This window comes from Methylocystis sp. L43 (assembly GCF_015709525.1).
Lineage (GTDB): Bacteria > Pseudomonadota > Alphaproteobacteria > Rhizobiales > Beijerinckiaceae > Methylocystis.
The window spans coordinates 56,454-110,260 of record NZ_JADNRA010000021.1 but is presented as its reverse complement, the minus strand read 5'-3'; the positions used below and the strand labels follow the sequence as shown (position 1 = coordinate 110,260).

The 53,807-nt window shown below is 60.5% G+C and carries 48 protein-coding genes and 10 pseudogenes (1 of these 58 only partly in view); 24 read left to right on the top strand and 34 right to left on the bottom strand.

The features are described from left to right. On the bottom strand, positions 1-466 hold a 466-nt coding region (locus IYX23_RS05200; RefSeq protein WP_196398827.1), incomplete at its 3' end, for a winged helix-turn-helix domain-containing protein. A 61-nt stretch (positions 467-527) separates the two neighbouring features. Here IYX23_RS05200 and IYX23_RS20455 point away from each other — a divergent pair. Together IYX23_RS20455 and IYX23_RS05195 are read left to right on the top strand one after the other, a co-directional pair. Continuing rightward, the gene (locus IYX23_RS20455; protein WP_275548831.1) at positions 528-662 is read left to right on the top strand and encodes a hypothetical protein; all 135 of its coding nucleotides are present in this window, start codon (positions 528-530) and stop codon (positions 660-662) included. Positions 663-878: 216 nt separating this feature from the next. Beyond that, positions 879-1,646: pseudogene (locus IYX23_RS05195) on the top strand (IS110 family transposase); the annotation flags it as partial. Here the strand turns inward: IYX23_RS05195 and IYX23_RS05190 are convergent. Beyond that, positions 1,606-2,108: pseudogene (locus IYX23_RS05190) on the bottom strand (transposase); the annotation flags it as partial. The pseudogenes IYX23_RS05195 and IYX23_RS05190 sit on opposite strands and share 41 nt — an antisense overlap. Before the next feature lie 492 nt (positions 2,109-2,600). Here IYX23_RS05190 and IYX23_RS05185 point away from each other — a divergent pair. Continuing rightward, positions 2,601-4,424, top strand: a complete 1,824-nt coding sequence (locus IYX23_RS05185; protein ID WP_195838296.1) for an ABC transporter ATP-binding protein/permease — start codon at positions 2,601-2,603, stop codon at positions 4,422-4,424. 190 nt (positions 4,425-4,614) lie between these two features. Continuing rightward, a complete protein-coding gene (locus IYX23_RS05180) occupies positions 4,615-4,791 on the top strand; it encodes a hypothetical protein (protein WP_154453975.1) in 177 nt (58 codons plus the stop codon). Positions 4,792-5,102: 311 nt separating this feature from the next. Here the strand turns inward: IYX23_RS05180 and IYX23_RS05175 are convergent, their stop codons facing one another. Continuing rightward, complete coding sequence (locus IYX23_RS05175) at positions 5,103-6,320, bottom strand: family 1 glycosylhydrolase (RefSeq protein ID WP_154454012.1); 1,218 nt, start codon at positions 6,318-6,320, stop codon at positions 5,103-5,105. Positions 6,321-6,467: 147 nt separating this feature from the next. Beyond that, a pseudogene (locus tag IYX23_RS05170) lies at positions 6,468-7,403 on the bottom strand (ISNCY family transposase); the annotation flags it as partial. A 196-nt stretch (positions 7,404-7,599) separates the two neighbouring features. Between IYX23_RS05170 and istA (IYX23_RS05165) the strand changes: the two are divergent. The 5 genes and pseudogenes from istA (IYX23_RS05165) to IYX23_RS05145 all read left to right on the top strand — a co-directional run bounded on the left by istA (IYX23_RS05165) (position 7,600) and on the right by IYX23_RS05145 (position 11,520). After that, positions 7,600-8,994 (top strand): IS21 family transposase, encoded by a 1,395-nt coding sequence (gene istA / locus IYX23_RS05165; RefSeq protein WP_210330505.1) that lies wholly within the window; start codon positions 7,600-7,602, stop codon positions 8,992-8,994. Between the two features lie 54 nt (positions 8,995-9,048). Then, a pseudogene (locus IYX23_RS05160) lies at positions 9,049-9,432 on the top strand (DUF1403 family protein); the annotation flags it as partial. A 61-nt stretch (positions 9,433-9,493) separates the two neighbouring features. Continuing rightward, complete coding sequence (locus IYX23_RS05155; protein ID WP_109026227.1) at positions 9,494-10,204, top strand: SMC-Scp complex subunit ScpB; 711 nt, start codon at positions 9,494-9,496, stop codon at positions 10,202-10,204. A gap of 195 nt (positions 10,205-10,399) precedes the next feature. Next, a complete protein-coding gene (locus tag IYX23_RS05150; RefSeq protein WP_154453972.1) occupies positions 10,400-10,813 on the top strand; it encodes an MbcA/ParS/Xre antitoxin family protein in 414 nt (137 codons plus the stop codon). Continuing rightward, positions 10,807-11,520: an RES family NAD+ phosphorylase gene (locus IYX23_RS05145; RefSeq protein ID WP_204982120.1), complete on the top strand. Its 714-nt coding sequence runs from the start codon at positions 10,807-10,809 to the stop codon at positions 11,518-11,520. The genes IYX23_RS05150 and IYX23_RS05145 overlap by 7 nt, the downstream gene beginning before the upstream one ends. 93 nt (positions 11,521-11,613) lie before the next feature. Here IYX23_RS05145 and IYX23_RS05140 read toward each other — a convergent pair. Then, positions 11,614-11,750, bottom strand: a pseudogene (locus tag IYX23_RS05140) (IS256 family transposase); the annotation flags it as partial. A 95-nt stretch (positions 11,751-11,845) separates the two neighbouring features. On the opposite strand from IYX23_RS05140, the pseudogene IYX23_RS05135 reads away from it, so the two are divergent. Next, positions 11,846-12,063 (top strand): annotated as a pseudogene (locus tag IYX23_RS05135) (PLP-dependent transferase); the annotation flags it as partial. Between the two features lie 42 nt (positions 12,064-12,105). On the opposite strand, the gene IYX23_RS05130 reads toward IYX23_RS05135, so the two are convergent. From IYX23_RS05130 to IYX23_RS05120, 3 genes are all read right to left on the bottom strand, one after another. Next, positions 12,106-13,044, bottom strand: a complete 939-nt coding sequence (locus IYX23_RS05130) for a 1-phosphofructokinase family hexose kinase (protein WP_154453971.1) — start codon at positions 13,042-13,044, stop codon at positions 12,106-12,108. A 73-nt stretch (positions 13,045-13,117) separates the two neighbouring features. Next, positions 13,118-16,477 carry a heavy metal translocating P-type ATPase gene (locus tag IYX23_RS05125; RefSeq protein WP_281431775.1) on the bottom strand — a complete coding sequence of 1,120 codons (3,360 nt, stop codon included), beginning with the start codon at positions 16,475-16,477 and terminating at the stop codon, positions 13,118-13,120. Positions 16,478-16,907: 430 nt separating this feature from the next. Then, a complete protein-coding gene (locus tag IYX23_RS05120; RefSeq protein WP_196392133.1) occupies positions 16,908-17,954 on the bottom strand; it encodes a type II glyceraldehyde-3-phosphate dehydrogenase in 1,047 nt (348 codons plus the stop codon). Positions 17,955-18,409: 455 nt separating this feature from the next. On the opposite strand from IYX23_RS05120, the gene IYX23_RS20450 reads away from it, so the two are divergent. Further along, positions 18,410-18,703, top strand: a complete 294-nt coding sequence (locus IYX23_RS20450) for a helix-turn-helix domain-containing protein (RefSeq protein WP_281431774.1) — start codon at positions 18,410-18,412, stop codon at positions 18,701-18,703. A 31-nt stretch (positions 18,704-18,734) separates the two neighbouring features. On the opposite strand, the pseudogene IYX23_RS05110 reads toward IYX23_RS20450, so the two are convergent. From IYX23_RS05110 to IYX23_RS20445, 3 genes and pseudogenes are all read right to left on the bottom strand, one after another. After that, positions 18,735-18,896, bottom strand: a pseudogene (locus IYX23_RS05110) (ATPase); the annotation flags it as partial. Beyond that, positions 18,866-20,185: pseudogene (istA, locus tag IYX23_RS05105) on the bottom strand (IS21 family transposase). The pseudogenes istA (IYX23_RS05105) and IYX23_RS05110, both read right to left, overlap by 31 nt. A gap of 11 nt (positions 20,186-20,196) precedes the next feature. After that, complete coding sequence (locus tag IYX23_RS20445) at positions 20,197-20,322, bottom strand: hypothetical protein (RefSeq protein WP_275548830.1); 126 nt, start codon at positions 20,320-20,322, stop codon at positions 20,197-20,199. Here IYX23_RS20445 and IYX23_RS19915 point away from each other — a divergent pair. Then, positions 20,260-20,430, top strand: a pseudogene (locus IYX23_RS19915) (ATP-binding protein); the annotation flags it as partial. The gene IYX23_RS20445 and the pseudogene IYX23_RS19915 overlap by 63 nt on opposite strands. Here the strand turns inward: IYX23_RS19915 and IYX23_RS05095 are convergent. Both IYX23_RS05095 and IYX23_RS20150 read right to left on the bottom strand, forming a co-directional pair. Beyond that, on the bottom strand, positions 20,428-21,849 hold the full coding sequence (locus IYX23_RS05095) for a recombinase family protein (protein WP_246695819.1): 1,422 nt from the start codon (positions 21,847-21,849) through the stop codon (positions 20,428-20,430). The pseudogene IYX23_RS19915 and the gene IYX23_RS05095 sit on opposite strands and share 3 nt — an antisense overlap. Positions 21,850-21,997: 148 nt before the next feature. Continuing rightward, positions 21,998-22,840 (bottom strand): annotated as a pseudogene (locus IYX23_RS20150) (glycoside hydrolase family 3 N-terminal domain-containing protein); the annotation flags it as partial. Between the two features lie 404 nt (positions 22,841-23,244). Between IYX23_RS20150 and IYX23_RS05085 the strand changes: the two are divergent. Then, positions 23,245-25,071 (top strand): ABC transporter ATP-binding protein/permease, encoded by a 1,827-nt coding sequence (locus tag IYX23_RS05085; protein WP_109026247.1) that lies wholly within the window; start codon positions 23,245-23,247, stop codon positions 25,069-25,071. Between the two features lie 90 nt (positions 25,072-25,161). Here IYX23_RS05085 and IYX23_RS20615 read toward each other — a convergent pair whose 3' ends face one another. Next, positions 25,162-25,755, bottom strand: coding sequence for a hypothetical protein (locus IYX23_RS20615; protein WP_343224443.1), 594 nt, complete (start codon positions 25,753-25,755; stop codon positions 25,162-25,164). 27 nt (positions 25,756-25,782) lie between these two features. Between IYX23_RS20615 and IYX23_RS20610 the strand changes: the two genes are divergently transcribed. After that, complete coding sequence (locus IYX23_RS20610) at positions 25,783-26,523, top strand: glucoamylase family protein (protein ID WP_343224442.1); 741 nt, start codon at positions 25,783-25,785, stop codon at positions 26,521-26,523. Positions 26,524-26,567: 44 nt separating this feature from the next. Then, positions 26,568-28,037: a glycoside hydrolase family 15 protein gene (locus tag IYX23_RS05075; protein ID WP_154453965.1), complete on the top strand. Its 1,470-nt coding sequence runs from the start codon at positions 26,568-26,570 to the stop codon at positions 28,035-28,037. Positions 28,038-28,094: 57 nt separating this feature from the next. Here the strand turns inward: IYX23_RS05075 and IYX23_RS05070 are convergent, their stop codons facing one another. After that, positions 28,095-28,382: a methionine adenosyltransferase gene (locus tag IYX23_RS05070; RefSeq protein WP_275548828.1), complete on the bottom strand. Its 288-nt coding sequence runs from the start codon at positions 28,380-28,382 to the stop codon at positions 28,095-28,097. A gap of 397 nt (positions 28,383-28,779) precedes the next feature. On the opposite strand from IYX23_RS05070, the gene IYX23_RS05065 reads away from it, so the two are divergent. Then, entirely contained in the window at positions 28,780-29,586 is an 807-nt protein-coding gene (locus tag IYX23_RS05065; protein WP_210330503.1) for a methyltransferase domain-containing protein, read from the top strand. A 424-nt stretch (positions 29,587-30,010) separates the two neighbouring features. Here the strand turns inward: IYX23_RS05065 and IYX23_RS05060 are convergent, their stop codons facing one another. From IYX23_RS05060 to merT, 14 genes are all read right to left on the bottom strand, one after another. Continuing rightward, entirely contained in the window at positions 30,011-31,033 is a 1,023-nt protein-coding gene (locus IYX23_RS05060; protein WP_154453962.1) for a hydroxyacid dehydrogenase, read from the bottom strand. Between the two features lie 172 nt (positions 31,034-31,205). Further along, positions 31,206-33,611 (bottom strand): phosphoenolpyruvate synthase, encoded by a 2,406-nt coding sequence (ppsA, locus tag IYX23_RS05055; RefSeq protein WP_154453961.1) that lies wholly within the window; start codon positions 33,609-33,611, stop codon positions 31,206-31,208. A 253-nt stretch (positions 33,612-33,864) separates the two neighbouring features. Next, positions 33,865-34,671 carry a polyphosphate kinase 2 gene (ppk2, locus tag IYX23_RS05050; RefSeq protein WP_154453960.1) on the bottom strand — a complete coding sequence of 269 codons (807 nt, stop codon included), beginning with the start codon at positions 34,669-34,671 and terminating at the stop codon, positions 33,865-33,867. Between the two features lie 95 nt (positions 34,672-34,766). After that, the gene (locus IYX23_RS05045) at positions 34,767-35,015 is read right to left on the bottom strand and encodes a hypothetical protein (RefSeq protein ID WP_196392132.1); all 249 of its coding nucleotides are present in this window, start codon (positions 35,013-35,015) and stop codon (positions 34,767-34,769) included. Between the two features lie 4 nt (positions 35,016-35,019). Continuing rightward, positions 35,020-36,924, bottom strand: coding sequence for a DUF3141 domain-containing protein (locus IYX23_RS05040; protein ID WP_154453959.1), 1,905 nt, complete (start codon positions 36,922-36,924; stop codon positions 35,020-35,022). Between the two features lie 41 nt (positions 36,925-36,965). After that, a complete protein-coding gene (locus IYX23_RS05035; RefSeq protein WP_154453958.1) occupies positions 36,966-37,631 on the bottom strand; it encodes an isoprenylcysteine carboxylmethyltransferase family protein in 666 nt (221 codons plus the stop codon). Between the two features lie 2 nt (positions 37,632-37,633). Next, positions 37,634-37,918, bottom strand: a complete 285-nt coding sequence (locus IYX23_RS05030; RefSeq protein ID WP_154453957.1) for a DUF2933 domain-containing protein — start codon at positions 37,916-37,918, stop codon at positions 37,634-37,636. Between the two features lie 154 nt (positions 37,919-38,072). Next, a complete protein-coding gene (locus IYX23_RS05025) occupies positions 38,073-38,411 on the bottom strand; it encodes a copper-binding protein (protein WP_196392131.1) in 339 nt (112 codons plus the stop codon). Between the two features lie 452 nt (positions 38,412-38,863). Further along, complete coding sequence (locus IYX23_RS05020) at positions 38,864-39,199, bottom strand: hypothetical protein (protein ID WP_154453956.1); 336 nt, start codon at positions 39,197-39,199, stop codon at positions 38,864-38,866. 139 nt (positions 39,200-39,338) lie between these two features. Beyond that, positions 39,339-39,857, bottom strand: a complete 519-nt coding sequence (petA, locus tag IYX23_RS05015) for a ubiquinol-cytochrome c reductase iron-sulfur subunit (protein WP_154453955.1) — start codon at positions 39,855-39,857, stop codon at positions 39,339-39,341. Between the two features lie 149 nt (positions 39,858-40,006). Next, a complete protein-coding gene (locus IYX23_RS05010; RefSeq protein ID WP_154453954.1) occupies positions 40,007-40,327 on the bottom strand; it encodes a hypothetical protein in 321 nt (106 codons plus the stop codon). Positions 40,328-40,330: 3 nt separating this feature from the next. Continuing rightward, the gene (gene merA, locus IYX23_RS05005; protein WP_275548827.1) at positions 40,331-42,007 is read right to left on the bottom strand and encodes a mercury(II) reductase; all 1,677 of its coding nucleotides are present in this window, start codon (positions 42,005-42,007) and stop codon (positions 40,331-40,333) included. A 165-nt stretch (positions 42,008-42,172) separates the two neighbouring features. After that, positions 42,173-42,451, bottom strand: a complete 279-nt coding sequence (gene merP, locus IYX23_RS05000) for a mercury resistance system periplasmic binding protein MerP (RefSeq protein ID WP_154453953.1) — start codon at positions 42,449-42,451, stop codon at positions 42,173-42,175. 15 nt (positions 42,452-42,466) lie between these two features. Next, a complete protein-coding gene (gene merT, locus IYX23_RS04995) occupies positions 42,467-42,859 on the bottom strand; it encodes a mercuric ion transporter MerT (protein ID WP_210330513.1) in 393 nt (130 codons plus the stop codon). A gap of 303 nt (positions 42,860-43,162) precedes the next feature. On the opposite strand from merT, the gene IYX23_RS04990 reads away from it, so the two are divergent. Together IYX23_RS04990 and IYX23_RS19910 are read left to right on the top strand one after the other, a co-directional pair. Continuing rightward, entirely contained in the window at positions 43,163-43,642 is a 480-nt protein-coding gene (locus tag IYX23_RS04990) for a helix-turn-helix domain-containing protein (RefSeq protein WP_154453951.1), read from the top strand. 318 nt (positions 43,643-43,960) lie between these two features. Beyond that, entirely contained in the window at positions 43,961-44,410 is a 450-nt protein-coding gene (locus IYX23_RS19910) for a M28 family peptidase (protein ID WP_281431771.1), read from the top strand. Between the two features lie 478 nt (positions 44,411-44,888). Here the strand turns inward: IYX23_RS19910 and amrS are convergent, their stop codons facing one another. Further along, the gene (amrS, locus tag IYX23_RS04980; RefSeq protein ID WP_210330500.1) at positions 44,889-45,872 is read right to left on the bottom strand and encodes an AmmeMemoRadiSam system radical SAM enzyme; all 984 of its coding nucleotides are present in this window, start codon (positions 45,870-45,872) and stop codon (positions 44,889-44,891) included. A gap of 34 nt (positions 45,873-45,906) precedes the next feature. On the opposite strand from amrS, the gene IYX23_RS04975 reads away from it, so the two are divergent. The 6 genes from IYX23_RS04975 (at position 45,907) to IYX23_RS04950 (ending at position 52,244) form a co-directional block, all read left to right on the top strand. Next, on the top strand, positions 45,907-46,857 hold the full coding sequence (locus IYX23_RS04975; RefSeq protein WP_210330498.1) for a radical SAM protein: 951 nt from the start codon (positions 45,907-45,909) through the stop codon (positions 46,855-46,857). Between the two features lie 710 nt (positions 46,858-47,567). Further along, positions 47,568-47,954, top strand: a complete 387-nt coding sequence (locus IYX23_RS04970) for a single-stranded DNA-binding protein (protein ID WP_246695817.1) — start codon at positions 47,568-47,570, stop codon at positions 47,952-47,954. Positions 47,955-48,564: 610 nt separating this feature from the next. Further along, positions 48,565-49,344, top strand: a complete 780-nt coding sequence (locus IYX23_RS04965) for a ParA family protein (RefSeq protein ID WP_246695816.1) — start codon at positions 48,565-48,567, stop codon at positions 49,342-49,344. After that, on the top strand, positions 49,341-50,330 hold the full coding sequence (locus IYX23_RS04960; protein ID WP_154453948.1) for a ParB/RepB/Spo0J family partition protein: 990 nt from the start codon (positions 49,341-49,343) through the stop codon (positions 50,328-50,330). The genes IYX23_RS04965 and IYX23_RS04960 overlap by 4 nt, the downstream gene beginning before the upstream one ends. 352 nt (positions 50,331-50,682) lie before the next feature. Further along, complete coding sequence (gene mobC, locus IYX23_RS04955) at positions 50,683-51,201, top strand: plasmid mobilization relaxosome protein MobC (protein ID WP_154453947.1); 519 nt, start codon at positions 50,683-50,685, stop codon at positions 51,199-51,201. Continuing rightward, positions 51,201-52,244: a relaxase/mobilization nuclease domain-containing protein gene (locus IYX23_RS04950; protein WP_154453946.1), complete on the top strand. Its 1,044-nt coding sequence runs from the start codon at positions 51,201-51,203 to the stop codon at positions 52,242-52,244. Before mobC ends, IYX23_RS04950 begins: the two co-directional genes overlap by 1 nt. On the opposite strand, the gene IYX23_RS04945 is transcribed toward IYX23_RS04950, so the two are convergent. From IYX23_RS04945 to IYX23_RS04935, 4 genes are all read right to left on the bottom strand, one after another. After that, complete coding sequence (locus IYX23_RS04945) at positions 52,151-52,558, bottom strand: rhodanese-like domain-containing protein (RefSeq protein ID WP_246716490.1); 408 nt, start codon at positions 52,556-52,558, stop codon at positions 52,151-52,153. The two genes, IYX23_RS04950 and IYX23_RS04945, sit on opposite strands and share 94 nt — an antisense overlap. After that, positions 52,468-52,665, bottom strand: a complete 198-nt coding sequence (locus IYX23_RS20145) for a hypothetical protein (protein WP_246716499.1) — start codon at positions 52,663-52,665, stop codon at positions 52,468-52,470. The genes IYX23_RS04945 and IYX23_RS20145 overlap by 91 nt, the downstream gene beginning before the upstream one ends. 136 nt (positions 52,666-52,801) lie before the next feature. Next, positions 52,802-53,650 carry a P-loop NTPase gene (locus IYX23_RS04940; RefSeq protein WP_154453945.1) on the bottom strand — a complete coding sequence of 283 codons (849 nt, stop codon included), beginning with the start codon at positions 53,648-53,650 and terminating at the stop codon, positions 52,802-52,804. Between the two features lie 64 nt (positions 53,651-53,714). Next, positions 53,715-53,807, bottom strand: the end of a protein-coding gene (locus tag IYX23_RS04935) for a hypothetical protein (RefSeq protein WP_196392130.1). Its footprint extends 405 nt past the window's final position; 93 of the gene's 498 nt are visible here — the last part of the coding sequence; the start codon falls outside the window, past its right edge — the gene reads right to left on this strand; the stop codon is at positions 53,715-53,717.

The window sequence follows — 53,807 nt, the reverse complement described above, 5'->3', positions numbered from 1 at the left end:
ATGTCTCGCGCCGCCACTTCTCGATTGCCTCGGGATCGCGTTGATACGCGCGTTGCAGTGGCTTTTGCGGCGTCAGATTGAGTTTGGCGAGCAACTCCCCAACCGCTGTCAAACCAAGCCGAATGCCGAATTTGCGCTCGATCAGGTCAACCACCACCCTTCGGGTCCATAGCCCGAAATCCAGACCATATTGACGGGGATCATTGCCGTTGATCCAGCGAAATACCTGCTGTTCCTGACGCGCAGTGAGACTACGCGGCCGTCCGGGCGCCGGCCGCGACGCAAGCGCACGGACCCCAACCCCTGGTTTCGAGATCGCCGCCAGCCATTTGTAGATCGTCGTGCGGCTGAACCCGTAAGATGCGATGACCGCAGATGGCGCCTCGCCTTCGCGCACGCGCTCGACCGCCATCAACCGGATGGTTTCCAACGTTTGGTGATCGATGGTACGTCCGTCTCGCTTCATGACTCATTGAATCATCGTGCGAGATGATACTCAACGAAAATGTCGCCTTAATTAACGACTGATGAGTAATATCATACGCTATCTCTTATCGCGCTGTGAATATGCCGGCAAAAGCGGCCATGGCGAATTTGCTGATCCCAATCAGGTCTTTCTCTTCGATGAGCTTCTCCTGAAAAAAGGCGTGATTGCGCCCTGAGTACGCCCGAAGACCGAGAGTTCCATGACTGCCGACCAGCCAGTTCCATGTCGTCCTGAGATGCGACCGCGTCGGCCCCCCTTTTGCCGATCACTCCATCGCCATTCAACGTGACGCGGATCTTTTTTGAGCTGTGGCGGGCCATCTTCCGCCTCCTTCTGATAACCTCCTAAGCCGCCGGCGTTGTCCTTGGCGTCGTGACAGACTGAACCGGTTTTACGCCGTCGCGCGAAGAGGGAAACGCTCGTTGGTTTGGCGGCGCAGTTGTCGCCCTGTGTTGTCGCGATGGAAGCGTGTTGCGGCGCGCATCATCTTGGCCGGCTATTCGCGACGCATGGTCACGAGGTCCGACTGATGTCTCCCGAATATGTTCGCCCGTATGTCAAGGCGCAAAAGAACGACGATCGCGACGCGGAGGCTATCGCAGAAGCGGCGACGCGGCCGACGATGCGCTTCGTCGAGTTGAAGACGCAGGATCAGCTCGACATACAAACGCTACACCGTTCGCGCGACCGCTTGATCGGCGAACGGACGGCGCTGATCAATCAGGCGCCTGCGATTCTTCTCGAGCGCGGGATTGTTGTTCCCAAGGGCAAGCGTCATCTCGAAGAAAGACTCGGCGTTCTGCTGGACGAACCAGACGAGCAAGGGCTCAGCGGAAGAATGCGCGGGCTCATCGCCGACGTTCGCGTGCAATGGCGCGAATTGGACAAGCGGATCGCCGTATTCGATGCGGAGTTTGCGGCCTTTGCGAAAGAGAATGAGGACGCGCGCCAATTGGCGACGATTCCAGGCGTCGGCGCATTGATCGCTTCAGCTCTGATCGCGGCGATTGGCAAAGCAGACACATTCAAACATGGGCGCGATCTCGCGGCGTGGCTGGGCCTTGTTCCAAGGCAAGCGACAACACAATGGGTTCATCGACGAGCGAACGCGCATTCTAGGCGTCCCAGTCGCCTTGCGCCTTTCGCCAAGTTAGACTGACCACATCTTTGCCGACCGCGCCTTTGAGAACCGGGTTCAACGCCCGGCGCGCTCGACGCGTGTTGGTTCCGGCAAGATAGGCGCCGGCGATCAGCGCGTCGGCGGCCTTTGTGCGGCGCTGATAGCCCGCAGCGAGGCGCTCTTCCACTCGCGTGTCTTGCCGTCCTCGCCCACGATCCGCGCGCGTGGGACGGAAATCTCGGTCTTTCCGAACATGCCCGTCAGCGTGCGCTCGCGGCCGTGGCGATGGCCGCCGAGGGAAACCGCGGTTTCATCATCTCCTTGCGCCTTGCGCCGCCCATAGCGCGGACGCGACAAAGCCGCCTCCAACTCCTCCTCCAACATCGTCTCGATGAAGCTGCGCACGCGGACGCGCACACCGTCCTCGATCGCGTCGGAACAATCATCGAAAAGCAAATTGTCGGCGGCGACAGCCGCCCCCTTCGTGGTATCCTTCACCATGGCGTGGTCTCCCTTCCAGCGCTCCAACGCTGGAATCGTTCGGGTTAGGCGACCCGGAGACTACGCCAACCAATTTCCAACCACTCCCGCGACGGGACCAGCGCCACCAAAGACGAGCATTAAGGAGTGCCTCGGGGCTTCCAGAACAAGGGTCTGTGAACGAGCCAGATCGTCAGGACCGCGCCTCCATAGATGGGCGAACTGCCGGAGCCGCCTTTCTTATTAGCAAGCCCAATAAGGTTGACACGGTCAAGGCGACGATCAGCCAAGCGCTGTTCTTCGAGCGCACGCTTCTCGCGCGGCGTAGCGGATCGCGCGTCCCGACGTCCCGGTCGGCTGCCTCACATCACCAAAACGGCGCCTCAAAGCTATAGTGTCATGTTTTATAGCGCGCCACATAGAGCGCGCCATATAGAGGCAGCGCATGAGAGCGATGCGCCGCCGCTTGAAAAAGGTCTTTCGTTCGCCTCCGGCGCTCAAGCAGAGGTGATTGTGAATGGTCAGGCTGTAGTGCAGGGCGTTGTCGCTTCGGAGGTTAAGCAACCCAACCGAGCCCGTTGGCGGGAATTCTGCGCGCTCGCGCTCAAATTCTGGTCCGGCGAGACCCGCTGGCGAGCCTGGACGCTGACGGGCTTAGTCGCCCTTTGCATCGCACTGCAGCTTGGGGCGCAGCTAAGCGTCAACGAATGGAACCGGAAGTTTTTCGACGCGCTCGAAAGCAAGAACGTTGAGTCTCTTGGGTGGGCGACGGTGCTGTTGCCCGCGCTCGTCGCGTTCAGCGGGCTCGCCGTCAGCGGCACGCTTGTCACGCGAATGACATTGCAGATGCGCTGGCGGCAATGGCTGACCGAGAAACTCGCCGGGTGGTGGCTCGAGGACCAGCGCTACTATCGTCTTGAGATCGCCGCAGCCGAGCAGACGTCGCCGGAATACCGGATCGCCAAGGACGTTCAACTCGCAATCGATCCGCTCGTCGAATTTGCGGTCGGCTTTTTGACCGCGCTGGCGACGGCCTCGGCCTTCGTCGGGGTTCTGTGGACCGTCGGCGGCGCCTTGGAGTTCAATCTGTTTGGCGCGCAGATAGTATTACCGGGATATTTGGGCTTCGCGGCGGTGATCTACGCGACGATCGCTGGCGGCGTCGCTTATTTCGCCGGCCGGCCGCTCGTTCCGGCCGTCGCGCAAAAGAACGAAGCAGAAGCGCAGTTGCTCGCCGAACTCTCGCGGCTGAAGGAGAACGCGGAAAGCATCGCGCTTATCCGCGGCGACGCCGACGAATTAAGCTCTGTCCTGCAGAACTACCGGCGCGTCGTCGCCGCCTGGATTCGTCAGATCCACAGCAGCGGCGTGATCGCCACCGTGCAAAGCGCCAATGGCGCGCTTGTGCCGCTCATCCCGCTCGTGCTCGTCGCGCCCAAATATCTTTCGGGCGCGCTGACGCTCGGCGCCGTCATGCAGCTTGCCGCCGCCTTCCTGTCGGTGCAGATCGCCTTCAACTGGTTCATCGACAATTCCGTCCGCGTTGCGGAATGGATGGCCTCGGCCCACCGCGTCGACGAACTCATCGAAGCGCTCGAGAGTCTCGATATCGCCGTCATCATGGAAGAAAAGGAATTTATCGAGTTCGGCGTCAGCGACGACGACACGATTCATATCCAGGATCTCGCGGTCGCGCATCGCAACGGCCGAGTGGTGATCGCCGGCGCGAACGTGATTGTTCCCTCCGGCGAGAAGCTGCTCGTCGGCGGCCCCAGCGGCACAGGAAAGAGCACGCTTGTTCGCGCGCTCGCCGGCCTATGGCCGTGGGGCTCCGGCCGCATCCTCTTGCCGAAGGACGCCCACATCGCCTTTGTGCCGCAGAAGCCGTACATTCCCTTGGGCGCGCTTCGACAAGCCATGCTCTATTCGATCTCCGACAAGGAAATCGCCGACGACATGATCGAAGGCGCGATGCGGCGGTGCGGCTTGGGCTATCTTATCAAGCATCTCGACGAAGAGCAGCGCTGGGACCAAATGCTTTCCGGCGGCGAACGTCAGCGGACGGCTTTTGTTCGTCTCTTGCTGCAAAGGCCGCAGATCATCATCATGGACGAGGCGACGTCGGCGCTCGACGAAGAGAGTCAGGTCTCGATGCTGCGTCTGTTTAATGAAGATCTTGCCGGCGCGACGGTGATCAGCGTCGGCCATCGCGTCGGCATGGAAGATTTTCACGATAAGAAACTCGTTCTCGAGCGCCGCGCCGCCGGCGCGCATATCACGAGCCGCAAGCTGCAAAAATCACTTTGGCATTTGTTCGACGACGCCGCGCTTTATTGATCGCTTGAGTGATGAGCCAAGGCGGTCCTTTGTGCGAGAACCGAGCGAGTCTCTGACAGGCAGGAGCCGTAATTAGTCCCGCGCGAAGCGTTTCCCCGGTCTCGGTCCTCGTTTTGCAGCCGGCGCCGATAGCGGCTTCTATTCGCTTCGCGCTCTTAAGCGCAAAGAGGGCTGTGTTTTCAAAGCGCGCTTGTCGCACGGCGACAGTCTCGACGAGATCGCCGCCGAGAACCCTGATTTGCCGCGTGAAGCTTTCGCGGCGGCCGTCCTCTTCACCAAAGCGCATCCCCTTCCCGACGGAGCCCACATGGCGGCTTGGGCGCGGGGAAATCTGATGGACGCATGGTCAACCACGATCTCGATTTGACGGGGCTTGAGAATATCGAACTTCGCGCCAAAAAGCCGTCGATACGAGATTCGCGCGCGGATAAATGTTCCGTGGTCGCTTTGCCGTTCCATCTTTGCCCACTGCGCCCCGACCGTCGAGAAACACCATGATCTTTTGTTCGCCTTTGATTTACGTGTTTGTGGAATCACACCAACTCCACTTGCGCGTTGTGCATCGCTTCGGCGTAGGCCTCGTCTTCTTTTTCCGATTTCTTGCTCATGCCGGTTTTCCCGGAAAATGAGATACGCCCGCAAAAGCTTCCTTTGCGAGGACTACAGCCGAAGACCGGCCTAGACGCAACATGGTCCGAGTGGCACCATCATGCAGACGCTTCCAGTCCGCATCGCCTCACTCCACTCGGCAATCAGCTCCTTATAGGCCCGTCCTACTGCTCGTGGTCTACGATCAAGGTCGTAGAGCCCCAGCAAGTTAACCCGCTCGTTATCCTCTCGGAGCGCGGTGTCCCAGTCTATTTGGTCTGTTAGAGAGTACCAGGTGAACCCTAAAATCGGCGCCCCGCTTTTACGAACATGTAAGACATTCGCCCATTCCTTATAAAGCCAGCGAACTGCTTCGTAGCCTTTTGGCCCTTCCTCGAAGTTGGTCTCGGTATGCATGACGGGTACTTGGTACCGCCAGTAGTACTGGCTGGTGATCTCATTGTAGCCGAAGATTTCTCCCGAGAAAGAGGCTTTTCCATCTGCTGCCACGTAATGCTCGTTCGTGCCATAGTAGTCATTGCCCATTATGCAGTGTCGCTTTAGATCTTGGCCCATGAAAAAATCATATTCGGCCTCGGTCATACCATTGTCCATGAGGAACCGGTAAATCTCGGCGCTTACCGAATGGCCGTAATTCAGATCGAGCGACAGAAATCTCCTCTCATTCAGAAAATGAGCTCTTTCTACCGCCTTCGGGCTGCTCGGGTGAAAGTACTCCGAAGATTCGCTCTGTATGAAGATCGCGTCCGGCCGCACGATCAGAATCGCTTTCATCGCAAGCAAGTTGGCTTTGACGATGTGCTTGATCGCTGTCACAAAAGCCTGGTCGCTATGAAGCTCTTCATTCCACCACCCATAGGCCGCCGAAAATGTCGCGCAGACAAACATTTCATTGATCGGCGTGAACAACTGCACCCAAGGAAAACGCTCGGCGAACGCCTTAGCATAGCTCGCGAACAGTTCGGGAAAGTCGGGGTTCTGGAAATCGCCGATCCAATCCGGAACCCCAAAATGGCAGAGGTCAGCAATCGGGATCAGCCCGAGCTTATTCAATTCTCCGAAGACGAGATCAGCAAACTCCCAATCAAACCGGTCAGAGCCCAGGAATGTCTTATAGAGGGGCGGCCCGTACCGCAGTGCGCCTACCCCAAGTTCCTTCGCCAAGGCGAAATCCTCCCGCCAAAGCTCATAATGCCGGCAGGAGCCCATTTCATCGACGCGCCTGCGGCCGTTATCAACGGTCGGGCTACTATTCTCTATTCCGGTGGCGAACAGGAAGTGTGGCACGGCCGAGATCCCCGGAGCCTTGGCCAACGCTTATCTATGGAGCCCTCCACCGAAAGGAAAGAATGCAACTTCGGTAAGCCCCAGACAAGGCTTTTGGCGGTCTACCCAACTGGCGCCGGCCGCGCGTAAGCCACCTAGAAATAGGTGAAGCTTGAACGACGGCTGGAAGAAGTTCACGAACAGGCGGGACGAGCGGTAAAGCGCGGCCAGAAGAGCGGCAGCCTCGAGCCCTTCGAACCGGCGATAGCCTACCATCCGCCGCACCACGGCGCCGTTCTTCTGCTCGACCAACGCCTGGTCGTTCTTTTGGTACGGCCGCAGCGAATGAAGACAATGTTGGAGTGTCGCAATAGGCTTTCAGCGTCTCGTTCATGAAGACACTATCGTTATCAGTGTCCAGCCCCAGCAGCGCGAAAAGGGGCTGCTTGCGCAGTTCGGTGAGCACGGCGCTCAGCAGCGTCCGTTCGCGAACCAGCAGTGGCGCGCATTCCGTCCAGCCGGTCGCCACGTCTGTGAGCACAACGTCTGAACGTAGCTGCCGCGCGACGTCGGACCGCTGTGAGCGACGAGGTCTGCCTCGACGAACCCCGGGGCAGGTTCGTCCCAGTCGGCGGACGTGCGTATTGGGATACTGCAACGCAGCGCGCTCGCCGCCGGTCGCCGTTGCGGCCGTCCGCCTTGCTCTCGAATCCGCCGGAGGCCGCGGTCGATCGTCGCTGCGCTCATCGTCAGCAGCTTCTCTCGGATTTCGGGGGCCAGATTGATGTGACCATGCCGCTCCATCGCGTCGATCAACACCGGCAGCAATGCTTTCAGGCGCTTGCTGCAAACCCGGTCCGCGGCTTCCCAAAGCAATACAATCGCATTTCGCTCTGCTTCGTCATACCTTCGTCTGCGCGACCGCCGGCCCGCCGGCGCCGCGACAGGATTCCGGAGCACCCGCATCGCGTGTTTCCGATGAAAGCCGGTGATGGTGACGAACTCGTCCAGAATGCGCGCCTTTTCCACGCGGTCTGACGACCGGTAGCGCTCGGTAATGGCCGCCGTCAGTTCCTTCCGTGTCGCCATGCTCAGTCGACTCATTGCTGCCCCCGCTGTCCCGTTCCAACGGGGAGCAAATTACGCGAGGCAACGGCTTAGCATTCAGGAACATTTCAGATGAGGCAATGCGAGGCGCCTCTCGAAGGCGCTCTGGTGTTGGCGGTGGACTGGGTATGGGGTGATTTTCCGCTTTCGGAGGAATCGCTTTGTGCCTGGGCGCCATTTAACCGACCACCAGATGAGGCTTTACATGACATTCCGTCAGACCGAGACGATTGCGGTCGCGGCAGCCAAGGCGTCGTTCAGCGCCGCTACGGCCTATCGCATCGAACAAGATCCCCGCCTGCCTTCGGCGAAGGCCGAGCCGCGCGAACGCCGGCGCCCCGATCCGCTCAGCGACATTTTCGGGCATGGCGTCCGCCGCACGCTGGAACGACGTATCCGCGCCTGGCGCGCCCTGCACGGAGCCGAAAGTGAGGTGGTTTTCCGCCAGACGCATGAACCTGGCCGCACGGGCTTGTCCGATTTCACCGACATGGGCGCCTTCGCCATCACCATCGGCGGCGTAGCCCTCGATCATCGGCTCTATCACTTCCGCCTCGTTTATTCCGGCTTCGAGCACGCCCATGTCGTGCTCGGCGGCGAAAGCTTCGTGGCTTTGGCGGAAGGACTGCAAAACGCCCTGTGGGCGCTCGGCGGGGCGCTGTTCGAGCACCGCAGCGACAGCCTCTCGGCCGCGTTCCGCAATCTCGACCGGGATGCGCGCGAAGATCTGACCCGGCGCTATGACGATCTGTGCGCCCATTACGGTATGACGCCGACCCGCAACAACAAAGGCGTCGCCCATGACAACGGCTCCATCGAAAGCTCCCATGGCCATCTCAAGAGGGCGATCAAGGACGCGCTGCTGATGCGGGGCGGCGCCGACTTCGCCGATCTCCCCGCCTACCGCCACTTCATCGACGAGATCGTCAGCCGCCACAACGCGCGTAATCGTTCTCGCATCGACGCAGAGCGCGCTCAGCTGAAAGCCCTGCCAGACCGACGCACCAGCGATTACGAGGAGGTCGGCGTTCGCGTCACCACGTCGGGTGGCTTCACCTTGCGCAAGGTGTTTTACTCCGTTCCGTCGCGCCTGATCGGCCACCGGTTGCGGGTGCGGCTTTATGACGACCGTCTTGACGTATTCATTGGGGGCACGCCGCTGATGACCTTGCCGCGCGGGCGCGCCCACCCGTCCGGCAAACATGCTCAGATCGTCAATTACCGCCACGTCATTCATGCCTTGCGCAAGAAGCCGATGGCGCTTTTGAACCTCGTCTATCGCGACCAACTCTTCCCACGCGAGGCGTTCCGACGCACATTCGACGCTCTGCTGGAGCGCCTGCCAGAGCGGCAAGCCTGTCGCATCATGGTCGATCTTCTCGCGCTCGCCCACGAGCGCGCCTGCGAGGCCGAACTGGCCGAGGCGCTCGGCGACGGATTACGCGCCGACGATTTGCCCGACATGACGGCGCTGCGCGCCAGATTCACGCCCGATCCAGCCAAAATGCCGACAGTCGTCGTCACCTTGGCGCCGCTTCAATCCTACGAGACCCTTCTCGACGACAGCCAGATCAGAGACGCCGCATGAGCGCGACGCATCCGCCCATCGACGCCGCCAGGCTGAGCCTGCTCCTGGGACGCGCCGGTTCCGCTCCTGGCGACGGCGATCGCCCATCCGTCGTTGCGTCGCGGCCCAGCAGGCAAGCGTCCGCGTCCCGGCGATCTAGATTGGCCCGACGCCATGGCCGGCGCCTATGCCATGGCCGCCCGGGACGCGTTCGCCGTGGCGGGCGAGCTGTCGCGCCGTTCGCACGCGCTGCTGGTGGCGGTGCCCAAATTGCGCGCCAAAGGCGCCGGGCGAGTCGTCGACCTCCTGCTTGCCGACGATTGCGTTTCGCTCGCGCGCGCTGCGAGAACTTCGCGTCTCTCCGATCGCGCCGCGCGACGCCTGTTCGATCGGCTCGTTGAACTCGGCGCCGTGCGCGAACTCACCGGGCGGCCGAATTTTCGGCTCTATGGACTGTAGCGTTTTCGAGCGAGATGCGGTTGGCGTGAAAAACGCGTCACGGAAGGAATGCGAGGCGTTAATGGGCCGCCCGAAAAGACGTGAATGGGACGCATTATTCGATCCGGACCTTGCCGAATTGTCGCACGGCGCGCGCTGGCGCGAGTGGATGGGCCGCGTCGAGGCGGCGATCTTCGCCGCGCGCGAACCCGTCGGGCGCGAAGCGCTCGCAAGACTGGTCGGCAAACATTGTAACCTCGACGATCTCATTGCCGACATCGTCGATGAGTTGCGCGCCCGCCCCTATGAGATCGTCTTTGTCGCCGGCGGCGGGCAATTTAGAACGAGGCCGCGTTTTGCGAACGCAGTCCGGGCGGCGAATTCAGGCGATCTTCGCGACGCCGGCGCGCCCGAGTTGACGCCGACGGAAATTCTGGCGGTGACGGCGATCACCTATCTGCAGCCAGCGACGCGCGCCGAACTGTCACGCCTTGCCGGCAGAGAAATCAGTCGTGACGTCATCGGGCGGTTGAAACGTCTCGATCTCATCGACGGGGCCTTGCGCGCGCCCCAGCCCGGCGCGCCCTTCGCTTATGTCACGACAAAAAAGTTTTTGGAGGTGTTTGGTCTTGCGACGCTTCGAGATCTCCTCGATATCGAAAAGCTCGACGACGAAGGTTTGTTGCAGCCAACTCAATCCGACGTGACGCTCGACGATGCCTTGGGGCTTTCGGGTGGCGACAGGGATTTTTTCGAGGAAGCGTTGGAGTTCGAAGACGCAGATCACGATTAGGGAAGTGACGGCGTTCGTCGTGACGGCCAGCTGGAGAGGGAGCGTGGCCACGAAAAGAATGCGGTTTCCAAAGATTTTCGATCCGTCGACCGGCCGATTGATCTCATAGCGCGAAAACGGCCAAACGCAGCAGACAGCGGTGAGTATTGCCATTTGGCATCAATTCGATTATATTATGCCAAATGGAGAATTGCTATGACCACGCTGCTCCCCGTCGACACAGCTCCCCAACACTTTGCGCCGACGCCGATCACCGACGCCGAGGCCGCCGCCATGTTCCGCGCCGTCATCAACCTCTTCCGCCTTTGGTCGGTGAATGACGAACAGGCGGCGATCTTGCTCGACTTGCCTGTTCGCTCCTACCGACGCTGGAAAGCGGGTGAGCTTGGCCGTTTCGATCGTGATCGCAAAGCGCGCCTCTCCAACATCATGGGCATCCACAAGGCGCTGAGAATCATCTTTCGCGAACCTCAAAGAGGCTATGCCTGGATACAGGCGCCGAACGCCGCTTTCGCGGGTCAGACCGCTCTTCGCGTTATGCTCGGCGGAGAGCTCACGGACCTAATGCGGGTTCGCCGATATCTGGACAGCGAGCGGGGCGGCTGGTGATTGACGTCGCCGCTGCGCGCGTCGCCGAGATCAAATGGCGAAACGCGGTTCGGATCATCCGTAGCATCTTCCCGCCGATCGATTTGTTCGAGGATATAGCGGACCCCGCCGACTGGCCGCTGATCATTTCCGCCGAGCAGAAGACCAATCCCAGGCTGATGGAGACGATCGGCAACCTTGACATCGTTCCAGTTGACCGGCGCGTGGCCGGTCCTGGCGCCAGTTACCTGATGGCGCCGTTCACTCACACCAGCGTCGATCGACCGAGCCGCTTCAGCGACGGCTCCTTCGGCGTGCTCTATGCAGGCAACTCCTTCGAGGTCGCGCTCTTTGAGACCGTTTATCACCATGAACGGTTCATGGCGCGCACGAACGAACCGGCCGGATGGACGTCGCAGTTTCGGGAGATTGTCCTCGCCATTGACGCGCGGTTGCATGACCTCAGGGACGTGGAAGCGTTTCTGCCTGCGCTCGATCCTGACACATATGTAGAGAGCCAAGCGCTCAGCGCTCGGCTTCGACGCGCGGGGTCGGATGGTCTCGTTTATCCGAGTCTGCGTTATGCAGGCGGAGAGTGCGCCGGTCTCTTCTACCCCGACCGCGTTACAAACCCGATCCAAGGGCGACATCTCGACTACCATTGGGACGGCGCGCGCGTTGATTATTGCCGAGTTCCTGACGGCGGCCAAGTCTATCGAATTGTTTGAACGTCGTCGGTCGCCTGGTCGAAGATCGTGTCCCTTAGCATGGAGTATCTTGGCGACGATCACAACAAGAACGCCCCGTCGGGCCGGGGTCGGTTAGGTCGCCACGGCGAGCAGTCCGACGATTGGATCGTCGCCTAACGGCGCGATGGTTTCCAGCGTCATTAGCGGGCGTATTGGAAGATCAATTCATGTTTCTGCTCCGGTAGGATCGCGCCGATCAGCCCTGTGATGATTGCCATCAGCCGACGACGCGGCGCGAGAACAGGAGCGGGGTGGCGCATGCGCGCTGCGGGTGGTAGTCGAACGCTATGCCCGCATCCGCATTGCAGCCGATCACGCCCTGGCCGCTGGGCGTGTCGCCATGATTTTTTGTCGACGCCTTCAAACCCAATGAACAGCTTGGTCGATATCGCGCTCGTGAGACACTTCTCCGAAGAAATAGAGACTCAGCAAGGTTCGCGACCCATAGTCTGTTGCGACAACACACTTCTGGGGCCAGTATTCCAGTCGCCGCTGGAATATGGAGCCGACTTATCGATGTACTGCTGAATGCCCGCGACACCCCGCGCTTCGATTTGCGCGCGCTCAAATTCTCTGGAGCACGACGTCTGGATAGAGGCGCTCAACGTCGTCGCGACGGCACAGTCCGGTTCCCGACGAAAGCAGAGCGGCCGATCCCGCTGCGACGCCATACCGAAACGCGTCGTCGATGCTTCGCCCCTGTGCGAGGCCCCAAACCATGGCGCCCAAGAAACTATCGCCGGCGCCGACTGCGCTTAGCGGCTTGATCGGCAATGCGGGCGCGCGCCATGCCTGGTCGCGCACAACTAGAAGCGCGCCTCGATCCCCGAGGGTGAGAGCGACGACTTCTGCGCGTCCCGCTTCTGTAAGCCGGCGGCAGGCGTCGACCCAGGCGCGTTCGTCATCGAGCGGAACGCCCATGAGCTCGCGCAACTCGCGGAGATTCGGCTTGATCAGGAAAACGCCTTCTTCCAGGGCGCTCGCCAACGGCGGCCCGGAGGTGTCCAAAAGGAATTTTGCGCCGCGTTTTCGAGCGATGCGAGCAGCATGCGCGTAGAAATCCGACGGAGCCCCCGGCGACAGGCTGCCGCTGGCGACAACGAAACGCGGGTTGTCCTCGGGGTCAGCAAGCGCGCCGAGACACTGATGCCATTCCTCTTCGCGCAATTGGGGGCCTGGAAGGACGAAACGGTATTCATATCCAGTTGCGTTCTCGAATACGGTAAAGCTTTCACGAGTCTCCTCGGACACATGGATGACGACGTTCGGGATTCCGTCGCGCTCGATGAGACGACGCAGCAGCTCGCCCGTTACGCCGCCCGCGGCGCAGAGCGCTTTCACGTCGGCGCCGAATCGAATGGCGACTCGGGCCACGTTAATTCCGCCCCCGCCTGGATCGCGATGTGCCGCCGCGCCGCGCAGCTTCTTGATGGGCGCCACCCGATCAACCGAGGTCGACATGTCGATTGAGGGGTTGATGGTGAAGGTAACAATGTCGGCCATGGCCGCCTTCGCTTATGAGTCGGGTTGCTGTGCGTCGACTATATTACCGCCGTCGGCGCCGGGAGTTTTTCGGTCACGCCGTCGCCTCCGTTGGGCGCGGGGCCCCTTTTTGGACGCTGCTATAGCGAGCGATGCCGGCGAGCTTGGTGCGCTTGAGCATCAGCGCATTGACCGCGACCAGCGCCGAACTTCCCGACATGGCAAGAGCGGCGATCTCGGGACTAAGCAGAAACGGGTAGAAAATGCCTGAGGCCAGCGGGAAGGCAATGACGTTATAGCCGACCGCCCACCAGAGATTCTGATGCATCTTGCGCAGCGTGGCGCGCGAAAGCTCGAGCGCGCCGACGACGTCGTAAGGATCGCTTTTCATCAGCACCACATCGGCGCTCTCGATCGCGACATCCGTGCCGGCCCCGATGGCGAACCCGACATCCGCCTGAATCAGGGCCGGCGCGTCATTGACGCCATCGCCGACCATTCCGACCTTCTTGCCCTGCGCCTGCAACTCCTTGACCTTGCCGGCTTTCTGACCGGGCAGCACATCGGCGAGCACAATATCGAGGCCAAGGTCGCGAGCGATCCGTTGAGCCGTGCTGGCGTTGTCGCCCGTCAGCATGGCCACTTGGACTCCCCGCTCGCGCAATTTGGCGACGGTGGCGGCGGCACTCGGCCGGGGCGCGTCGGCGATGGCGATCAGCCCGATCACTTTTCCGGCTCGAGCCACATGGACCACGGTGCGACCGGCGCCTTGCAGCCGCTGCGCCTCCACAGCAAGCGCGCCAAGATCGAGCTTTTGCTCGTCCATCAATCGGCGATTGCCCAAGTATACAATGTCGTCATTAACCTCCGCCCGCGCGCCCATGCCTTCAATATTCTCGAAGCCCTTCTGCGCCGGAACGACAAGTCCTTGCGCCCGCCGCGCGATGGCTTGCGCCAGGGGATGATCCGAACCTTGCTCGACCGACGCGGCGCTGGTCAGTACGATCTCCGCCGTTTCTCCCTTGGCGCTCACCACCTCAACAACTTCCGGCTGTCCGACAGTGAGCGTGCCGGTCTTGTCAAAGATGATGACGTCGAGTTTCGTCGCGTCCTCCAGGGCTGCGGCGTTCTTGAACAGGATTCCATTCATGGCGCCGAGGCCGGTGCCCACCATGATCGCCATCGGAGTAGCCAACCCGAGCGCGTCCGGGCAGGCGATCACAAAAACGGTGATCGTCAGCGTCATGGCGAAGAGCAACGGTTGGCCGAGCCACCAAAACCATATGCCGAAGGTGAGGAGGCCAATCACGATGGCGGCGAGGACAAGCCACTGCGCCGCGCGGTCGGCGAGAAGTTGCGCGGGCGCCTTCGAATTCTGCGCTTCCTGGACCAGCTTGACGATCTGCGCCAGCGCGGTATCGGCTCCGATCTTGGTGGCGGTGTAATGAAAGGCGCCGCTCTTGTTGATCGTCGCCCCGATTACGGTGTCCCCGGGTTTCTTGCCGACCGGCATCGATTCCCCGGTCAGCATCGATTCGTCGACCTGCGAATTGCCTTCTGTGACGGCCCCGTCGACGGGAATCTTATTGCCCGGCCGGATCACGACCGTGTCGCCCATCAAGACCTCGGCGGTCGGAATTTCGACCTCGCCGCCGTCCCGCAGAACGGTCGCCATCGGCGGCGCCAAGTCCAGCAACGCCCGGATGGCTTCCGAGGCTCCCGCGCGCGCCCGCATCTCCAGCCAATGACCGAGCAAGATGAAGACAAGCAGGACAGCCGCCGCTTCGTAGAATTGCTCACCCTTAAAGAAGAAGGTGGCTCCGACGCTGAAAAGGTAGCCCGTCCCAACACTGAGGAGGACCAGCACAGCCATGTTGAGAACGCCGTTGCGCAGCGCGCGTACGGCGCTGACGGCGAACGGCCAGGCCGGGTAAATGATCGCGGCGCTCGCCAGGACGAACAGGAAGTGGTTGAGTTCCATGCCGAACGGTGGTTTCAGCGAAATGAAGCTCATGCCCATTGGCGAATAAAGAAATATTGGCGCGCTGAATACGAGGCTGATCCAGAACCGGTTGCGCATGTCGCGCGCCATGGCCTGCATATCCATGCCGGCGGCATGGCCCATCTCGTGGGCCATGCCGCGCGACATAGGCGTAGCGGGAATCCCGGGCGCGCGACCATGCCCAGGATGTGGTTCGCAGATATGCTCGGGTACGATCTCGCCAGCGCAGTGGAAACCGCACGCATCGATCTTGTCCTTGAGCGCCTCCAGGCTGGTGACGCTCTCGTCATATTCGACCGTCGCGCTGTTGGAGGCGATGCTGGCGGTCGCGCGCTGAACTCCATCTGCCCGGCGGAGCTGCTTCTCGACAGCCAGGTAGTCAAGCATGGAAAGCATGCCGCCCACATCAAGAGTAGCTGTTTTAAGAGTGGCCGTCTTAATGCCGGCGGTTTCAACTGCAGGCAAGCCCTTCGCGCGCTTGCGCCAGAAGAACCAGACGACGAAGGCGATTAGGGCGAGCCCCGTGATCGCGGCAGATATGATCAGGCGATCTGAGACGCTGGGCGCCGAAGTCGCGAGCGGAACCGTCGGAGTCGTACGTGGCAAAGGCGCCGCCCTCTCGGCAGGGAGCCTGTTCACCTCGTCGAGTATGTCTTTCGCCGACGCGAGCTGTGGGTCGAGCCTCAACGCGGCTTCGAGGTCCCGTCTTGCATGATCGAGGTCCTGCTTGGCGCGATAGACGTGGGCCCGGCTGACGAACGCGTCCGTAAATTTGAGATCGAGTTCGAGAGCCGTGCTGAAATCCGCGAGAGCCTTGTCGAAATCGCCTTTGGCGGAGAACGCCAAACCGCGATCATTGTAAGCGCTCGCCAGCTTGGGATCACGTTCGATCGCCTCGTCGTAATCGGCGATGGCGCGATCGAAATCACCTTGCGCCTGATAAACGGCTCCGCGATCGACGTGAAATGCGGCCGATCTCGGATCGAGTCTCACAGCCTCATTGAAATCGGCCAAAGCCTTGTCGAGATCGCCCTTGCCGAGATAGACTGTGGCGCGGCCGTCATAAGCCGTCGTCGAATTCTCGTCGAGCCGCAGCGCTCTGTCGTAATCGGCGATCGCATGGTCGAGCTCGCCTTTTGCCCGATAGGTCGACGCGCGTTCGGTAAGGGCGAGAGCCGACCTCGGATCGAGCTGCAGCGCCCTGTCAAAATCGGCCAAGGCGCGATCGAAAGCGCCCAAGGCTCGATAGGCGGCGCCCCGATTGACATATGCTCTGAGCTGATTGCGTTTGCTTTCCCGACTCCCACGGACGATGATCTCCGTACACCCCGCGATCCGCACGTCGGGGTCGGCGCCGCGGCAGCGCGCCCAACGACTGCTTTCGGCAAACCCCGGCGCACTGAGACAAACGCAAAACAGTCCTATGAGCGTCACGCGGAGGAGGAAGGGCATCTTTGATTTAGCGAAAACGCGAAAACGCGAAATATGCGCCATGTGGAGCTCCTGCGGACACGATGGATCGTTTGCTTGCGGCCCGACGATTCTATTTGGACCGCATCAGTAGATAGGCGCCTCTTGTGCCGCTCCCTCCGAGCGCCGCCGGCGTATAGCGGAATAACGCGGCCCACAGTAACAGAACGATGCCGCCCGGACTGCAGTTTTGCCAGTCGTTAGATTTTGTTGCCGGCGATGGCATTGGGTCAAGACTTCCGGTTCTGCTCGCCTTTGATCCCCGCGCATGCTTTCAGCGGCGAATTCGATGCAGCGGGCCTTCTTTCATCATCTTCCGAGCGCCGACCTCATCGAAATCGACGCTCTAAGGAAGGCTTGAGATTTAAGATGGCGACGGCTGTCGTCGACGAACTGACCGCACACAACCTGTCTACGGGACAAACGGAGCGCCGATTCCCAGCGCGGCATCGGTTTTGGCGGTCGAGCTGTCTGCATTCTTCTCTCTTCCGGTAAGGGCACGGATCGCATCAATTGTTTCGGGAATAACAATTGCTTGGTTGTCGACCATGTAGACGTAATAAGCTTCGTCGCCCCGTACCGTCACCAAGTTTTCCCATAAAGCTACCTCGTAGAGATTGTCGCGGGGCCTCCCAATGTCCGCCATGAGTTCCTTGACGCTATTGATCGCCATCAGTCCGTCGCTCGTGCGGATCAAGGCAATGCGAGGCGATGATCGGAATGCGTCGATAAGTTCCTCTTTGCTTGCGTTACGTGTAAGCCCAATCGCCCAGCAGTGAAGATGAGCAATCGTTTCGGGGGCCTTGACCGCTATCGTGACGACGTCGAGATCCGGATCGACGGTCTGCGCGTCGGGGCCCTGATGGCTAGGGATTTCGCTCTCAGGAACGAGCGTGTTCATGATGCCCCCTTTGTGACTCTCCCATGGGTCCGTGGCGCGCCGGATCAGCGTGCCGCGCGCCCGCCGCAGAAGCCCGGCATGCTTCAACGCGGTCAGGGTTCGCACCACCGAGGTGGTGTTGCACGAGACTACGCGAGTCGACTCTCGCCCAACAGCCCCCGCATAGCTTGCCTCGGCGACGAACGAGTGCCCCGTCACCTCGTGTTTCTCGCCCCCTTGCACGATAAATTTGATGTCGAGTTCTCGATAACGTTCCGCGTTCCTCGCCCCGACCCCCTTCGGTGTGCAGTCGACGACGATCTCCGCCCTGCGCAACAGCTCGTCGAGCGCGCCTGACACCTCGAGACCAGCCGCGCGCATTGCTTCGATGCTACCTTCTAACGCCGCAAATAGCTTGAACCCTTTCCGAGCGGCGACTCGCAACCGCCAGTCCATCGCGATATCGGCGACGCCGACCAGCTCCATATCATCCTGGCAAGCGATCGCGTCGGCGACCCGTTTGCCGATAACCCCATATCCATTCAACGCGACACGAATCTTTCCAGTCTGTGTTGTCATGTTCCGCGCTCCTTCTGTTGATTGTGGCGCTACAGTCGATGCTTCGGCGTCGTCCATCTATCGCTTCGAAAACATTCGTATTCGGTGAGCGGCTTCAAACCATTGGCGTTCCTCGACAGACTCGTCGACGCATGGCGGTGACGACGTTTCGCGGCTGACCATCGACAAAGCTAATCATGTTCTCGATCGTTGTGTCGATGATGCGTCCGATGGCCTCGCGGCGATCCAGATTCGCCCTTCGAGGCCGTGTCGATTACATAATTATAGGGCGGGTCTCCAAAGGCGGCGTTCAGACGTACGAGAGCATTTTGCGGCGCGGTGGCGAGAGCGTCGATTTCAGCGTCCTGAATGTCTCCGAAATAAGCTTGATGCGGCTTCGGGAGAATTCACACCTCAACCGCTCCGGAAGGTCGACCGGCAAGGGCAACTCCTGGACGCGCTCATGAGTCGCCTCTCTGCGGAAACACAGTGACATCGCCGTCTATCGAGAGGGCGAGCGCGCCGAGCGCGGCGGGGCGACGCTTGACGAGGCCGCCGAAGCGCTCAATGTCAGCTCCGCAACCATCCGCCGTTTGATCGCCGACGGCGCACTTCCCGCAAGTCAGCACTGCAAGGGCGCGCCCTACGCGATCCTCGCCGCGGACCTGCGACGCACCGATGTCGTCAAAGAGGCCGCTGCGCGAAGGAAACGTTCATCGCGACCTCCGCCGTCTGCAAATCAGCCGGATTTACCCATAGATTTTCAATGAGATGGTGAGGTGAGCATTATGACGCGGGCTCGGTGCCGCCGATCAGAATGAGATTGCGCTTGGCGTCGATGAAGTCGCCCGCGTCGAGTTCGCGGATTTGTCCTTCATCGACCGGGGTGTCTTTGAAGACGAAGGCGTCGAGATCCTTCAGCTTCAGTCCGGTCATGGCATCGATGATCGGATGCCGTTCCATGGCGCGTCTTTCGTTCCTTTGCGCAGATTGTCGTAGCGGGCGCAGTCGGCGATCGGTTCTGTTCTGAGTTTGAGCGCCTCTGGCGTCGTGATGCTCGGCGGCGCCGGCGGCTGCCGCTTGCGGGCGAGGATCGCGAGGACGACGTCGCCATTGGCGATTCCGGCCTCTAGCGCTTCGGCGCAGGCCTGCGCCACGGCCTCGACGCCGTCTTCCGGCACGCGACCGAGAATCTTGACGAACTGCCGATCGCCGTCGGCGTGATGCTGGAGCCTGGCCCGGATCGCCGACAGCGGCGCCGGCAAATCCCAGTCCTTGAACGGCGCGCCGTTCCTGAGGGCGCCCGGCTTGCGCATTAGTACGGGCAGGTAATGCCAGGGGTCGTAGACGACCTGATCGCGCTTGAAGCTGCGCGCGTGATCGGCGACGACCTCCTCGCCGAGCAGGACCACGATGCGATCGGCGAAAACGCGCACCAGCACCGCGCGTCCGGCCGCCTTGGCGTCGACGCTGTATTTGTTCCGATCATGCGCAATCAGGCATGTCGTCGTCGCGCGCATCGGCTTCTCAATGAAGCCGGCGAAGGGGCCGAGGAAGGGCATGAGGCGCGGTCGCTCCTCTTCAAAAACCTCGAAGATCGTTCGATCCTTGAACTCCGGATGCTTCATTCGCTTGGCGTAGGCGACGCATTGCTCAGCGAGCCAATCGTTCAGCTCCTCAAGCGACTTCACCTTCGGCTTTGGGCGGAACAACACGTCGCGCATCGTGCCGACCTGGTTCTCGGCCTGGCCCTTCTCCCAGCCCGAGGCCGGCGTGCAGGCGACCGGATCCACCAGATGATGCGAGCAAAGCCGGAGGAAACGCCGGTTATAAGTGCGGGCGCGGCCGAGGGAGACGACCTCCACCGCCGTGCGCATATTGTCGTAAATCCCGCGCCGGCAGACCCCACCATAAAAGCGAAGGCGCGATCATGCGCGTCGAACACCATCTCCTGCGTGTCGCGGAAATAAGCGCGCACGAACGGCATGCGGCTGTAGGCGAGCCGCATCTGCGCCAGCTTCACCGTCAGCGGCAGACCGTGAAGTTCGATCCCTTCATGGCTCCAATCGAACTGATAGGCCTCGCCAGGATCAAACCGCAGCGGCACAAACGCCTGCGCCGGAGCCCGGGCCGCGCGCAGCTCGCCAGCTCTTCACATATCGATGCACGCTGTCAGGCGCGCCGTCATAGCCGCGGCCGCGGAGTTCTTCGAATAGCCGGATGGTCGAGCGACGCTCCAGAGTGGGCAACATTGCACGCGATCTCACACCGGAGACGAAAAAAGCCCGCCGGTGGGCGCCACCCGCGTCTCATCAAATCCCTCGGCCGCGCCGATCTCCTGATCCTCGACGACTTCGGCCTCGAGCCGCTCGACGCCGGCGCCCGTCATGACCTCCTCGAAATCCTCGAAGAGCGATACGGGCGCCGATCGACGATCGTCACCTCCCAGCTTCCCGTGACCTCATGGCATGAGGTTATCGGCGAGCCGACGTTTTCATGATGCCTCCTTTCTCGAACGCCTCATGCGCTGGAGGTGGGTGCGAAGCCTATCGATTTGTTCGACAGAGAGGTCGATTTGCCATGGCTGGCCCTTTGTGAGCTGATGGCCCGCCAACAGTCCACGAGCGAGGTAATCGAAAATCGTTTGCGGCGTCACGCCGAGCGCGGCCGCGGCGCCCTGGATCGAGTAGCTGCCGTCAGGCCACTGCGGCGGGTTCGCGTCGATGCCGTTGATCTTAACCGTTGGGATGCCCCAACGGGTGCGCAGCAACCAGACATTGCCTCCCTTGAATGCGCAGCCGCGCGCCGCGACAAAGCCCTCTCGATTGAGGGTTTCCGCGATCTCTTTGTCCATCTTGTTGGCGGCGTTGAGCTCCGTGATCCGCCGCCGCAGCCCCTCGAGATCGACGTAGTCGCGATAAGTGTGAACGCGACGCTGTAAGCAATGCTCACTGACTGCGTCGGTCTGCCAGATAATCTTCAGCCATACCTGACCATGCGCCCGCTTTTGATCGAGGATTGCTTCGCGAACGATGAATCGCAAAATGCGTTTTTGGTCGGCGGGTGATGTTGTGGCCGCGCGCCAGATTCTCGGCAGGTTTTCGCCGAGCGCTTGCAACGAGGCGCGATCCACCTCGTGCAACACGAGCGGCTCCTCTGCCCGCCAGCGTGCATGCTCCCGGTCGATCTCCTCGACGGCGCGCAGCTTCTCCTCCCAGGTCCGCTCCAGCGATCGCGCCACGAGCCGGTTTTCTGGTTCGACCGCATCATATTGGCGGCGCGCCCGTTCCGCCTCGTAGCGGGCGCGTTCGCGACGGAGCGCCCATTGCCGTTCGAGTTGTCGGCTCTCTTCTTCCAAGTGCCCCATGGCGGCGAGCGCGATCGCAATCCGATCCGGGGCCAGCGCGTCGAGCAGAACGTCTTCAACAAGCGCGTCGATCGGCATCGCCCGCACTTCCTGGCACAAGGCGACGCCTCGCTGATCCCGATCGGACCGGCAGCAATAGACTGGATAGTCGCCATTTGGTCCTGTGTAGCGCAGGCTCATGCGCCGGCTGCAACGACCACAAATAGCGACGCCCTGAAGCAGCGCCGAGCCTTTGCGCGGCGCGCCGGCGTGCCCCGCCTCGTAATGGTTGACGTTGTCCGCCAATCGTCGCTGGTTGGCCATGAACTCCTCCCAGCTGATGTAACCAGGGTGTGCGGCCTGCAAGCAAACCGCCCAATCCGTGACAGCCACCTTGACGGTTCCCCGGACAGAACCAGGGCGGCATCGGGCCGGGTCCCGTTGCCGGCGGCCGTAGACATAGGCCCCAGCATAAGCGGGATTCTGAAGAATATTGCGAACCCGCGCGCTGTCGGCTTCGCGGCAAAATATCGCGATTGGAGAGAAGCGTGATCGCGCGTCGAGCCACATCCAACGCCAGCTCCCTTTGCGCTTCCGCCAAATATTCGGCTGGAGCGACGCGTCGGCAGGGATCGTCAAATAGGCCGAGGTTTTGCTTGAGCTTGAGGACGCGACGTACGGCGGCGTCAACGTCTTCCTGAGCGACGAGCCCGCGCGCAAGGGCGTCAGGCAGACAGCGAACATAGGCGCCGCTCATCATGTCCATGTCGACGCCCGCTTTTAGCGAGAGCGCCGCCGCCTCGGTGAGATCGGCGGCGACGCCATGTTGCATCAATTCCGGGATCGCATTGTAATCGCTGATGATGAGCCCCTCGAAACCGAGTTTGCGTCGCAGATAGTCGCGCAGGAGAGCGGCATGCGCGGTCATGGGAACGCCGGCCACGCTATTAAAGGCAGGCATGATGGCGGCGCAGCCGGCGGCGACTGCCGCTCGAAATGGGGGTAGGTAGACCTCGATTAGGGTGCGTTCGGAAATATCGACCGCTGCATAGTCGCGTCCTGCCGTGGCGGCGCCGCCCGCGCAAAAATGTTTGGCGGTCGCGGCGACTGAAGTTCCCGCGGCTAAGTCCGGCCCCTGAAAACCGCGGATTTTCGCTTCGGCGAATCGTGCGCCGACTAGAGGATCCTCGCCGGGGCCTTCAGCGATCCGTCCCCAACGCGGATCACGCGCGATGTCGAGCATGGGAGCAAAAGTCAACGTAATTCCGTCGCCTGCCGCCTCAATGGCTGCCGCGCGCGCCGTGCGCTCCCATAGGAGAGGGTCGAACAAGCCTGCTTCGGCCAGCGGAATAGGAAAGATAGTCTTATGTCCATGAAGCACGTCGAGGCCAAAAAGTAGCGGAATCGCGAGCTTACTCTCCTTGACTGCAAGCTTCTGAAGGCCCGCAATCGCCTCCCGACCCCAGAGGTTCAAGAGGCCGCCGACGCGCCCCGCGCGAATGTTTTCGGCCACTTCGTCGCCGAGGATCGGCCCGGTAATGGCATATCCAGTCGCCGCCATGTTGAGTTGGCCAATTTTTTCTTCGAGTGTCATAGCTGTAAGAAGCGAATCGATGAGGTTCATCGTGGCGTTCGAATAAAATGACGTCTTCCAGAGCGGCCACCATCGCGGCGGAAGCATGGAAGGACCCGTCTTGATGACTAAATCCGCGGCATATTTCATGGGAGCATAGCCGATTTTCACGATGAGGTCGTCGCGACGCGATTCCGCGTGATCCGAAACGACTCGGCTCTAGGTCGCGTCCAGCCAAGCTTGAAATTCCGTAATGCCGCCGAAGGCGCTGAACGCCAGATTGCCTGACGGCCCGGTTCATCCGGTCAGGAGATGCCTTCCCGCGATCGATCTTGCCGATCAAGGATGCAAGTGATGCTATAATCCAGTTCAGCGAAAAGGGTCGAGATTCGATGGTGGAGCAGGCCGACACGACGTGTCAAACCGTCGCCGAACGGCGAACGGGAGGCGACGGATTCGCGCCGCAACTGAAAATGCTTTTGGAGGCGTTCTACGTCTCGCGCGACCGTGTGACGCTGCTTTGGCTCGGCGTGGGTCTCGTGGCCGTGGTCGCTGCGACCGCTTATGGACAGATCAGGCTCAACGCCTGGAACCAACCATTTTACGACGCTCTCTCCCGTAAAGATCTTCCGGCCTTCGGCTCCCAACTTATCGTTTTCGTCTATATCGCGGGCGCTCTGTTGAGCCTGAACGTGGCCCAGACTTGGCTCAACCAGATGACGAAGATGAAATTGCGCGAAGCGCTGACACGGGACCTTTTCGCGCAATGGCTCGCGCCCAAACGCGCCTTTCTCCTCGCCGGCGCTAAGGAAGTCGGAGAGAATCCGGACCAGCGCATCCATGCGGACGCCCAGCATCTGGCCGAACTCTCCACTGATCTGGGCGTCGGGCTCGTCCAAGCGACGCTTCTCTTAGCGAGCTTCATCGGCGTCCTGTGGATTCTGTCGGCGGGCGTGGTATTCGAGTTCCAGGGAAAAAGCTTTGCTATCCCCGGTTATATGGTCTGGTGCGCGCTTCTCTACGCGGGCGCGGGATCTTGGGCGAGCTGGCGTGTAGGCCGACCGCTGATCTCCCTCAACGCCGAACGTTATGCCCGCGAGTCCGATCTGCGCTTCGCCCTCGTTCACGTCAATGAGCATAGCGACGCGATCGCCGTCTACCGCGGCGAGGCAGAAGCGAGCGATCGGCTGCATCGAGAGCTTGATCGCCTTCTCGTCATTGTGCGTCGGCTCGTCGGCGCAACGACGGGCCTGACTTCGATTACGGCCGGCTATGGATGGTTCACGATCATCGCGCCGATCGTCGTAGCGGCGCCCGCTTACTTCGTCGGAGATCTTTCTTTTGGCGGGTTGCTCATGGCCGTTGGCGCGTTCAATCAAGTACAGCAGTCGCTACGGTGGTTCGTCGATAATTTCGGCGTGATTGCGGATTGGCGCGCGACGCTCTTTCGTGTCGGCGGCTTTCGCCAGGCATTGATCGAAATGGACAAGCTCGGTGACGCGGCGAGCCGTATCGAACTCGTTACGACATCGGATGACAAGCTCCGCCTGGATGACTTTGGCGTCATTTCTCCCTCGGGGTGCACGATGTTGAATAAACCGCATGTCGAGATCCCGCCGGGAGATCGTGTCTTGATCGTCGGCGAGCCTGGTTCAGGAAAAACGACTCTTTTCTGCGCGATGGCGGGCTTATGGCCATGGGGAAGCGGCAGGATCTGCCTGCCGCCGGCGCAGAGCGTCATGTTCATGCCCAAGCGACCTTATATACCTGATGGCGCTCTGCGCGACGCTCTCTCGTATCCGGCTCCGCCACGCAGCTTCTCGGATCAGGAGTTCATCGCAGCTTTAACGAAAATGGGCCTGTCACATCTATCGCGCTGGCTCGATCGTATCGCGCGATGGGACAGGGAACTGAGCGAGCCGGAACAACAAGGTCTCGCTTTCGCGCGCGTTTTGCTTCACAAGCCGCGTTGGGTCTTTGTCGATGAGGCGATCGAGTCACTTGCTCCGCAGGCGCGCAAAACGCTTTTCGACATCTTCGAGCAGGATTGGGCGGCAACAACCCTCGTTCACATCAGCGGACCGCAGGCTAAGGACGAGTTCTATACGCGTGTTCTTTACTTGACCATGAATCCTCAAGGTCAGCGACTAAGGGCTCCCTGCTTGCCATGTGATCCAGAAGCCCGAAGGCGGAGGGCCATCCTTGCAGATAGACAATAAATAAACCCGCATGGCGTCCATGCTCCGTAGGATCGTTAGCCGATGACAATCGCTCAAAACAACCGGATCATCCCCCAACAAAGGCCGGTCTTATCGGATGAGGCGCTGCTTGATCTCGTGCAGCGGCAAACGTTCCTCTATTTTTGGGAGGGCGCGCATCCCGCGAGCGGCCTTGCGCGTGATCACATCAGCCTCCTTGAAGAGCCACAGGATGATTGCGTCGCGATCGGAGGTTCCGGCTTTGGCGTCATGGCCATCATCGCCGCGACGGAAAGGGGATGGCTCACTCGGGATGAAGCTCTGACGCGTCTTGCGCTCATGCTCAATCTCCTGGAACGCGCGCCCTGTTATCACGGTCATTTTCCGCACTTCATGAATGGCCGAACCGGCGCCTGTTGCGCGCCCCGAGCCGGAGTGTCGTGCTACAGCTGCGGCGGCGCCGGCGGCGCGACCATACCCTTCAGTCGGAAAGACGACGGCGGCGATATCGTCGAGACCGCGCTTTTGTTTCAGGGCCTGTTGTGCGCGCGACAATATTTCGATCGCGATACGTCCGCCGAGAAAAGTCTGCGCGACCGCATCACTTGCCTGTGGCTCGATGTGGAATGGAACTGGCACGTCCGCGAAGGACATAGCGTACTGACTTGGCATTGGAGCCCCAACAATGGTTTCAGCCTTGCTCATGAAATCCGCGGCTGGAACGAATGCCTATTGACTTATGTCCTTGCCGCCGCCTCGCCGCGCTATCCAATGGACTCGTCAGTCTATCACGACGGCTGGGCGCAGAGCCGGAGCTTTTTGAACGGCCATTTTTATTACGACATGGAATTGCCGCTCGGCCCTCCTTATGGCGGGCCCTTGTTCTTTTGCCATTATTCCTTCTGCGGCCTCGATCCGCGTGGGCTCGAGGATGTCTACGCCAACTACTGGCGACAGAATACGCATCATGTGCGGATCAATATTGAACATTGCGTCCGCAATCCCGGGAATCACAAGGGTTATGGACCATCCTGCTGGGGCCTCACGGCGAGCGACGATCCCGGGGGTTACTACGTGCACGCGCCGGGAGACGATAAATGCGCTCGTGCGTGCGGGAGCGGGCACGTCAGTGTGCAATGTTGCAAGCGGCATGCGCCGGATGAGGACAATGGCGTGATTGCGCCGACCGCGGCATTGTCGAGTTTCCCATATGCGCCGGAAGCGGCGCTTCGCGCCATGCGGCATTTTTACGATAAGCTTGGCGACAGGCTTTGGGGTCGTTTTGGTTTTACCGATGCGTTCAGCGAGGACGCCGATTGGTTCTCCCATACCTATCTTGCAATCGACCAGGGACCTATCGTCGCGATGATCGAAAATCACCGCACAGGTCTGTTATGGGATCTTTTCATGAAGGATCCCGATGTGCAGGTCGGATTGCGTCGGCTCGGATTTCAAAGCCCGCATCTCAAATAGGACCCCGCAGGTAGCTGTAAAAGCCAGCGGTCAAAGAAAATGCGATGAGCGACAATGCGGGCACGCTTTTGGAATGGATGGAGCGGCAATATCTGCTCTCCGCCGCCGCCATGCTCAGGGCGGTTTCAGCAACCGAACTCGTCAAAGTTCGCTGCCATTTTGGGCAGACCATTCGGCCAGCGCCTGGGTCCGTCCTGGCGTCTCCCGAGTTCGCTTCTTACGATCCAAATCCGGACTATTTTTTCCATTGGGTGCGCGATTCAGCGATTGTCATTGACGCTTTACGCGTATTGCTCGCGGAACAGACGCTGGGATCGGATGCGACCCGTTATCTCGTCGATTTTGTCAATTTCAGCCTTGGTCTTTGTCAACTCGATGGCCGCGCTTTTTTGCGTCGTGGCGATTATCGCCAAGCGATTGATCCGGCTTACCTCCCTCACGCGCGCAGCGACCGTGATCTTAGCCAAGTCTATGGTGACCGCGTCCTCGGCGAAGCGCGTTACAATGCGGACGGGACGCTCGACATTCTCAATTGGGCCCGTCCGCAAAATGATGGACCAGCGTTGCGCGCACTCGCCGTCTTGCGCTTTTTCCTGCTTGACGCGTTTCGTGATCGCATAGACCAGGCGTCGGTAACAACGTTGCTCCAATTCGATCTCGACTATACGCTTCAGCATTGGCGAGAGCCCTGTTTCGATCTTTGGGAAGAAGTTGCGGGTCATCATTATCACACGCGCCTCGTGCAATATGCGGCGCTTGCCGATGGGTCGGCATGGATGGAGGCGGCTGGCGACGTGACGCGTGCGCAAGCCTATCGCGCGGCTGCGCAAGAAATCCGTCAGCGTCTCGACGCCCATTTTGATCCGGATGAAGGCGTTTATGTCTGCCGCTTCGCCAACGCGGCGAATAGGCAGAACGCCGAGCCTGGGAGGCTGCTCGACATGGCTGTGCCTCTTGGCGTGATTCATGCGGCGCGGGCGGAGGGGCCTCACAGCGTCCTCGATCCGAAGGCGCTTGCCACGCTGGCGCGGCTCGAGCAGCTTTTTGCAAAAGAATATCGGATCAACCAGGAGCGTGCGTCAGATTGCGCTCCTGCGATGGGACGCTATGCCGGCGATTCATATTACAGCGGCGGAGCCTATTATTTTTCAACGCTCGGAGCGGCACAATTTTACTTTCGCTTCGCGGAAGCAATCGGCAGAGGGGCAATGATTCCGGTTTCGCAACAAAACCGGACTATTTTGGCCTATATGCTCGCCATGCCGCCCGTGGCGCTCGCGGCTGCGTCGGTCGAACCACCGTTCAGAGAGAGGCTCTTCGAAGCATTTCTCGATCGCGGCGATATGTTCATGGCCATGGTGCGAACGCATACGCCGGCCTCGGGAGAATTGTCCGAGCAATTCGATCAGACGACTGGCGCGCAAACGTCCGCAACGAACCTAGCCTGGAGCTATGCTGCTTTTGTCGCAGCGTTTGCGAGCAGGAGAGCGGCCCGCCGTTTGATGGCGTGCTGATGTCGCAAGCTCGCGGGGGGTGTCAAGACGCCTGAATAGGCGCCGCGCCGTGGAGCGTCAGCGGTCTTGCCGCAGCGGCCAGCGCCCGACCGCCAAGGCGCCCCTGGTTAGCTCCTCGGTGACGGATTCGAGACGGGAAAGCTCATCCGCAACAGTCGCCGTGATCTCGTTCCCCAACTCGCTCGCCCGACCGGAACCGCGCACGGAGACCTCGATCGCCTGAGGCTGATCCACAGGACTGTCTATTTGGCTAACGATCAGGCATTGAGCTTCGGCAATGTCCGCCACGTCCTCTATCAGACGCTGCGCATTCAGACCGGCGGCGATGTTATATAGCTTGCCGATATGCGTCAGGTGTTAGCGCTGCGGCTTTGAAACGTGCGGTAGGGCACTCGATCATAGCGGTGCAGTCCAAGTGCGAGGACCATTTTTTCTACTTCCGCTCGCCGGATCGGGTGAAATTTGACTGATCGCCAACGTCCCGTCTGGAACGGATGGCCGGTTCGACACAAGCTAGAGAGCACAGCCATGAAAGCCATCGATAAGCCAGGCTGCCGCGTGTGGGCGTGTAGCCCCGATCGTCCCGGAACCCGATCGTCGCTGCCGGCATTCATTAAGCCCCTTTTGTATGATAGCGAGATCGGGCCGCTGAAACTGGAGCAGGTTTTCAAAACTTGATGGGACGAACGACATGCGGAGAACATCGAGACGTGACCACGCCTGGCTCTACCCGATACTATCCTTGGCGGTCGCCGTCACCATTCTGCTCGCTTTCGGACTCACCTGGTGGCATGCATTGGCCGTTACGGCGCTGCTTGGATGTCCGCTCGTCATATTATGGGGCTTGATTTTCAGTTGGTCCCAACCGGAGGCCGGAAGTGAGCTAGCGCCGGAAACCGATGGCGTGACCATCGAGTGGATCGCGCCCTTTTACGACCGTTTATGCACGTTGCTCGGATTGGGTCGCGCTTTCCGGAGGCAAATTCTCGAGGTGGCTGCCCTAAAGGCCGGCGAGCGCGTCCTCGATGCCGGTTGCGGAACTGGCGTATGGACCCGTCTTGCCGCCGAGGCGGTCGGCTCTTCGGGTCGAGTCATCGGCTTCGATCCTGGTCCGAGGATGATGGGGATCGCCCGCCGCAATGCCGCTCAGGAAGGAAGTCGGGCGACCTTCGAATTGGCTGCTGTCGAAGAGCTTCCTTTCGAGGAAGCCAGCTTCGACGCGGCACTATTGAGCTTGGTCCTCCATCACCTGCCAGCCGAAGTGAAGCGAAGCGGCCTCAAGGAAATTGGCCGTGTCCTTCGGCCGGGCGGACGGTTGATTGTAGTCGACTTAGACCGGTCCGACAGCGTGCTGTGGCGGATTGTCCTGCGGCCGCTGTCGCACGTCGAGACCTCGGCCGACGCCTTCGAAGGAAAGATACCGATCTATCTGCGTGAGGCTGGGTTTGAATCAGTCACAGTCGAGGGGCGGTGGTGGAAGTCGCTGACCTTTTGGCGGGCAATGAAGCCGCTGTCATCCATCGCCTCCGTGGAAACGCCTGCCACGTGAACCGATTCGAGATCGACTCGTCGAAGGCGCCGCTTATGCGATTGTCGATATCCGTATTGGATTCCTCACTTGCCACTGCATGCTGCGGACCAAGACCTTAGCCTTGTTCTGGCGACCGACATGATCGCCTTGCCCCGCTCGTCTAGACAAACAGTCCATAGACGAGAATGAAGATCATAACGAGGATGAGCCAGGAGAGCAGCGGCGATATTCCGGTGTAATTGACGTTCCGGAAAACGTGACCTTAGCGGCTAGGAGTTCTTGCGCGAGCGTGGGATCAACTCCGACCGCCAAAAATTCCGAGTGAGACAATAGCCCGTCTCCCGCCGACCCTTTAAGCTCGATCAGCATCCGCAAGACCTAAAGCTTCCCGCTTTCGCCATGACATTGGCCCGGCGGACTTCGATGATCAATAGCTCGACGCTTAGTTCATGCGCGATGGCGATTTGCTAACGATGTTCTGCGGATGGCCTTCGAGGAAGGCGTGGATATTTGCGACCGTGGTCTCGACTATTCGACCTACGGCTTCCCTTGTATTGAAAGCGCTATGCGGCGTAACGATTACGTTTGGCATCCGCAGCAGTACATGATCCGCCACGAGATCGCGCAGGTCGTGCTGATTGCAGAAGATCGAGCAGATAAGTTCGGCCTCCTCGCGGATCAAAGGCTCGTCGGGCAAGACGTCGAGTCCGGCGCCAGCCACCTTGCCCGAGCGGAGCGCTTGGATCAGCGCAAGAGAATCGATCAGGCTTCCGCGCGCCGTGTTGACGATGATGACGCCGTTCTTCATCCGTGCGAACGTCTTGGCCGAGAGCAGATGATAAGTCGCGGGTGTCGCCGGAGCGTGGAGCGTGATCACATCCGAGTGCGCGAGCAGCTCATCAAAGGTCGCGTAGCGGAATCCGAGATGCTCGACGAGCTGCGAATCGGTCGTCACGTCGTAAGCGAGCACATTCATTCCGAATCCTTTGGCGATGCGAATCACATGGCGGCCAATGCTTCCTGCGCCAACGACGCCGATCGTCTTGCTCGCGAGATCGAAGCCTTGCAGGCCTTCAGGCGAGAATCGGCCGGAACGCGCGCGTTCCACGGCCTCGAAGAGGCGATGGCTGAGAGCAAGCAGAAGCGCGAAGACGTGCTCGGCAACCGTGTTTTCGCCGTAACTTGGGACGTTGCAGACGGTGATTCCGCGCTCCGCGCAATAGGCCATGTCGATGTGATCGTATCCGGTCGATCGAGTCGAGATCAGCTTCAGGGATGGGAGCTGTTCGAGGATCCCGCGGCTGAGCTCCGAATAGATGAATGTTGAAATCAATTCTGCATCCGAGAAGCTATGTACATTGGCGGCGGCAAGCGGCTCGGCGACGAGCCGCAGTTCAGCGGTAGAGGTCAAGCTATCGAATGCTGCTCGTTCGCGCGATTCGGCTTCAAAGATCACGATTTTCATGTCCGCCCCCTGTGTCTTGACAGCTGAGAGACGCGGCGATTGAGGTCGTCTCGCGAACCGCGAAAAACCCCGACTTCACTTTCGTCGTCTTAGCGAAATTCGCGCATCAACGTTTCGCCAGTTCATTGATATGGCCAATAGGGTTCAGCCTTCGGCATCTGGTCCCTAACGCCTATTTGATCTTCATCTCTATCTCTGCGTCCTCCGCCGCCGCCACGTGGCGCTTCGCCGCGATGAAACTGTCCGGCGTGACCGACATGGAGTCGATCCCACATGCGACGAGAAACTCGGCGAACTCGGGATGGTCGCTGGGCGCCTGTCCGCATAGGCCGACCTTTGCGCCGGCCTTGCGGGCTTCGGCGATGACCGTTTGAATCATCCATTTCACCGCCTCATCCTGTTCGTCGAAGAGATTCGCCAAATCTGTCGAATCGCGGTCGACGCCGAGCGTGAGCTGGGTCAGGTCGTTGCTGCCGATCGAGAAGCCATCGAAACGCTCGGCGAAGGCCTTCGCCAAAATCACGTTGGAAGGGATTTCGCACATCACATAGACTTGAAGGCCGTCGTTGCCACGCTTCAAACCATTGGCCGCCATGACCTCGAGGACGCGGTCTGCTTCCTTCGTTGAACGGCAGAAAGGGATCATCACGATGATATTCTTGAATCCCATCTGCTCGCGCACGCGGCGGATGGCGCGGCATTCGAGCGCGAACCCTTCTCGGTAACGCGGAGAGTAATAGCGGGAGGCGCCGCGAAAGCCGAGCATCGGATTTTCTTCCTTAGGCTCAAACTCGGCGCCGCCGATCAGATTGGCGTATTCGTTGGTTTTAAAGTCGCTCATCCGCACAATCACGGGAGCCGGATGGCGCGAGGCTGCGATGCGCGCGAGCGCATGGGCGAGCCGATCCACAAAATATTCGGTCTTATCTTCATATCCGAAGGTCAATTGCGCGATGCTGCTTTTGGCGTCTTCGTTCTTTAGCGTGTCATAGTGGACGAGAGCCATGGGATGAATCTTGATGTGGTTGTTGATGACGAACTCCATGCGCGCAAGACCGACTCCATCGGCAGGTATGCGCCACCAGCGAAACGCCGCCGCTGGATCGGCAAGGTTGAGCATGATCTTGGTGCGCGTCGTTGGAATAGCGGCGAGGTCGAGACCTTCGGTTTCATAGTCGGCCACGCCTTCATAGACGAACCCCAGATCGCCCTCCGCGCAGGACACGGTTACGAGCTGTTCATCATGCAGGACATGCGTCGCGTCGCCGGCCCCGACAATCGCTGGCAGACCAAGCTCGCGACTGACGATGGCCGCATGTGACGTCCGACCGCCGTGATCGGTAATGATCGCTGCGGCCCGTTTCATGATCGGCACCCAATCTGGATCGGTCGTTTGCGTGACCAAGATGGAGCCGTCGACGAAGCGCGCGATGTCGCGAGCGCTTTCGATCACGCAGACCTTGCCCGCCACCACGGCGTCGCCGATGGCGAGTCCCGAAACGATCTTTCGGCCTTTGCTTTTGATCCGATATGTCTTCAGGGCGTTCGCTTCGCGGCGTGACTGCACAGTCTCCGGTCGCGCCTGCACGATGAAAAGTTCGCCGGTCTCGCCGTCCTTGGCCCATTCCATGTCCATGGGCTGGCCGTAATGGTTTTCGATGACGCAGGCCCAGCGCGACAAGGTCAGGATATCCTGGTCGCTGAGGACAAAGGCGGCGCGTTCGGCCTTGGAGGTCGGAACGTTGCGCGTCGGATGGTCGCCGTCGCTGGCGTAGATCATCTTGACCGCCTTGTCGCCGCGCTTTTTTTCCACGATCGGCGACAGCGCGGCGTCGAAGAGAAATGGCTTGAACGTCAGATATTCGTCCGGGTCGACGGCGCCCTGAACGACATTCTCGCCAAGACCCCAGGCCGCGTTGATCAAAACCACCTTGTCGAAGCCGGTTTCCGTGTCGATCGAAAACATCACGCCTGCGCCGCCAATGTCGGAACGCGCCATGCTTTGAACCCCGACCGAAAGCGCGACCTTCATATGGTCAAACCCTTTCGCCTTGCGGTAGCTGATCGCACGATCGGTGAAGAGCGAGGCGTAACAGCGCCGACATGCCTCGAGCAGGGCCTGTTCTCCCCGAATATTGAGATAGGTCTCCTGTTGTCCCGCGAAGCTGGCGTCGGGAAGGTCCTCCGCCGTTGCGCTCGAACGGACGGCGACGTCGGCTTCCGCCTTGCCCAGGCGTCGGCAGAGGTCGCGGTAGGCGCTCGTGATCGCATCAGCCATTTCGGGCGACCAACTGCCGCGCAAAATGGCGCGGCGGATGGTTTGGCCTGCTTCGGCGAGCGATAGGCCGCCGGCTTCGAGTTCGGCGAGAGCATCGGCCATTGTCGCCCTCAATCCGTTGCTGTCGATGAAGCGCCAATAGGCCTCGGCCGTCGTCGCAAACCCGGGCGGGACCTTGACGCCCTTTGCGGCGAGATTGCCGACCATTTCACCAAGCGAGGCGTTCTTGCCGCCAACGCGCGCTACGTCGTGACGCGTAATCTCTTCGAACCATACGACGTGTTGGGCGTCGGCTGCCATTGGATCCTCCCACGCGAAGGTTGTTCCGCCCTCGATTTTTGTCAGGGCCTATTCGATATCAGAGCATATTGGCCGCAGCTCATCCCCCTATGCGCAAATCGAAACGTTGTGCAGGCGCTCTACTGTTAGACTCGTCGCCGGACACGGCCCGTCGCGCGAAGTATTACTTTCAGCGGCCGGAGCGGTCATGGAGTTCCTCCTTATCGAGCTGTCATCTTCTCATTTCGGGCGCTCTTCCGACGAAATTTCCGGTTCAGGCGGAGATCATGCGGTTTCGAATATATGTTTCCTCATATTGGAAAACGATCTGGGGATTTACCAGAAGCGACGCCGCATCCTTGTCGCAGTAATGCAATCGCGACAACAGGTCCTTGATAAGGTTCAAACGCGCCAACCGCTTGACGTCGGCCCGTACAACAGTCCAGGGCGTGACTGGATTGTGCGTACGCGCGAACATCTCATTTCGCGCGATGCTGTAGTCGTCCCAGTGCTTGATAGCTTGCGCGTCGATCGGGCTCACTTTCCATTGCTTGAGCGGATCTTCGTGGCGATCTTTCAGTCGTTTCTTTTGTTCATCTCGACTGATATCGAGATAGTATTTGAGAAGCTTTATTCCCGACCGTACTAGCATGTGCTCGAAGTCGAGAACGGTGTCCATAAACTCCTCGTATTCCACGTCGGTGCAGAAATTCATCACGCGTTCGACGCCGGCCCGATTGTACCAACTGCGGTTGAACAGCACGAATTCCTGAGCCGCGGGCAAATGAGGCGCGTAACGCTGGAAATACCAAGCCGTGCGGTCGCGATCGGATGGCCTTCCCAGCGCCACGACACGCGTTTCGCGTGGGCTCAGATGCTGGACAATCCGTTTGATCACTCCATCTTTGCCGGCGGCGTCGCGACCCTCGATCAGAACCAAGATCTTGTCGTTGCATTCGATGAAGTGTTTCTGCAACTTGACCAGCTCTACCTGCAAGACCTGCAATGTCGCCCGATACTCATCCTTGCTGATCTCGGGAGCAACCTCCACGGGTTTGGCATCATGATTTTTCTTTGCCATTGCTTCCTCCCAGAATTATTGGGCTCCGCTCCTCTGGCGATCTCGCAATCTTCGTCGGCGAAGATCGTCACTCCAACATCGGACAGCAGTCCTGCTCAGGTTGTGGAGCGCAGGGGAGGCTCGACGCCGAAACCCGGAGATGCATCGGCTGCCGCGGCATCCGGTGATGGATCAGCGCCGCGAGGGCGAGCGAAGCGAGCCGCGCCGGCGAAGCCCAATTGCTGAGCTTTCTTCAGCGTCTCAACGACCAGGCCTTGCGCGGCATCCGCCACCGCGACTCCGATCGGTCCCAGTTCTTTCGCCGTCTCGATGAGATGCTCGAGAGACTTTGCAGACGTGGGCATGACGCTACGGCTCCGCCATCTTGCCTTCGGCGGCCTGAATCGGTTTCATGTCCTGAATGACCAAGGCCGCGCCATCCGCGACGTGAACATGTTCCCGGTTGGCAGATTCCTTTCGCTGCCGTCTTATCCCTGGCTGGGAGCCATAGAGCAGCGCGAAGACCTGTTCCTCGGCTGCGTCTCGCCACGCCCGAAATTCATCGAGAGCGGTTGATATTCGTCCCGCCACCTCTCGTTCGCGAACGAGAAAAGAGTTCGTCTCGGCCAGCGGCGTTCTCCCCTTCTCGACCATCCGTGCAATTTCCGCGACTCCATACATCCAAGGCGAGAATTGCTCCGACAGCAAGTAGCGGGTTGTCCGCATTGGATGCATCCAGCGCAAATAATTCGCTGTCCAGGGGTTCGATAGCGCATTCACCCACGGGCTGACGAATGTGGAGTAGAACAAATTCCCGATTTGTGAGACGGCGCGGACGCGTTCGAACGCCTCGACTGGGTAATCGAACTTCAGCTCTGAGACGTCGCGGGGTTCGAAGCGGACTGAATATTTTGGCCTATGGCAATCAGGATCGCCACCCGGGTTTTCTATCTTCATTTCATAAAGACCCGGCGGCAGCGCCGCGATGTCGTCGAGGCCCTCCAAAATAGCGCGATGCTCGAAGCGGGCGATTGACGCTGAGACAAATATGCCGAGGTGGCCGACGTGAGGGTTGGTGAGGTAGATAATTCGCTGCCCGGCGGCCTTGAGATCTCCCGTGTTCTTATAGACGAACGGGATCCAGCCGAGCGCCTGATGCGGCGGCGTGATATTGTCGCCATAGGAGGCAAAGATCACCAGAGGATTTTTGATTTTGCGCAGGTCCGCGAAGCAATTGGCGCAAACGCGAAACACGCCTTGCTCGAGTTGATCGCCAATGAATAGATTCTCTACAATCGCAAGGATTTCCTCGCGGCTCAGGCTGTGAAACCCGCTCCACCAGCGCTCGAAATCTAGGAAGCGCTCGCGCTCGGCGTCGATGTGCGAAAAAAGATTAGCGTATTTGTCCCAAAGCGCATTTCCAGGCTTCAACGTCTCGAAATTCTGCGCGAGCCAGGCGCCGTCGAGGCGCCCGTTGCCGAGATCGGCCAGAAAATGTGTCAGCCACACGCCGCCGAGCAGACCAGCGGCGAGTCGCGCCGGATTGAAGCCGGATTCACCGGCCCAATAGGAAACCGGCGAGCCGTTGAGAACAGCCGGCCCCACAAGGCCATGACAGTCGGCCGATAGCAGCGTAATGGCCCAGCCGGCCTGGCAATTACCATAGAGGATCGGCGGCTTGCCCGGATGACGACGCGCGACCTCTTCGACGAAGCGCCGCAGCGCATGCAGCACGTCGGCGAGCGTCTGTCCTTCGCAAGGCTCCGGAAAGAAGATTACAAAATAGACGGGATGGCCTTCGAGCAGCGCCATGCCGACTTCGGACTCGCGCTTGAACCCGCCAATGCCCGGTCCGTGCCCCGCGCGCGGGTCGACAATCAGGACGGGGGGTTTTTCAGTCTGGAGGCATGTCTCGGCATGATGCCCATGCGCCTCCGTAATTCTTAGAAGCGCGTAATTGGCCGGATGCTCGAAAGCGCGCGCATCGATGAGCATCTCCCATTTGAAGTTGAGCAGCGCAGGCAAGCCGAGGCGATCGTGTTCGAGCAGATTGTCCGCGCGCTGGCGTAGAGCGTCCAAGAAGAGGATTGAGCGCTCGGCGAAATCGCGCTGGTAGGCGATCAGGCTTGCGGACGCGTCGCTTTGATCGTGGGCCGTGAACCTCGGGATCGCGTCCCCGTTAGTAATGGCCGACGAAGCGCCGATTGGTGTGGCGAGCGCGCGCACGCCTTCTTTGGAATGCTCGCAGCTCATGGCTTTCTGATTGGCGGTCATAGCCGTACTCCGTCAGGACGCGCCGATAGCGTCGGGTTCAGTCAAGGGAGGCGTCTGCGTTGAGGGGATCGCGTTCCCGACAATTTTGGAATGAACGCCGGCACGCGTTCCACGTAGACGCGGTAGGGGTCTCCGTAACGTTCGAGTGAATCTTGCTCCTCGCGGCGCGCCAGCCGCGCGTAAACGAACGTCATGATCGGGAACATGACGAGGGTCGGGATTGTTGGCCATTGCAACAGGAAGCCAAACATAATGGCGACGAACCCGACATATTGCGGGTGACGGATATGGGCATAAGGTCCGGTCGTCGCCACGACGCCGCGTTTTTGCGCGTCATAGAGTCGCCTCCACGATTGGGCGAGAAGGATGAACCCGCCGGCGATCGCTACCAGGCTGAAAATATGGAGAAGGCTAAAATGCGGGTCGCCTTTCAGTCCAAAGATGGTGGACCATAGATGGCCGGCCTCGTGGGAATACAAGTCTAGGTTCGGGTAACGCGTTGCGAGCCATCCCGATAGGAAATAGATCGTCAACGGAAAGCCATACATTTCCGCGAAGAGCGCCAGGATAAAAGCCGAATAGGGCCCAAGCGATCGCCAGTTCTTTTTCCATCCGCCGACGCTGAAGCTCGCGGCGAAGAAGATGAAGAATATTGTGTTGATGATGACGAGCGACCAAAGGCCGTAAGCAGGAGTGTCGTGGCTCATGGCTAATTTTCTTCCGTTTCGTTTCGTGAGGACCGGTCGCCGCCGTTCGCTGGGTCACGCTCGCGAGGATGATGGCCGCCATGCCCGGAATGGCCTCCGTGCATGAACATGTGCATCAGCGGACAAGCGAGAAGGAGCGCATAAGGCAGAAAGCCGAAGAGATGCGCTGTATGCTCCGTGACGAGATAGAACCCGCCGATCGCGAGAAAAGCGATCAGCGCCCACCCAGCTAGCGTCTTCAGAAATGGCCGGCTATCAGCGACGTAATGCTCATGGTCATGCGACATGCTTTATTCTCCTGATTTGGACCGCGCCTGCCATTTCAGACGATCTTGGCAGCGATCACTGGAATGAACGAACAGGCGTTGGGGCCTTCGGCGTGGAGCCGGCCACAATCGTCGATGACAATCACAGCCGGTTCATTAAGCCCGAATCGCACCGCTACATACGGAAGTTGACGACTCTCACCACCCCACCGCCATGCTCGCACTGGATATCGACCTCATCGCCTTCGTGGAGCGTGGCGAGACGGGCGGTGTCGGCGACCGCGAAGTTTATCGTCATCGCCGGCATGCGGATTTGCGGGATGGCCCCATGCGAAACCGTGATGCGACTCGCGGGGAGGTTGATTTTCCGAACGACGACATGCACCCAAGGAGCTTCCTGGGGGTCGGCCTGGGTCGGTCGCAGCTGTTCGATGCGTTTATACCAGTCGACGCATGAGGACGGTGGGCGCCAATGACGGATGCCGCGTGTGGCCTCCGTCGGGCTAAGCGTCACGAAACAGCCACCGTGATTTTGCGCCTGCGACGGAGCAAGGCCGTATAGAGACGTCGACGTCAGGACGGCGCCCACGAGAGCCAGAGATTTTAATCTTTTCCTCATTAGGGTAACTCCTCTTGCGCGACCAAAAATGTGGGATGACGGCCTCGTCGCATCCCTCTTCCACAGTTGTCGTCAACATTTATTGATATAAGCCTGAGTATTAAACGCCTCAAGTCGGGCAACAATAATAATTACCAAATAAGGTGTTACGTATAAACTAACAAATAAGCTTGTTCTCCTAGTGCTGATTATTGCTTAGGAGGCGGCGCTTGCAATATTTGTGATATTTCGTTGTGGGTTGCCCGCAGCTTGAATCGGCGGCGACGCTCTCATCAGCGAGAGATGCGCTATCGAACGGCGCGTCTCGATTGCTCGACGTGGCGCAGCTAAAGCCGAATGCCGCGGATTCAGACGATTGGAGGGCGAAGGTCTGGTGGGCCGGAAAGCCCGCGGCGCTCAAGGTCGTCGCGCGGCGGGAACATCGATATGAGCTGTATGACGACAGGAGAAATGAAGTTGCCTTGGGGAGGCTGAATAATGTGCGTCGGTATGCACGCGAGCGGCGGGCAACCGGGTATGGTCCCATGTTGATCGCTATCACCCATCATGCAATCGTCCATGACCATGTCCACCGTCATGTCATCACATTTGTCGATGCGGTCCGCCAACGCCCTGCTTGTCCCGCTCGCCAACACGGCCAGCACGGCAAGAACGACAATCAAGGAGCGGAACCAACGCAGCATGGTTGCTTCTTTCGGATAGGCATAAACATAATCGGCGTTGTATTTCGAATCAAGCGACGCAATCTTTGCCCCAAGCGCGCATTGTGAAGCATTTGTTCGCGCATCTTGTCTGATGGTGAGGAACGATGAGACGCCCCTGTCAGCCGATCTTGACTCGGGTGGCGCTGATGAAAGCGTATTCGGGCACTTCGAGATTGGTTGGCGCGGGGCCGGCGCGAATTCGCCCGGATGTGTCGAAGACGGAGCCATGGCAGGGGCAGAGCCATCCGCCATATTCGCCCTCGTAACCGATAGGTATGCAGCCGAGATGCGTGCAGATGCCGACGACGATGAGCCATTCTGGCTTTTTTACGCGCGCGGAGTCGGGCTGGGGATCGCTAAGGTCCGAGAGCGGCGTATTTTGCGCCGCCTCGATCTCCTGCCTCGTGCGATGACGCACGAAGACCGGCCTGCCGCGCCATTTCACCGTGACGATTTGCCCCTCAGCAATGCCGGAGATATCGACCTCTACGGAAGACAACGCCAGCGTCGAGGCGTCGGGACTTATTTGCGCAATAAGCGGCCAGACGGCTCCGGCCATGCCCGCGGCGGCGGCTGCGCCTGTGGCGACGTAAAGTATGTCGCGGCGGTTTGGTTGAGCCTCTGCCGTCTCAGCCATCTCTGAGCCTGGAACTCCCTGGCGAGTTTGATGACGATCCCCCCAGCATATAGCGCGCCCGCCAAGTCTCGCGAGGGAGACCTTGGCCAAGCCGCTTGACCGATCAAAGCGGGTAGCATCAAGTCGTCGAACACTTGCGGCGGCGCTCATTACGCTGCCAGGCGAAATCTCGCGTCCAACCACCGCCATGGAGAGCAGCCGATCCTCACCCAGCGGCCGAGCAGAAGACTGGGCGCCGCCCCGAGTTCCGGGCAACCGGGATAGGCCATCGCCGCCGCGAGGATGTGGGTCGCGCCAAGCCAGCCTGCGATGACGGCCAGCGCGATCCAGCTGACGGCTGACCAGGGGAGAGCCAGAGCCAGCGACAGCAGGGCGACACCGACGATCAGCCTGGCTCGGCGCTGCCTCGCGTTCAGCGGACGCCAGTCGGCAGGATCGCCATTGCAACAGGGCGTCAAGCGCTCTTTCATCGCTTACCCCGCGCAACAGGACAGTTGCGTCACGTCCTTGCTAAAGGTCTGCGCGGCGAGCTTCAGGCCCTCGACCATTGTTAGGTAAGGGAAGAGCTGATTGGCGAGGTCGTGTACACTCATCCGTGCATGAATGGCGATCACCGCCGCCTGGATGAGTTCGCCCGCGTCCGGCGCCACGGCTTGCACGCCAATGAGCCGGCCCGAGCCTGCCTCGGCGACAAGCTTGATGAAGCCTCGCGTGTCGAAATTCGCTAAGGCGCGCGGCACATTGTCGAGCGTCAGTGTGCGGCTGTCGGTCTCGATGCCCTCATAGTGCGCTTCCGCCTCGCTGTAGCCTACGGTGGCGACCTGCGGATCGGTGAACACCACGGCCGGCACGGCGGTCAGATCAAGGGTGGCGTCGCCGCCGGTCATATTGATGGCCGCACGCGAGCCGGCCGCCGCCGCGACATAAACGAACTGCGGCTGGTTCGTGCAGTCGCCAGCGGCGTAGATGTGGGGCACGCCGGTGCGCATGTGCGTGTCGACGATGATTGCGCCCTGTGGGTCGACGGCGACCCCAGCGGCTTCCAATGCCAGCCCCCGCGTGTTGGGCGCACGGCCCGTGGCAATCAGCAGCTTGTCGGCACGCAGTTCGCCTTGCCCCGTGGTGAGCACGAATTCACCGTCCGCGAACGCCACGTTGCTCGCTTGCGTGTGCTCCAGCACTTCGACGCCCTCCGCCCGGAAAGCGGCCGTGACCGCCTCGCCGATCGCTGGGTCTTCGCGGAAGAACAGCGTGCTGCGCGCGAGGATCGTCACCTTGCCGCCAAGCCTCGCAAAAGCTTGCGCCAGTTCGACGGCTACCACCGACGAGCCGATCACCGCTAGGCGCGCAGGGATTGTGTCGCTCGCCAGCGCCTCGGTCGAGGTCCAGTAGGGCGTCTCTTTCAGTCCGGGAATGGGCGGAACAGCCGGGCTCGCGCCCGTGGCGATGAGGCAGCGGTCAAAACTGATTTCGCTTTCGCCGCCTTCGTTCAGCCGGACGATGAGGCTGCGGCCGTCTTTGAATCGGGCTTCGCCACGCAACACCGCGATGGCAGGCGTGCTTTCCAGGATATTCTCGTACTTGGCGTGGCGCATCTCCTCGACGCGCGCCTGTTGCTGGGCCAGCAGCCGTTCGCGCAGGATTGCGGGCTCCGCGGCGGCGATCCCTTCGTCGAATGGGCTGTGGCGGCGCAGATGCGCGATATGGGCGGCGCGGATCATGATCTTGGACGGCACGCAGCCGACATTGACGCAGGTGCCGCCGATTGTGCCGCGCTCGATCAGCGTGACGCGCGCGTCGCGTTCGACGGCTCTCAGCGCGGCCGCCATCGCAGCCCCGCCGCTGCCGATGACGGCCACGTGGAGCGGCGCGCCCCGTTGCTCTCTATTCTGGGTTCCGCCGGGCGTTTCCTCGCGCCGCTTTTCTGGGGGGCGGCCCGCATCGGCGCTTTTCTCGACCGCTACTTCATAGCCTGCCGCACGCACAGCGGCGGAAAGCGCCGCGGGGTCGAGCGCCCCGTCGCCGCTGACTCGCGCCGTCCCTTCGGCGTAGGACACCTTCGCCTCATGCACGCCGGGGGCTTTGAGCAAGACCTTTTCGATATGACTCGCGCAGCTGCCGCAGGTCATGCCGGTGATCTGCAAGACCACACTATTCCCTTCGCGCCTTCGATCGGACGAGGCGGGGGATTCCTCAGAACCGATTCGTTGCCCGAGGACATGGCGCAGGTGCGCGAGAAGCGGCATGGCGTGGCCCATCGCGGCGCCAAACGAATGTGCGAGCGCTGTCTTGATCGAAGGTGTTTCGTCCATGGCTCACTTCTTCAGTTCGGAAGGATAACCGGCCCCTTCGGTCGCCTTAGTGAGCGCTTCGACGTTTGTTTTCGCGTCGTCGTAGGTCACCACCGCTTCCTTCTTCTCGTAGCTCACTTCGGCTGATTGCACGCCCTCGACCTTGCTCAACGCCTTCTTGACCGTGATCGGGCAGGTGGCGCAGGTCATGTTAGCCACTGACAAAGTGACCGTCTTCGTTGCGGCAAAGGCCGACATGCTGAAAACGGCGGCCATAGCGATGACTGCGGCGAGCTTTTTCATGTTCGGGGTCCTCTTTCAGTAGAACAGCGGAAGCACATAGGGGAAGACGGTCGACGCCCCGATCAGCGCCGCGATGCCCCAGAAGATCATTTTGTAGGCCGACCTCACCCGCGGCGCGGCGCAGGCCTCTCCTGGTTTGCAGGCTGCGGCGGGGCGATAGATTCGACGCCAGGCGAAGAACAGCGCGACGAACGCCGCGCTAAGGAACAGCGGCCGAAATGGCTCGAACACTTTAAAATTGCCGAGCCAGGCGCCGCTGAATCCGAGGCTCACCAGCACCAGCGGCCCAAGGCAGCAGGCCGACGCCAGGATGGCGGCGACGCCGCCGGCGGCCAGCGCCTTGCGGCCGGACGCTCGATCTGCCGCCCGTTGGCCGGATGCTGATCGGTCGGATGCTGTCTCGGACATGATCTGTTCGGACATGGAGGTTTTCCTCGTTTCGTTCCGGAAGCCCCTTCGGGTTTGGCCCGCGCCAACCTCAGGCGCGAACCCAACGTATGAAAAGGAAAAACAGGGCGGCAATGCCTGCCGTCGCCGCGAGCCCCATCGGCGTCATCGCCATCTGGATGAGACCAAGACCTTCGCCGTCACACATTGCCGCTACCCCCATCGTGTTGCTTGCCAGCGCCGTTCGGCCGGAGTAATCAGACCCTAGGGCCTGTAGCCGCTACAGGGTCAAGAGGATTTTTAGGGAGCGCGAGGAGGCCCGACATGAAGCAAAAGGATGGGCTCTCGATTGGCGAATTGTCGAAGCAAAGCGGCGTCAACATCGAGACGATCCGCTATTACGAGAAGATCGGCGTCATGCCGGCGCCTGATCGCAGCGCAAGTGGCTACCGCGTTTACGGCGCCGACCACCTCAAGCGCTTGAGCTTCGTGCGACGCAGCCGGCAACTTGGGTTCAGTCTCGATGAAATTCGCGGCCTGCTTCGCCTCGTGGATGGACACGCTTACACCTGCGCGCAAGTTCGTGAGCTGACGCTGGATCACCTCACGGAGATTCAGCGTAAGATCGCCGACTTGAAGCGACTCAAAAGGGTGATGGAGGAAATGGCGGCGCAATGCAGCGGAGAACGAGCGCCCGAATGCGCGGTCATCGACGCTCTCTTCGATACGCGTCCGCCAGCCGTTGAACCCTCCGGGCGTCAACCGCCAATGCCGACGGCAACCTCAGTCATGAGGCGGCGGTAGCGTCGGTACATTTTTACTCGCTCCAACTCATGCGCGCCGGCTTACCGCCAACGCCAATAGCCAATCGCGCCTCAATGGCGTAATTGTCTCTTCTGCCGCAGGAGCTTACGGTGGTATCTCAAACTGCCAGCGAAGCGTCCCAAGCTTCTGGGGTCGATCAATGGAGACCAAAGCGCAAGCCTCGATGCAAAACCTCCGAGCGCACGTCGAACAGCTGGCAAGATCGGCGAGCGCAACATTTATCATCCCCGAGCGCTGCAGGCGGCGGCGTCATATATCGAGCGTCAATGGGAACAGCAGGGCTATGTTGTCGAGCGATTGGCGTACGAAGTTTCGGGAGTTCCCTGCCTCAATCTTGAGATAACGCGCAGCGGCGGCGCGCGGCAGCCAGAAATCCTTCTGATGGGCGCACACTACGACACGGTCATGGGCAGTCCCGGCGCCAACGACAACGCTAGCGGCGTTTCGGCTCTCCTCGAGATGTCGCGTCTATTCGCTAGCGTCGCGCCGGCGCTGACAGTCCGCTTTGTCGCTTTCGTCAATGAAGAAGCGCCATTCTTCACCAGCCACCAGCAGGGAAGCATGGTGTACGCCGCGGCGGCTCGCCGGCGAGGAGATTACATAAGACTCATGGCGTCGCTCGAGACCATCGGTTGGTACTGCAACGAGCCTGGCAGCCAAAACTACCCGCCGCTGTTCAGTCTGTTTTTTGCCCGGATCGGGCGGATTTCCTCGGCTTCGTTTCAAATTTTCGTTCAAGGACGGTAATGCATCGGCTTGCAAAGGCGTTTCGCGCGAACTCGGATTTTCCGTTAGAGACCGCGGCGACGTTTCAATCTGTCCCAGGCGTCTCTTGGAGCGACCACCGGTCGTTTTGGCGCCAAGGCTATCGCGCCATGATGGTTACAGATACGGCTTTCTATCGATATCGCCATTATCACATGCCCAGCGACACCCCGGACAAACTTGCCTCTAACGCGGGTTACTTCCGGCTTGTTTGCAGCTTTCACCGAACTGGCGCGTGAAGGCGTCGACTAACGGCGTTACGGCGGTCAATAGATTGTGACTTGCGACGTTCGTGAAGGAGCTTACGGGTTCGGGGCCGACGAACGCGACGGTGACCCTTCAACGCCAAACTCGATCGGCATCCGCCGCGCCCCCCATGAGCCATGGCTCTCTTCGAACAGGCCGGCGCATCGCGTCCCGCAACTGCGGCAACAGCCGTTGTCATCGAGCGCCCAGGAGGTTATCTCGTACCAATCGCGACCGATGACGCGGGTGCCGCAGACATGGCAATAGGTGCTCTGCCCGCCTCGTCGTGGACGTTGCCCGTGTAAATGTAACGCAACCCAGCGCTCTTCGCGATTTCTCGCGCACGAGTGAGCGTCGCGCGCGGCGTCGCCGGGACGTCATGCATCTTCCAGTCCGGATGAAACGCCGAGAAATGCAGTGGCACGTCGAGGCCGAGCCGGCTTGCGACCCATTCCGAGAGCGCGGCGATCTCGGAAGGAGCGTCATTGCAGCCGGGGATCAACAGCGTCGTTATCTCCAGCCAGACTTTGGTCTCGCGCTTGACGTATTCGAGCGTGTCGAGGACGGGCCCGAGTTCGGCGGAGCACAGCTGTCGATAAAAACCCTCGGTGAAGGCCTTTAGATCGATGTTGGCGGCGTCCATCGCCGAGAAGAACTCTTCGCGCGCCTTTTCTGAAATATAACCGGCGGTGACGGCCACATTCTTTATGTCTTGCGCGCGCGCCGCCCTCGCGACGTCGACCGCATATTCGAGGAAGATCACGGGATCGTTATAGGTGTAAGCGATCGCGCGCGAACCAGTCGCCCTCGCAGCGCGAACGATCGCCTCGGGCGAAGCTTCGGATTGCAGCCTGTCGAAGCTGCGGGCCTTCGAAATATCCCAGTTCTGGCAAAACTTGCAGGTGAGGTTGCAGCCGGCCGTGCCGAACGACAGCACGGGCGTTCCCGGCAGAAAATGGTTTAAGGGCTTTTTCTCGATCGGGTCGATGCAGAAGCCGGAGGAGCGGCCATAGGTGGCGAGCAGGATTTCATCGCCACGACGCGCGCGCACAAAGCACAGGCCACGCTGGCCATCGTGAAGCTTGCAATATCTGGGGCAGAGGTCGCATTGGATGCGGCCATCGGCGAGTCTTTCCCAATAACGGCCGGGAACGCCGACAATGGCCTCGCGCAATGGTGCGCTTTGTGTTTTGTTCATGGGCTCCAAATGGAAGCGTCGGGGTGGATTTTCAATGAACAGCGCGATGGCCGCCTTGTCCGTTGATGTCGGCGCCACCGCAGACTCGCAACGGCGCGGGTTGTTCGAACCAGCTTATCTTCGCCTGCTGCGCTCGGGCGAGCTGGCTGAACGCGCTCGCTCGGCCCGCCAACATCTGAAAAATTGCGATCTCTGCGCCCGCTATTGCCGGGTCGATCGGCGTCGTTCCATCCGCGGCGCCGTCTGCCGCACCGGCGAGCGGGCGGTCGTCTATTCGGCCACGCCGCATCATGGCGAAGAGGATTGCCTGCGCGGCCGGCGTGGTTCGGGCACGATCTTCTTTTCCTGGTGCAACCTGCGTTGCGTCTATTGCCAGAACTGGGAGATCGCCTGGCAGGGCGAAGGCGAGGAGACCAGCGACGAGCAGCTCGCCGAGACGATGCTGCGATTGCAGGCTCTCGGCTGCCACAACATCAATCTGGTGACGCCAAGCCATGTCGTCGCGCAAATCGTCGCTGCGGTGGACATCGCCGCACAGCGGGGCCTGCGTCTGCCGCTCGTTTACAACACGAGCGGCTATGACAGTCCCGAGGCGCTCACGCTGCTCGATGGCGTCGTCGACATCTACATGCCGGACATGAAATATGGCGATGAGATTTTGGCGCGCAAATACTCGCATGTCCGCGATTATGTGCACGTCAACAGGGAAGCGGTGCGCGAGATGCATCGGCAGGTCGGCGACCTCGTGGTCAACGCGGACGGGCTGGCCGAACGGGGACTTCTTGTGCGTCATCTCGTCTTGCCGAACGGAGCCTCCGGCGTGAAAACGGTGACGAGGTTCTTGGCCGAGGAAATTTCGCCCGACACCTACCTCAATCTCATGGGACAGTATCGCCCCTGTCATCGAGCCAGCGAGCATGCGGAGCTGGACCGCAAAATCGCTTGCGCCGAATTTTCAGAGGCGCTCGCGATCGCTAGGCGCTAAGGCCTCCATCGCCTCGATCCGGGTGCGTTGGGGCGCTGATGACGATGCCGATCGCTGACAGAGCATGAGCAGCGGGCGGCGCCGACGCGATCCAGCTCTCCCTAAACTCCTTGGGTTTTCCGCTTTTGCACCGACCGCCCCGTCATTGGTTTTGTTCGGGCGTCATCGCTTCGAGCGAGCGTCGGCTCCCGTCGACGAGGACGTCACATCGCCGTCTCGCTTCGACCCGCAGCATCGGCGTCGCTCCATCGTGATCGGGCGGGTCTGAACGCGCGACTTTATATGCGTTCCGCGTCGTCCAGATGATTTCGTGCCCTGAGAGGGGCTGTCGTTCTCTTCGCCGGACGGTCTCGGGACTGCCGCCTCCGCTGACATCGAAGCACTGGCTCGCCGAGCCTCACAAGGGCTTAGCGTTTCCGACGATCCGAATTTCCCGCGTCTTTGCGTATCGCTCTCCTTGTGAACGCCCGCTTCCGGTTGCATGGCGTTTCGTCCTATGGCCGCAGTCGCCGCCCAAAACCCAGCGGCCGCGACGATTTTCCCCTTGGCGCTGCGCGCCAATTCCGCGCGGAACAAAATCGCCGCGGCCTTCGGGTCCTCCGCTCTGCTCCGGCCTCGCGCCTTTTGGCGCTTCGGTTCTGGCGTCGCCTTCGCGGCCATCACGGACAGCCATCGCAACCGGGGCTGGCGCCCCAACGATGGAGAGCAAGATGAAAACCTTCGCGGAATTCCAGATCCTCGGCCGCATCGGCAAGGCTCGTGAAGTGGGGCAAACGACGCGCGTTTCGATCTGCGCCAACTACGGCTACAAAGACCGCAACGGCGAGACGAAAGACAAGCCGTATTGGAACGAAATCACGATCTGGAGCGAGAGCGCCCGCAAATATGTCCGCGACTATGCGAAGCCCGGCGATCTCGTGGTGGCGCGCGGCACGCTGAAGCAGGGAAGCTTCGAGAAGGACGGCGAGAAGGTCTACACCGTCGACCTCAACTGCGACGACTTCTCAATCCTTGCTTCTGCCAAGACGGACAAGTCCGACACGGACGACGCTGACACGGCGCCCGAGACGCAAAAGAAAGGCGCCAAGCGCAAGTGACGCGAAGATCGGGGCGGCCGACGCCGCCCCGATCGCTAACTTCAATCCAGCTCTGAAAACGGGCGAGCGGATAACTGGCCCGATTTTCCGGCGAAGATCGTTTCCGAGGGCGCGGGCTTAGGGCTTGGCATCACCGCGAGGACCTGCGCGTTCGTCCTTTTCCAGAGGCGGCTGCTCAGAAGTTTGTCAGGCAAACTTCCGGCGTCAGGGACTTTGGTCGCCGGGCGCGCGATAACTGCTCCTTCCGAGTTTCTCAGGCAAACCCGTTGGGATCGAAAGCCCTGGGCTCCCTTCTCGTTGCGGCGTTCGCAGGCAAATGTCGCAGACGCATTCGGTAACTCAATGGGCGCAATAGGTCACGCGCCCTGGCGCTCCGCGCGCCTCTGCTCCTCCTCTGAAGCATGTACGAAAGTTTGTCAGACAAACTTTCGAGCCAAGAGCTCCCCTTGCTCTGCGGCTCAGCGATCTGTTCCGTGGAATGGGCGATGGTCTTCCCGGAAGTTTGTCAGACAAACTTATTTCCACCCCTGAGAAATTTCCCAGTCGCGCAAGGGCCGTCAGATTTGTTTTCTCCGCTGCAACGATTCGCAACCGATTCGTCGAACCGGACGTGACCCAAGCCGAAGAGGGCTTCAGCTTCGTGAAAGTGCTCGTCGTGAACAACGAGAAGGGCGGCGTCGGAAAGAGCACGATCGCCGTTCACCTCGCCTGGTATTTTGCGGAGCATCGAAAGCACGTCCTCTTTATCGATCTCGACCCACAGAGCAACGGCACGACGACGCTCTCCGCTCAGATTCGCGAGCCCGAGGCCGCCGCGTTCTTCGTGCGGTCGGTCGCTGTTCCGCCGCTGTCGGCGCCCGGCATCCGCGTCGCGCCCGCCACTCCTGCCTTGCGCGGAATTCTCACGGTCGACGGAAAGATCATTCAGCAGTTTTGCTCGAATCTCAAGGACGTCTCGCAATCTTACGACGTCGCGGTGATCGACACGCCGCCGACTTTCGGCGTGCGCAATCTCGCCGCACTGATTGCTGGTCATTTCGTCCTGGCGCCGATCGACCTCGACGATTACGCCATCGACGGCATCGAGACGCTTCTCAAGCATATCGTCGGCGTCAGGCAGAAGTACAATCCTAACCTCAATTTTCTCGGCTTGATTCCGAACCGCCTGCAGACGACATCCCCGCGCCAGCGCGACAACCTGAAGAGCCTCATCCAGAAATTCGGAACGAAATATCTCTTCGACGGGGTGATCCCGCAGCGCTCGTCGATCGGTGAGGCTCTGGCGGAGAAGAAGCCGGTGTGGAGCCTGCCGAAAACAGCCGCCCGCGAGGCGGGGCGAGAAATGCGGATGGTCTTCGACAAACTCGCCGCCAAAATGGAGCTTGCATGAGCTACGCCCAAAAACTCGACGACGTTGCCTTGCTGCTCGACGAGCTCGAGGGCCTCGAACCCGCGGTCGGCTCTGGCGCGGCGCTCGAGATCGCTTTGAGCCAAATCGAGGAGGACCCAGGGCAGCCGCGTCGCAATTTCGACAAGGCCGCTCTCGAGGAGTTGGCCGCCTCGATCCGCGAACGCGGCCTTCTCCAACCGATCGGCGTCACCAAAAAGCAAGAAAGCGGCAAGCACCGCATCGTTTTTGGCGCGCGCCGATTCCGTGCGGCGAGTTTGGCCGGTCTGAGGACCATCAAAGCCATGATTCAGGCTGGGCAGCCGGATGATCCATATGACCAGATGGTCGAAAACATTCAGCGCGACGACCTTTCGGCCACGGAGATTGCCGCTTTCATCGAGGCGCGTCTCAGGGCGGGAGAAAAGCAAAAGGACATTGCGAGACGGCTCGCCAAGAGCAAGGGTTTCGTCGCCATGCACGCATCGATTGGCCAGATGCCGCAGGTGCTCCGAGATAAGCTTTCAGCGTCACCGCTTCGGGCGGTTTATGAACTCTATCAGCTGTGGAAGCGAGATGCGGCAAGAGTCGAGGAATTCTGCACGCAGCATGAATCCTTTACGCGCCCGCAAGCCGAAGCGTTCATCGAAGCAGCGTCTGCGAAGCCAAATCAAAACGATGATGCAGAGCCGGCAGAACATATTTTCCGCGGAGAACCACCCCTACCTCAGCCGACGAAGGATGAGACGAAACACGGCGCAGCAGGGCTGCCTGAGGGTGAGTTCGTTCCGGCGGCGCAGCGAAAATCTGCATCGGAGGTCATCATGCGTGTCCACCATGAGCAAAGAGGTGGTCGCTTAATCCTTGGGCGCGTTTCGAAAAGAGGCTCGCACTTCGGGATTGTCGTCTTCGATGACCACGGTGATGAAGCACAAGTGTTGCTCGCCGAACTCGCTCTCGTCGAGATTCGAATGCGCGAGCCGCTCTGATGGCGGTCGATCAGGCAACGAGCGGCAAAGCGGCTTTTCCATCCCGAAGGGACGAAGCGAAGCGGAGCGCCCGGAGGCCGAACGCGCTCTTCAAATAGCGCCGTAGTGAGGCCGGAGGGTGTGGAAAAGGCGCGGGGCAAGAAGGGAAAGGGCCCCGGAGATCGCTTCGATCTTCATGCCGCCCACGAACGATTTGCGTTAGTCAAAGCTCGCTACCCCCCAAAGCGACCAATCGGAATCGAGTACCGAGAATCGAAAATGGAGCGCATCGTGTTTTTCGAAGGCGAGTGCAGGATAGGCTTGCCGCCAGCCGTTTTTAAACACTCGCCCTTTGAAGGGACAAAGCAAACGCATGGCGTTTCTGGGATTTCATATCGACGATGCGCTCGCTGAAAAATTCGCGGCGATGGCGGCGACCGAAGGCGGCAAATCCGCTTTGATGCGGCGTCTCGTCGAGCGAGCGGTCGGCGACGGAAGAGCGCAGGCGCGTGCGATGATGCCGACAAGCGCCTCGCGCAAGGTGACGATCAGACTGAGCGAAAGCGAGCTGCATCTTCTAGCGACCATCGCCGCGCAGCGCGGCATGAACCGCACGCAATGGATCGCGTCTTTAGTGCGAGCGCGGCTCGGTTTTCCGGTGCAGCAGACGCATGATGAACGCCAGGCGCTACGAGCCGTGGCGCGCGAACTGAACCGCATTGGCGGCAACATCAACCAGATCGCTCATGCCGCCAATCTGAACCGGCTAATTGGGCAATCGGTGAGGATCGAGGCCGAAGCGATCCGAGAGGCCTCGGCGCGGATCGAGAGCGCTCTCGACGAACTACGCGCCGCGCTCAAGCGAAATGCCGATTATTGGCAGGGCCGTTGATGAGCAGCGAGGGCGACCGCGACCTCGAACTACCGCCGATCTCCTATGTCTGGAGAACGCCGGTCCGAAGACCGAAGCGTGCGAAATGGGAAATACCGGATCCAACCGACTCCCGGAAACTCACGCCCGTCATGCGGGCCAAATTGCAGCGCATCGTCGCCAAGGCGCCGGAGGTGATGGTCAAGATCACCGGCAAGACCAAGACCGTCGCTCATCTGAAATCCCATCTCGAATATATCACCCGCAACGGCGAACTGACGGCCGAAACGGAAACCGCCGCGGTGATGCATGGGCGGCAAGGTTTGCACGACATCCAAGAGCGGTGGGCAGACGATGCCGAACTAGATGGCAGTCGGCGTCGGGACGGGCCGTTGTCTCACAACATCATTTTATCGATGCCGCCCGGAACCGACCCGGTCGCCGTGAAAGACGCCGTCCGCGCCTTTGCGATCGAGACCTTCGGCGGAGAGCATGATTATGTCTTTGTGCAGCATCTCGACGATGAGCACCCACATGTCCACCTTACTGTGCGCTCGCTCGGCTACGACGGGAGGCGCCTCAATCCTCGCAAGGCCGACCTCGCGACATGGCGCGAGCAGTTCGCCGGCGAATTGCGATTGCGCGGCGTCGAGGCTGAAGCGACGCCGCGCCGGACACGGGGCAAAGTCAGAAAAGCCGAGCGCGGCGTCGTTCGCGTGATCAGGGAACGCGGCGACATGCCGCGCGTGGAGCGGCTCTCCCGCGAGGAGATCGTGAAGGAATCGCGGGGAGGAAAACGTTCGACGCGCCCTTGGGAGGCAAAGACGCGGGAAAGGCAGGCGATGATCAGAAAGGGCTATCTCCAACAAGCCGAGGAATTGCAAGTTTCTCATAGCGCAGCCGACCGCGATCTCGCTGCCCAAGTGTTACAGTTCGTGGCGGACATGCCCGAGCTCGAAACGAAACGCGATTACCTTCTCAAAGAGTTCGCCAAGGCGATTGGCAAGGGCGGGCAGCCGTTGCCTCGAGAAGACAAGGAAAGGAAAAAGGGACCAGTTAGGTGACGCGGGCGAATGGCCGGGTCATTCATTGCACACGGCGATTGGCATTTTGGCGGAACGCCACTCTGGAAAACCATCTCCAGCCGGCGCGATTTGAAGCCGCGCGCGCGCAGGACGGCGACGGCCTCGTAGGAGAGGACGCAGAATGCGCCGCGGCAGTAGGCGACGATCTCTTGCGAAGGATCGAGTTGGGAGAGCCGCGCTTCGAGCGCGCGGAGCGGGACGTTCAGAGCGCCGGGCAAATGTCCCAAAGCGAATTCATCTTCGGGCCGAGCGTCGAGAACGATGACTGTTCCCGCGCGCAGCCACTTCGCCAATTCCTCGCGGAGATGGGCTCCAGGCCGTCGCGGTCGCCGAAATAGCTGCGCACGATCCGCTCGACCTCGGCCACGTTGCGCTCGGCGATCCTGCGCAAAGCGGCCAAGAGATGGCGCGCGAGATGGCGAATTGCGCGCGATCGAACTAAAGCCATGCGCCCGGCTGTTGGAGTTTTAGCGACGGGTCGCCGACACGCCACGATGGCAGGCTGGGATCGAAGCGCGGCCCCGAGTTACGTCGACTCAGAGGCCGAGGAAAGGAAACGCAGGCGTCAGCGCCGCGGCGAAGTCGCGCAGGAATTTCGCGACGTGCGCCCTTTCCGTGATCGTCAGCAGACCGGCCTTGTCGGCGCGCGTGAAGGGGATGTTCTCAGCGTCGAGTTTGGCGAACGTGCCGGCCGGCAGAGCGGGAAACCCGATTTCGGCGCCGCCCATGGCGAGCAATTTTTCGCGCGTCTTGCCGCCTTTCGCTACGCCCTTTGCGTCGGTGAAGCCATACCAGAAGGGGAAGTCGCTTGGCGGTTTGCCGTGTTTGAGGTTGATCACAGCGACGTGATCGGCTCTGTCGCCGATCAAGCTCAACCAGCGAGCGACGGACTGAGCGGCGCCGACGTCCGGCGAAATAACGTGAAATAGCGTCAGCCTGTAGCCATGAGCTTCGAACGCGTCCAGAAGGCCGTCGAGCCCTTCGCCGCCGTCGACGATCCGCGTGAGATCGGCCAAGAGCCCCCCAGCGAGATCGTGAACGTAGAGCTTTTCGCCCGACTCGATCGAGTCGAGCAGAATGTTGCGTTCATCATCCGCGCGACCATTGTAATAGCCGACGCCTTCGACCGGATTCTGCACGCGTTCGACGGCGCCGCTGGCGTCGCGGCTGCCGAGGACGCGCGCGGTCGCTCCGACGCTGCCGTCGGCGTCATAGGCTGCGACACGCTTGCCGCTGGTGCGGAGATGATCGACGAGCGTGCGCGTAAAGACGGATTTGCCGACGCCGCCTTTCTCATTGGCGACGAGGGCCACGCGCTTGACGGCGGCAGGCAAGGCCGCCGCGCGAGGACGAGGTTTGACGGCGGCGGCAGTAGCAGTAGCCATGTCCGAATGTCCTTTGCTGTCGGGGTTAATTGTCGCGATTTGGCGCGACGCTAAGTCTTGCTCGTTACACATCGTCATCGAAGCGATGCCCAAGAACGTCCTTCGCAGCTTGTCGAGCTTGCGCCGGAGGCTTCGTCGCCAATAGTGAAGGAGGCGT

Coding starts and splice junctions, on each gene's coding strand:
- IYX23_RS05095 (WP_246695819.1), bottom strand. CDS start 21,849: ATGTGGCTCGACGCGCGATCACGCTTCTCTCCAATCGCGATATTTTGC.
- IYX23_RS05010 (WP_154453954.1), bottom strand. CDS start 40,327: ATGAAAGAGCGCTTGACGCCCTGTTGCAATGGCGATCCTGCCGACTGG.
- IYX23_RS04950 (WP_154453946.1), top strand. CDS start 51,201: ATGAGCAGCGAGGGCGACCGCGACCTCGAACTACCGCCGATCTCCTAT.
- IYX23_RS05045 (WP_196392132.1), bottom strand. CDS start 35,015: ATGCCCACGTCTGCAAAGTCTCTCGAGCATCTCATCGAGACGGCGAAA.
- IYX23_RS05060 (WP_154453962.1), bottom strand. CDS start 31,033: ATGAAAATCGTGATCTTTGAAGCCGAATCGCGCGAACGAGCAGCATTC.
- amrS (WP_210330500.1), bottom strand. CDS start 45,872: ATGAACAAAACACAAAGCGCACCATTGCGCGAGGCCATTGTCGGCGTT.
- IYX23_RS20615 (WP_343224443.1), bottom strand. CDS start 25,755: ATGAGCAAGGCTGAAACCATTGTTGGGGCTCCAATGCCAAGTCAGTAC.
- ppk2 (WP_154453960.1), bottom strand. CDS start 34,671: ATGGCAAAGAAAAATCATGATGCCAAACCCGTGGAGGTTGCTCCCGAG.
- merP (WP_154453953.1), bottom strand. CDS start 42,451: ATGAAAAAGCTCGCCGCAGTCATCGCTATGGCCGCCGTTTTCAGCATG.
- IYX23_RS05030 (WP_154453957.1), bottom strand. CDS start 37,918: ATGTCGCATGACCATGAGCATTACGTCGCTGATAGCCGGCCATTTCTG.
- istA (WP_210330505.1), top strand. CDS start 7,600: ATGAGGCTTTACATGACATTCCGTCAGACCGAGACGATTGCGGTCGCG.
- IYX23_RS04960 (WP_154453948.1), top strand. CDS start 49,341: ATGAGCTACGCCCAAAAACTCGACGACGTTGCCTTGCTGCTCGACGAG.
- IYX23_RS05040 (WP_154453959.1), bottom strand. CDS start 36,924: ATGACCGCCAATCAGAAAGCCATGAGCTGCGAGCATTCCAAAGAAGGC.
- IYX23_RS04975 (WP_210330498.1), top strand. CDS start 45,907: ATGAACAGCGCGATGGCCGCCTTGTCCGTTGATGTCGGCGCCACCGCA.
- ppsA (WP_154453961.1), bottom strand. CDS start 33,611: ATGGCAGCCGACGCCCAACACGTCGTATGGTTCGAAGAGATTACGCGT.
- IYX23_RS05125 (WP_281431775.1), bottom strand. CDS start 16,477: ATGCCCTTCCTCCTCCGCGTGACGCTCATAGGACTGTTTTGCGTTTGT.
- IYX23_RS05150 (WP_154453972.1), top strand. CDS start 10,400: ATGACCACGCTGCTCCCCGTCGACACAGCTCCCCAACACTTTGCGCCG.
- IYX23_RS04990 (WP_154453951.1), top strand. CDS start 43,163: ATGAAGCAAAAGGATGGGCTCTCGATTGGCGAATTGTCGAAGCAAAGC.
- petA (WP_154453955.1), bottom strand. CDS start 39,857: ATGGCTGAGACGGCAGAGGCTCAACCAAACCGCCGCGACATACTTTAC.
- merT (WP_210330513.1), bottom strand. CDS start 42,859: ATGTCCGAGACAGCATCCGACCGATCAGCATCCGGCCAACGGGCGGCA.
- IYX23_RS20455 (WP_275548831.1), top strand. CDS start 528: ATGAGTAATATCATACGCTATCTCTTATCGCGCTGTGAATATGCCGGC.
- IYX23_RS05155 (WP_109026227.1), top strand. CDS start 9,494: ATGGGCCGCCCGAAAAGACGTGAATGGGACGCATTATTCGATCCGGAC.
- IYX23_RS05085 (WP_109026247.1), top strand. CDS start 23,245: ATGGTGGAGCAGGCCGACACGACGTGTCAAACCGTCGCCGAACGGCGA.
- IYX23_RS05020 (WP_154453956.1), bottom strand. CDS start 39,199: ATGCTGCGTTGGTTCCGCTCCTTGATTGTCGTTCTTGCCGTGCTGGCC.
- IYX23_RS05130 (WP_154453971.1), bottom strand. CDS start 13,044: ATGGCCGACATTGTTACCTTCACCATCAACCCCTCAATCGACATGTCG.
- IYX23_RS05120 (WP_196392133.1), bottom strand. CDS start 17,954: ATGACAACACAGACTGGAAAGATTCGTGTCGCGTTGAATGGATATGGG.
- mobC (WP_154453947.1), top strand. CDS start 50,683: ATGGCGTTTCTGGGATTTCATATCGACGATGCGCTCGCTGAAAAATTC.
- IYX23_RS04940 (WP_154453945.1), bottom strand. CDS start 53,650: ATGGCTACTGCTACTGCCGCCGCCGTCAAACCTCGTCCTCGCGCGGCG.
- IYX23_RS05075 (WP_154453965.1), top strand. CDS start 26,568: ATGAGCGACAATGCGGGCACGCTTTTGGAATGGATGGAGCGGCAATAT.
- IYX23_RS05035 (WP_154453958.1), bottom strand. CDS start 37,631: ATGAGCCACGACACTCCTGCTTACGGCCTTTGGTCGCTCGTCATCATC.
- IYX23_RS04970 (WP_246695817.1), top strand. CDS start 47,568: ATGAAAACCTTCGCGGAATTCCAGATCCTCGGCCGCATCGGCAAGGCT.
- IYX23_RS20445 (WP_275548830.1), bottom strand. CDS start 20,322: ATGACGGGCGCCGGCGTCGAGCGGCTCGAGGCCGAAGTCGTCGAGGAT.